Raw genomic sequence first — 57,671 nt, 5'->3', positions numbered from 1 at the left:
AATATTGGATACTTTCAGCGATTTAACATCTACAAATCCGTTAACGGGGAATGCTTTTTTATAGCGGACAGCCTTCAAATCGGCATTAAATTCAAAGTTTTCGGAAGCAAACTGCGGTACGGTATATTTAACCGTTTCATAGCTTATCGCTGCGGCCGGTTTCCATGTAATAACAATATGTTCTTTCTGCTGCGAAAAGGAAAGCAGGCTAATAAATAAAAAGATAAAGAGTATATATTTTTTCATCAACATTCAAAACGTATTAATTATACATATATTACAAAGAGAAAAAATATTTTTTTTAAAAACTAATTTCATACAATATATATTAGCATCCAACGTTCTTACTATTATATTTAACAAAAATTTATAATTAGTTTTAATAAATCACAAAAAAATTGTTGTCGTTTAATGGTTAATTATTATATTGCGGCACTAAAATTATACCTAACTGAAAGTATGAAAATCAACAGAATTATGGCTTTACAATTGATGGCTGCATTATCGCTATCAATTGGTTTTACTGGTTGTAGTAAAAAATCAGGGTCAAAAGGAACTTCTGCAGCTACAGGTTGGAAAATCAACGATAAAAAAGGTGGTTTCCAATACAATGCGAAGTACAAAAAACAAGAGACTCCTCCAGGAATGGTTGCCGTTGAGGGTGGAACATTCACAATGGGTAAAGTACAAGATGATGTAATGCATGATTGGAACAACACTCCAAATCAGCAACACGTACAGTCTTTCTATATGGATGAGACTGAGGTTACCAACTTCATGTACACTGAATACTTATTTTGGTTAAAAACTATTTTCCCTCCAACAGATGAGAATTATAAAAACATCTACGTTGGTGCATTACCGGATACTTTGGTATGGAGAAATCGTTTAGGATATAACGAGACTATGACCAACAACTACCTAAGACACCCTGCTTATGCAAACTACCCGGTAGTTGGTGTAAACTGGATTCAGGCTGTTGAGTTTAGCAAATGGAGAACGGATCGTGTTAACGAGGCTATCTTAGAGAGAGATGGATACTTGAAAAAAGATTCGAAAATCACAGAGGCAAAAGCAGAAAGTACTTTCAGTACAGAATCTTACTTAGCTTCTCCTTCTACTACTTATGGTGGTAACGAAGAATTGGTTTACAAAGGTCAACGAAATAAATTAGCGGGTAAAGAAGACGCTAAAAACGTATATGCTCAAAGAACTACCGGTAACATCTTACCGGAGTACAGACTTCCAACAGAAGCAGAATGGGAATATGCTGCTACATCTTTAGGAGGAATCAGAGAGTACAATACTTATAAAGGTAAGAAAAAATATCCTTGGAGTGGTCAGTACACACGTTCTGGAAAAAGACAGTACAGAGGTGACCAGTTAGCCAACTTTAAACAAGGAAAAGGAGATTACGGCGGAATCGCAGGATGGTCTGACGATGGTGCTGATATCACTAACGAAGTAAAAAAATACCCACCAAACGATTTTGGATTGTATGATATGGCTGGTAACGTTGCCGAATGGGTTGCTGACGTTTACAGACCGATTGTAGATGATGAAGCAAATGATTTCAACTACTACAGAGGTAACATCTACATGAAAAACAAAATTGGTGAAGATGGAAAAGTGGAAATGGTTACTACAGAAAACATCACTTATGATACTTTAAGTAATGGTAGAATCATGGCAAGAAACTTCCCTGGACAAATTGCTCAGGTAGCTATTGACGACAACGAAACCTATTTAAGACAAAACTTCTCTAAGAGCGACAACAGAAACTACAGAGATGGTGATAAACAATCGACTCGTTTTTACAACTTCGGAAATGAAGAAGACGGTGCTGACGAGAAGAAAAACAATAAGAATAAAATGTACGATTCGCCAGAGCACTCTGTAACGAAAGACAGTTTAGGAAATCTTATTAGAAAATATGACCACTCTAACAAAAGAACAACTTTAGTAAACGACGACAGTAGAGTTTACAAAGGTGGATCTTGGAGAGACAGAGCTTACTGGTTGGATCCGGCATCAAGAAGATACTATCCACAAGATATGGCTACTGACTACATCGGATTCAGATGTGCGATGTCGAAAGTAGGACCAAAATCCGGTAAGAAAAAAGCCAGAGGATAATAAAATTTTCATACATACTTTTTTAAAAGCCCTAAAACTATTTTAGGGCTTTTATTTTTTTTATTACTTTCACGCTATGAAAATAGAAGAACTTTACCAGTGTTTTTTACAAAGTACAACCATTTGTACCGACACTCGAAAAATAGCACCCAACTCTTTATTTTTCGCCCTGAAAGGTGAAAACTTTGATGCCAATTCCTTTGCTCAGGAAGCGTTAAACAAAGGCGCTTTATTTGTTGTTATCGACAATAAAAAGTACCTGACGGATGCCGATAAAATGATCCTGGTAACCGACAGTTTAAAAGCCTTACAGGCATTGGCCAACTATCACCGGAAGCAGCTTGGCTTACCCATAATTGCTTTAACCGGGAGCAACGGTAAAACAACCACCAAAGAACTGATCAATACTGTTCTTTCACAAAAATATACTACCAAAGCCACGATCGGCAACCTGAACAATCATATTGGCGTACCGCTGACGCTGCTATCTTTCGACGAGCATACCGATATCGGAATTGTTGAAATGGGTGCCAACCACCAAAAAGAAATTGAATTACTGTGCTCCATAGCCGAGCCGGATTTTGGTTATATCACTAATTTTGGCAAAGCCCACCTGGAAGGCTTCGGAGGAACGGAAGGCGTAATAAAAGGAAAAAGCGAGCTATACCAATACCTGGAACAGCACGACAAAACGGCTTTTGTAAATCTGGACGACACCATACAGGAGGAAAAAACACAGGCGATAACCCGCTATACTTTTTCCCGGGACAAGGCAGCCAATGTGAAAATCGATGCCGTTTCTGCCAATCCTATGGTTAAAATCGGCTTTGAAGGGACCGAAATCCAATCGCACCTCATCGGTATTTACAATGCCAACAATATCAATGCCGCAATCAGTATCGGGAAATATTTCAATGTTCCCACAGCCGATATTAAAAATGCTATTGAGAATTATATTCCAAACAACAACCGCTCCCAGCTGATCGAAAAGAATTCAAACCATATCATACTGGATGCTTACAATGCCAATCCAAGCAGTATGAATGCCGCTATTGAAAACTTTACACAACTGGACGGCGCTCCCAAAATAGCTATTTTAGGAGACATGTTCGAGCTTGGCAAAGAAAGTCTTGAAGAGCACAAAAATATCGTTCAGCTTTTAAGCAACAATCACGAGATCGAAACGTTTTTTATCGGCAATGATTTTTATGCCAATCAAACACAAAACCCGCATTTGCACTTCTTTGCCTGTTTTGAGGATTTCTCGGAAAAATTCAGGTCTGCAATACCACAAAACGCTGTAATACTGATAAAAGGTTCCCGAGGAATGGCTCTGGAAAGAACCCTGGAACTGCTATAATAAAACGCCACGAATGTGGCGTTTTTCATTTTTTTATATTTTTTTTGTAACAAATGGTATACATCGGTATCAAAAGAACAACCAATCATAAAAAAAACAAACCTTATGAAAAATGTAATCTTTACAATACTGATCGTATTTCTTGGTTTCACTTCTTTTGCACAGCAAAAATCATTTGATGTAAAAATAATCGGAAAAGGAAAACCGGTAGTATTAATCCCGGGGTATTCCTGCAGCGGCGATGTGTGGAAAGAGACTGCCGATCATTTAAAAAACAAATACCAACTGCACATTTTAACCCTTGCCGGTTATGCCGGGACAAAACCAATAGACAGCCCGATACTACAGACTGTTCACAATGAAATCATAGCCTATGTAAAAACAAATAAGTTGAACAAGCCTATTGTAATCGGTCATAGTCTTGGTGCTTTTATGGGACTCTGGCTTTCCAGCAGCGAACCGGATTTATTTGGCAAATTAATCTGCGTGGATGGTGTTCCGTTTATTTCCGCCTTAACCAATCCCGACATTACAGCCGATTCTTTAAAAGACGATCCGAGATACAACTTGGAAGCCGTTATCAACAACTTTAAAGCCATTCCAAACGAAGGGTATGTGGATTATATGACCAAAGCGATGCTATATCAGGTTCAGGACTCCACCAGAGCCAGACAGATTGCCGAATGGAGCTACGCCAGCGACAGAAGAACTCTTGGTGCCACGATTATCGAAATGTCATTAACAGACCTGCGAAAAGATATTGCCCGCATTAAAAGCCCTGTATTGGTACTGACAAGCTTGTTCAATACCAAAGAAAACAGTACGAAAATTTACAACCAGCAATATGCCGCCCTTCCGAACAAAACCATTAAAGTTGCCGACAGCAAACATTTTATCATGTATGACCAGCCGGAATGGTTTTATACGGAAATCGATACTTTTTTAAATTCAAAATAAGCACACGTGACATTAGAGCAGCAAAGAGATACCGTTTTCAGGGATTTATACGCCCAATACGCGGCTAAAATACACCGGATATGCCTCGGATACACCGGAAACGCGATGGAAGCCGACGATCTGCTTCAGGAGGTTTTTATCAAAGTATGGCAAAACTATGACAAGTTCAGGGGAGAATCCAAAATAGCCACCTGGATATACCGTATTGCCGTGAACACCTGCCTGTATCATATCCGTTCTCAAAAAAACAAAAAGACAACGGCTATTGAAAACAGCAACATCCATTTAAAAACAGAAGAGCCCGACAGCAAAGAACAACAGATCCAGCTGCTATACAAATGCATCAGCGAACTGGCAGAATCCGACAGGCTGATCATTACGATGCTGCTGGAAGACGTTCCCTATGCAGAAATAGCCGCAGCAACCGAAATTTCAGAAGGCAACCTGAGAGTAAAAATCCACCGTATTAAACAACAGTTAAGCACAATCTACAAGAAATATGAAAGAGTTTGATAATCTGAAAGAGCTGTGGCAGCAACAAAAAGAAAGCACACTTCCCGATGTTACCGTCATTATCGATAAAGCAAAGAAAGCGAAAAAGCAAATGGCAAATAAGATCATCATACAGGTTATGGTACTTTTATTAACCACTGTCGCTATCGGCGGAATTGTTTGCGGCATTGACTTTAAAATGGCAACAACATTTACCGGCGTAGCCTTAATGCTGTTCACTATTTTAGCCTATTCCGCGTTACGTTTGTACCAGCTCAACATGCTGAAAAAAATTGACCTGACCCTTTCGCCAAAAGTAGTTTTATCTGAAATGGAGCATTTTTACAGTTTCCAGCAGAAAGTAAGTACCAAATACACACTGCTTTATTTTGTCCTGTTAAGCATTGCCAGCGGACTTTACTTTATAGAAGTGATGCAGCCAATGTCGGTAATGTTCAAAACCGTCGGCTTAACCGTCTTTATTGCCTGGATGCTCATAGCCTATTTTATCATTGGTAAAAAACAGATGCGCAAAGAGTATGACAAAACAGAAAGCATTATCAATGCACTAAAAGAAATCGAGAAAAATTATGACTAATAAATAAAAAAACCACAGCTAAGCTGTGGTTTTTTTTATAAAATATCGGGAATTACAGCCAGACGGCCGCTCCCCTTTTAATACCATTTAAAATTACCGATATCATGGATTGCTTTGAAGCAGGAATTTTCCAAAAGCACACCTTATGTCTTTTCGATATAATCCACATTAAACAAATGACTCGGCTGCAGGTAAACAACGTTTTCCTGAAAATCCATAAAAGTATTAAACCTTTTCAAGACCTCATTCCCCAGAATATGAATGTTGGCATCAAACATCGTTTTACTGGTTGTCATTATTTGTGCAGGAACATTTTTAAGTTCGTGTTTCCCTATTTTCAGGCTTTCCAGATTTGAGGTTATTACAGGAATTTCGTTGTTCTTGGTACCGCGCATGATCACTTTCTTAATCACTTCCATTTGATCGGCAGGAAATTTTTGTTCTCTTAGCAGGTCATTATCCAGCATTACAGTTCTTTGGTAACCCGTATCAAACAGGAACCAGTCGTTTACTTTAGTTCCGCGATGGGCAATTTGTGCCGCTGTAAAAAAGCGGTAATTAAAATACTTCATATTCAGTTTTACAGCTGCTTTGTCACGCTTTAAAGCTTTAGGCAGCCTGGAATGTATCACCATTATATTTTTATCATAATTAAGCTCTACAATCATTCCGTCAAAAAGATCCCAGCCTATAAGCCCGTCGGTACCATTTCCTGTTACCTTGGTATCGTATACTTTCGTTTTATACACCCTGCTCCCGATCGCAACTTCGTAAGGGGTGTTGTAAAGTTTCAATTCACTTTTCACTTTATTATTCAGCGTTTCTTCTATCAGCACCAGCTCTGTGCCTCCGGAATCGAAATTCAGGTTTAAGGTATCTATTTTATTCAGGACAGCCTTAACGGAAATCGTATTCTGGCTATTGATGAAAAGCGGAATCGTATCATGGATTTCCGGCTTTAATTTCCTGAAATCTTTGATTGCCGGACTTTCAATTCTTGTATAGCAGGAATCCTTGCCATTCAGCAAAACAATAAAGTCTTTGTACTGCCCCGGTTTCAGGATAAAGCCGATGGAATCAATATCGGTTTTAAATTTTATGGCTGTCGGACGGATCAGTTTATTGGTCGTAAAAGCATCTATTTTTATTTCCGGACTTACGTTCCATTTTCTTTTGAGCTGTCCCTCTTCGTGTATAGTCGCCGCTTTGGAGGCAGCCTTTATAACCGGCAGGCTTTGCTGAGAAAATCCATACGTTGTCAAAAAAAGAAAAAGGATTTGAAGTAGCTGTTTCATTAAGATGTGGTTTTATATGATATCACTTACAAATATAAACGGTATCACTCTTAAATAAAACACAAAATAGCAGCACCGGGTTCTTGCTGTTTCTATTTAAATAACTATTACTTGTTGTATGAATAAAAAACCGGGTATCCCGCTTCTGGTATTACCTATAAAGCACAGACTAAAAACATGAAGGCTACCGTACCATATTATTCTGCATGCATTTCTATAGCTATTATTTTTCTTCCGTATTCGCCCAGATAGTGCGTCAGGATTTTTTCATAAGCTTTATAACCCTCATCTGCATTAGTAAATATGATAAGCCCTTGTTTGGTTTCAGGCAATAAAAACACGATTGTCTGACAGCCTTGATCGGCACCGCCGTGCGATAACGCAATCGCTCCGTTCCCTAAATCATAGATTTCAAAACCCAATCCAAAATATTTATCCTTTTTGATGGCAACCTGTTTGCTCATCATAGCAGTAAATACCTTTTCTGATAATCCATCACCATTCAGTACGCTTACCAGAAAATTACCATAATCCGCTATCGTTGTCAGCAAATCATCTGCCGCATTTGCCGTTTTATGCTTAACCGTTTTATAAGGCCTGCCCTGGTTGTTATATCCCCTTGCAAATCTTGTACTATCTGTTCTTTCCGTCCAAATATATTTTGTATCAGCCATCTTCAATGGCTTGAAGATCATTTCTGCCGCTAATTGGTCCAGTGATTTATGAAATTTATTTTCCAATGCTTTCCGCAGGTATTCATACCCCTCTCCCGAATACTGATATTTTGTTCCCGGAGTAAATTCAAAATGCAGCTTTCCATCCTCATTATTCCAACGCCAATTGGGAAATCCTGTTTGATGTGTAAGAATATGTCTTGTCGTCAATATTTTGTGTTTTTCATCTTGTGCAACATCGGGATCAGTCCAATATTTATAAACAGGCGCATCCAGATTCCATTTGCCTAAACTAACCAATTGTAATGCTACCATTGCAGTCACCGGCTTGGTCAATGACGCTACATTAAAAATAGTATTATAGGGTGCCGAAATTCCATTTTGCAACGATCCGAAAACCTTTACCTGCTGTAATTCTCCATCTTTAATAACCCCGATTCCTAAAGTTGGCAGATGGATTTCCTTCATCCATTTTTCTATTGCCGCATCATTATCAAAACCAGCAGCTTGGTAACGGGCACTATCGGTGTCCTGGTGGTCAAAACTCAAACCTTTAGCAAGTTTCCAGACACCTTTTTGCAACAGCCAGACATGCGTAAATTTTGCCGAACCTGCATACGCTTCTTTGTTACCTGAAATGGTTTCGTAAAACCGGTGATCGCCTGTTTGAACCGCTCCATACAAAACGTTTTTTTTATACAGCGGGAAAACCCGGGTACTTCCTGATACCAATTCTCTTCTTGATCGATAGGTTGTTGGTGATTTGCATAATCCATTTCTTAAATCATTAAGAAACTTTTGTTTGTTCGAAATACTATCCTTATCGTGAAAAAATTCAAACTGATCTGCCAGCAGGTTTTCAAATTGGGATATGTCGCAGGTGTTAAACCCTGCATTAAAAAGCAGGCTGTCTTTTAAAAGTATTGTAGTGTATAAACGGGAATTTCGCTCAACTTGAGCTTTACTGTCTGGCGCAAAAGTGATGAGCAAAATGAAGCCTAAAAAAAGTTGTTTTGCCATTGTTCGTGTTTTCGGCAAAGATTAAAAATACGTTTCCGTAAATCATAAAAATCTTCCCGACAATAACCCGACAAATACCTGACAAACTTATATCATACTGAAATTCAACCTATAATACAGCTTTTTATTTCTATCGATCTCCATTGCATTTCTAAGGATTATGTAAATATTCACTAAAGCCAGTACTATCATCGTAAACAATGTAACCTTATTTCCAGGCTTTGTAAAAATTACCATCATAAATATAATGGGCGCTGCAATTGTCCAGATAATCTGAATCGAAATAATTTGCCTGATTACCTGATTTTTCTGCTTCATTGTAAACATCAATACAACCGGAAAAAGAATATTAAGGGGTGGAAGAATGACAAAGAGTATCGACGAAAGATTGATTAGTTTTATTAATGAATAATTTACTAAAACCGGTTCTTCCATACGGATTGCCTTCTCTTCCGGATTTCCTGCAATTGCTTCCTCTACTTTTTTGTGCAGTAACTCTTCTTCTTTAATACCTAATGTCTTTGCTAATATTTTTAGGGTATATCCTTTCGGTTTTGTTCCCGCTTCAATTCTTTGTATTGTTCTTGTCGAAATACCGGATCGATCCGCTAATTCTTCCTGAGTAAGATTTTGTTGCTCCCTTATATTTTTTAATATGGACATTTTAGGGTATAAAAAATTGTAGACTTTAAATAGATGTAAAGGCCATTTGTATGTTAAAAACAACGTGACTTATAACAAAAGTAAATGTACTAATTTAAAAATTACCATTAAGGATCCCATTTTTATTTTACTAAACATGAAGAAGAAAAAAATGCTCCATTATAGCAATTAGCTGTAATAAATACAAAAACCGCTATTGTTACCAATAGCGGTTTTTGTATTAGTGTGGACTGTCAGGGGCTGTAATCGAACACTTAATCCTAATTTTGATTTTTTTCAAAAATATAAAATGAAAAATATTTTGATCTTAAAACTTCTACAACGAAAACAACAATAGCGCGAAATCGTTGTTACCAGTAGTATTAACTGATTGGATATTTTCGTTAGTAACTTTAATTATGCCCGACGTTCTAAAAAGTGTTATTCAATTATTGTTTTAAAATCGATAGCCTACATGAAAACCAAATCTCGCAACTATGGTGTGGTCAGTTTTATCAGCGTTAAATAATAGTTTTCCATAGCCAGCATTAACTTCAAATATAATTCCACTTTTAGTAACCCATTTACTTCCTAAACCAACTCCAAGTGAAAAATCAATAACATCGGGATTTTCTGTATATACTGAATGATCTTCTGATGTGTATATTTTTTTTCCATCTATTGAACTTAACATTCCAAATCCTTCGGCAAAAAAACCAGAAGCAAATTTCTTCCCAAAGTATCTTCTGTAATAGGGTGATACAAAATAATTCATATCCTCATTTTTATTATCATTAAATACATACAAACCCGTAACACCTATGGAAGACTTACTGTTTAAGTTCCTTTCGTAAGTCCCTTCAAATGCACTGCCAACTAGCGGGATAACTACATTTAATTTTAATTCATTTTTTTTCACATTTTCAGCGTTTTCATTTTGAGCATTTACAGAATAAAAGGCAAAGAAAATGATAATTAGTAAATAGTTTTTTTTCATAAAATAGAATTTGATTGTTAAGGTCAAACATATAATAATTTGCTTTAGTAACTGTTAATAATATCTATGCTTTAAGTTAAATGAAACATAATTTTCCTACACATTAAACGATCTTTGAATTAAGCCCAGACCTCTAAATTATGATAAACCGGGGGTAATTATTATGCAGATTACTTAATCTGTTTGTCTTTAATTCCTTTTTTCAAGTTCCCGCGGGGTAAACTTAATCAGACTATAATTTTAAAAAAACTATGATTGACGTTTTTCTGATAAGGTGAGATTTGTTTTTCAAACAGTAAACAAACCAGACGGTTTGTATTAGGAAGGTATATTAAAATAAAAAACTCCTTAAGAAATTAAGGAGTTTTTTGGTGGGCGATGAGGGGTTCGAACCCCCGACCCCCTCGGTGTAAACGAGGTGCTCTGAACCAGCTGAGCTAATCGCCCTTTTTGTTGTTGTAATCAGTAATTGTGTTCCTGATTACGGGTGCAAATATAGGACACTTTTTTATATCTGCAAACAAAATCGAAAAAAAATTTATAAAATTTCCGCTACAACAAAAGTGCTTCCGCCAACGTAGATAAAGTCGTCTTTTCCCGCTGTATGCAACGCTTCCGCATAAGCTTCTGAAACAGAATTATATACTTCTCCAAACAATTCAAATCCTGCTGCTTTTTGTTGTAAAACGGAAGCTTCCAGTCCTCTTTGAACATTTGGTTTACAGAAAAAATATTTTGCATTTTTTGGAAATAAAGGCAGGATCGTTTCCAGATCTTTGTCATTTACCACTCCTAAAACAAAGAATAATTTTTCAAATGGTTCCTTTTTTATCTGATTCAACACAATTTTCAGCCCGTGACTATTGTGTGCCGTATCACAAATTGCTTTAGGATTGCTATGAACCTGCTCCCATCTTCCGTGAAGTCCTGTATTTTTAACCACATGCCACAAGCCGTTTTTTATATTTTCTTCCGAAATCGTAAAAACATTTTTCAGGACATCAATAGTTTGCAATACTGTTTTTTTATTGTGCACCTGGTAATCGCCCAGCAAAGCTATCGGATAATCCTGCTGTTCCAGATCGGAAGCAAAATAAATCTCCGAAGCACACTCTTTGGCTTTTGCAATAAAAACCGGTTGGGTTGCGGCATTATATTCGCCCACAACCACCGGAATACCGGGTTTAATGATTCCTGCTTTTTCAAAAGCTATCGCCTCATAAGTATCGCCTAAAAACTGCGTATGATCAAAACCGATATTCGTGATCACCGAAACCAGCGGTGCAATCACATTGGTCGAATCCAACCGGCCGCCCATTCCTACTTCTATCACTGCAACATCGACCTGCTGGTCCTTAAAATACTCGAAAGCCAGTCCGACAGTCATTTCAAAAAAGCTCAGATGACCGGATTCAAAAAAAGCTTTATTACGCGCTATAAAATCACAAACATACGTTTCCGGTATTTCCACACCGTCAATCTTAATACGTTCCCTGAAATCTTTTAAATGCGGCGACGTGTACAATCCTGTCTTGTATCCTGCTTCCTGCAAAACGGAAGCAATCATTGAAGAGGTCGAACCTTTACCGTTCGTACCGGCAACATGTATCGTTCTGATCCCTTTTTCAGGATTATTCAAATGTTTGCAAAGCAGTAAGGTATTCGTTAAATCTTTTTTATAGGCAGAAGCGCCTTGTTGCTGGAACATTGGAAGTTGTGCAAACATCCAGTTCAAAGTTTCCTGATAATTCATTTGCTGTAAAAGAAAAAGAGTAAAGAAGTTCTTTACTCTGTCAACTTGAAGTTATATATAATTTTCCCGACCTGTTTGTCAGGTGCGCCCGGGTTTGGGTCAAATTTTGTTTGCAGTGCAGCTATTTTAGCCTGGTCCAGCAGACATTTCGCGGCATTGGTTGTCCCCCTTACTCCGGGTTCTGCACCAATAACCTTTCCGTTTTTGTCCACTTCGATCGCTACGGCAACCTGCCCTTCTTCATTGCAGTTATAATTAGGACGTGGTTTCGAAATCGCTTTACGTCCGGCCAGCTGGTAGTTTCCAACACCGGTTCCGTTACCGCTTCCATAACCGCCGCCTTTTCCGGATCCCGATCCGCTGCCTTCACCGGTTCCGTCACCGGAACCTTTTCCACCGCCGGAACCGCCGCCGCCATAATAACCGGAAGCATTTTTATCGCCGTCCAGTTTTCCTTTATTGCCACTGGCTTTATCATCGCCGTCACCACCGTTTTTAGATCCGCCTAACAAATTTGCCAAGGCATCACTGGTCGATTTGGACGGTTTTTTCTCCGGTACCACTGCCGGTTTATCAACCGGTTTTGTTTTTTCTGTCTTTTTAGTTGTTGCCACTACCGGAGCATCGTCATAATCCTGACCGATTATTTCCTCCTCCGGTGCCGGAGCTGCCGGAGTTGCTTTAGCATGATTGGCTACGTTTAAAACCTCGCTCTGGAAGTTTTTCCCGGAACCCACATCGCTATCACCGAAATTTACGGCAATACCACCTCCGCCTCCGCCTTCCAGCTGCATTTGCATGATATCAAGACTGGACGTAAATTTCAAAAGAAACAACAGCGCAACAATAAGCCCGCATAAGATGGTTGTTATTACGAATGATTTCTTTTCCTGTTCCGTTTCGAATCCTTTCATTGTCTATTAAATAAGATGCTTTTTATAGTATTAGCAAATATTATTCCTTTTTATATAACGGAGATAAAGGTAAATAATTATTAGTTAAAAAAAACACCCAACTTTCGTTGGGTGTTTTTTAATTATAAAAGTTGTTTTAGTGCTATTTCAAAGGCTGTCGCACTGATATTTTTCTTGTCAGCATTTAGCGCATGTGCCTTTTCAATGGCTTTGCGAATCGTATCGGACGTATCGTTAAAAATAGCTTCGTCCGTCATCTGAACTTTTTTCTCCATGAAGTAGGCAAATACACGCGCCATACCACAGTTGGAAATAAAGTCAGGGATTAAACTCACTTTGCTATCGGTTTCTTCCATAATAGGACCGAAGAAAATTTCTTTATCGGCAAAAGGAACATTCGCACCACAAGAGATAACTTCCAATCCGGAAGCGATCATGTTGTCAAGCTGTTCTTTTGTTACCAATCTTGAAGCTGCACATGGCGTAAAGATCTGCGCTCCTAAAGTCCAGATTTTAGCATTGATCTCTTCAAAAGGGATCATATTGTCTGCTACTAATTTATTACCGTCTTTATTCAGGAATAATGTTCTGATCTCTTCAAATGTAAAGCCGTCTTCTTTGATCACACCACCGTCTCTGTCGATGATACCGATTACTTTCGCACCCATTTCTGCTAAATAGAATGCGGCAGCAGAACCTACATTTCCGAATCCTTGAACAATTGCTTTTTTACCGGCAACATTACCACCGTAAATATCATAAAAATGACGTACCGCCTGCGCCACACCATAACCGGTGATCATATCGGCAACCGTATATTTTCTGTTGATGTCCGGAGAGAAAGTCGTGTTTTCAATCACTTTTACAACTCCCTGGCGTAATTGTCCAATTCTGTTGATTTTATCAGCTTCTGTCGGTTTAAAATGTCCGTTAAAAACACCTTCCTGCGGATGCCATACCCCACATTCTTCTGTCATCGGAATTACTTCGTGGATCTCATCAACATTCAAATCTCCACCGGTTCCGTAGTAACTTTTTAATAATGGCGAAACCGCTTTGTACCAACGTTGTAATACACCTTTTTTTCTCGGATCGTTAGGATCAAAGTTAATTCCAGATTTTGCACCGCCAATAGCCGGGCCCGAAACCGAAAACTTCACTTCCATTGTTTTGGCAAGTGAAAGAACCTCATTCATGTCTAATCCTTTACGCATACGGGTTCCTCCTCCGGCTGCTCCACCTCTTAATGAGTTGATTACCGTCCAACCTTCTGCTTCTGTTTCAGCATCTTTCCAATGGAATACTACTTCCGGCTCTTTATTTTCGAATTTCTTCAATAAATCTTTCATTGTATATAATTTTATTGTATTGTTGTTTTTTAAGTGGCACAAATATAGCTTGAAACTCTTAAAGTCTCAAAGTTTTTACTGTATATCATAAATTCTTCCGGAACTGTGATTATACCTGGCTCCGGTAACGCTGGCCAGCACATTGACTTCATTCCGAAGTTTTAAAACGCCCAATAATCCGAAGATCAGGGCTTCTTTAAATTCAATTGTTTTCGGATCCGGAATGGCAATGGTCATGTCCGGCAAATGACCTTTCAAAAGTGCAATCAGGAAATCATTGTAGGCACCGCCGCCGGTTACCAGCAGTTTTCCTTTTTTAACCGGCAACGCTTCGGCAATCTGGAAAGCAATATGCTCCGTAAACGTTCTTAACACTGCTTCTGCAGTAATGGGATACAGTTCAATGATCGGGAAAATCGTTTCTTTTACAAATTCAAACCCCAGTGATTTCGGATACTGTTTGCGATAAAACGGCAGCGCATTCAATTCGGCCAGCAAGGCTTCCGAAACAGTTCCCTGAGCAGCCAGCTTCCCTTTGTCGTCATAATCATAACCCAGTTTACCGGCATAAAAATTCAGCACCGTATTTACCGGAGAAATATCAAAAGCGATGCGTTCCCCGTTCTCTTCAAAGGACACATTGGAAAAACCACCCAGATTCAGACAGTAGTCATATTCCGAAAAAAGCAGGCGGTCGCCAATCGGAACCAGAGGCGCACCCTGTCCGCCCAGTTCCACATCCTGAACCCTGAAATCACAAACCACTTTCTGATGAATAAGTGCGGCTATTTCCGGAAGATTGCCAATCTGCAGCGTAAATCCTTTTTCCGGCTGATGCAGTATCGTATGCCCGTGGGAACAGACCGCATCAATTTCCTGAATGTCATGCCGGCTTATAAAATCACGAATCACCTTCGCTAACAATTCCGTATAGTTTTTATTGAGTTCTTTCAGCCGGGATTCAGAATACGAAACGGCTTCTTTTAATTTTACAACCCAATCAGCAGAATAACCCACCGTGGCACTTTCCTGAATTGTATAGGTCCATTTTTGATTTTGAAAAGTAAAAACCAGGACTGCCAGATCAATTCCGTCCAGGGAAGTCCCTGACATTACACCGATAACTTTATATACACTATTTTGCATGGGTTAAAATTAGGCAATCCAGTTGAAAGTATGATATTTATACCCTATATTTGGGAACTTTTTAAAAAAACACGCAAACAAAATACTTAAATTAAAATGGATTTTAAACTGACTGAAGAGCATTTAATGATACAGCAAGCGGCTCGTGATTTTGCTCAAACTGAATTACTACCGGGTGTAATTGAAAGAGATGAACACCAAAAATTCCCAGAAGAACAGGTAAAGAAAATGGCGGAACTTGGTTTCTTAGGAATGATGGTAGATCCAAAATATGGCGGAGCAGGATTAGACAGCGTTTCGTATGTTTTAGCGATGGAAGAAATTGCTAAAATTGATGCTTCTGCTGCAGTTGTTATGTCAGTTAACAACTCTTTAGTATGTGCAGGTCTTGAAAAATACTGTAACGAAGAACAAAAATTAAAATATTTGGTTCCTCTTGCTAAAGGAGAAGTTATTGGTGCTTTCTGTTTATCGGAGCCGGAAGCCGGTTCTGATGCTACTTCACAAAAAACAACAGCAATTGACAAAGGGGATTACTATTTATTAAACGGTACTAAAAACTGGATTACAAATGGTAATACTGCTTCTACTTATATTGTAATTGCACAAACAGATGTAGAAAAAGGACATAAAGGTATCAATGCTTTTATCGTTGAAAGAGGCTGGGCTGGTTTTGAGATCGGACCAAAAGAACAAAAAATGGGTATCCGCGGATCCGATACACACTCTTTAATGTTTACAGATGTTAAAGTACCTAAAGAAAACAGAATCGGTGCAGACGGTTTTGGTTTTAACTTTGCAATGGGTGTATTAAACGGAGGCCGTATTGGTATTGCTTCCCAGGCTTTAGGTATTGCTGCCGGAGCTTACGAACTGGCTTTAAAATATTCTCAGGAGCGTAAAGCTTTTGGTAAAGAAATTTTCAAACACCAGGCAATTGCTTTCAAATTAGCCGATATGGCAACACAAATCACTGCGGCAAGAATGCTTTGCTTTAAAGCAGCCAGTGAAAAAGATGCCGGACAGGATATTTCACAATCGGGTGCTATGGCAAAATTATATGCTTCACAGGTAGCAATGGATACTACTATCGAAGCGGTACAGATTCACGGCGGAAACGGATACGTGAGAGAATACCACGTAGAGCGTATGATGCGTGATGCAAAAATCACCCAGATTTATGAAGGAACTTCAGAAATCCAAAAAATTGTTATTTCAAGAAGCCTTATTTCCTAAGGTTTTCATCATAAAACGAAAAGTCCAACGCAATGTTGGACTTTTTTTTTGAATAAAAATTCAGATAAATTATCTTTATAGAATGAATAAAAAAGCAAAGTCCTTACAATTTAAAGTCGTAATAGGTTATTTCTTTTTAATCGTTATTGCCATTATTTCCGTTTGGTATATCTATTCTGAAATTTTAAAGATTGCCACCCCAAAAGAAACGGCTTCCGAAGAGAATAAGAAAATATTGATGATCAGTAATGTGGTTACCAATCTGTATGCCTCCGAAGCTGTGGGAAGAGCGGCCATGCTTACCGAAAGCAAAAGCAGCATCCGGGAATACCATCGCCTTTTAGACAGTATCAATGCTGAGATCGAGACCATAAAAACGGATGCCGAAGAAAATCAGCTTGCCAAATTTGATTCCATCCAGATGCTGCTGCAAAAGAAAAGACGCAGTATCAGTGAAATTCTGAACTTCCGTAAAAAATACAGCCACGAGAACAATCTGGACAAAGCCATTACTAAAATATACAATGTTAAAGATTCGCTGGTGCTCAATTTCCAGCCCATCAGCCGTGCCCGGAACAATTCGCAGATCCGGAAATTTCTGGACAATGTGCTCAATCCGCATCAACGGGATTCCTTAAGCATTTTACCGGTTTCGAATGACTCGCTGGTACTGGCTTTTGAAAAGATCATTTCGGATGTTGTTACCAAAGAAAACCGCATCAAAAGTCAGCTGTTCATGAGAGAACAGAAACTACTGGATGAGAACAGGGTTATATCCGACCAGCTCCGCAATGTGCTTACTTCCGTAGAAAAAGAAATTCTGCAAAAATCCTATCAGAAGATCAACGATTCCAAATATGCCATCAGCAAAACCACCAAAAATATCGCCTGGATTGGCGCCGCTGCCTTATTACTGGTATTGCTTTTCGGGCTGATTATTATTCGTGACCTGAACATCAATCAGAAATACCGGCAGCAGCTGGAACGCCTTAATTCGGAAAAAGAAGACTTACTCCGAAGCAAGACCATGCTGCTGGCAACCGTAACACACGACATTCAGACACCTTTGGGTAGCGTGATCGGTTTTTCCGATTTATTAAAAAACACACCGGTTACGCCGAAGCAGCTGCAATACCTGGACAACATCAGGCACTCCTCACATTATATTCTAAAGCTGGTGAATGACCTGATTGATTTTTCAAAACTGGAAAACAACAAAATAAAGATTGAAGCAATTAATTTCAATTTTAAGGATCTGATTGAAAATACCTGCCAGCCATTGGTTCCGAATGCTGCTAACAAAGGGATCCAACTGCGCTGGGATGTCCCTGAAGAACTGGATGCACTTTATATTTCCGATCCGTACCGGATCAAACAGGTTCTGACCAATCTGGTTACCAATGCCATTAAATTTACCCAGGAAGGTTCTGTAAGTGTTTCCGTTAGCAAAGACGCCGACTGGATTTCGATTGCCGTTACCGATACCGGAATCGGAATTCCGAAAAACAAGCAAAAAGCCGTGTTTAAAGAATTCACTCAGGCACATTCGGGTATTGAGAAGAAATTTGGCGGTACCGGATTAGGGTTAACCATCGCCAAACGCATCATGGAGCTTTTAGGCGGCAGTATTTCACTGGAAAGCAAAGAACATACCGGATCGACCTTTACGGTTAAAATCCCGAATGTAAAAGCCCCGGATCAAAACCGGCATTCCGTTTCCGACAATCAGGAAAAGAAATACGATTACCTGGAAAACAAACAGCTGTTAATCGTTGATGACGATCCTATGCAGTTAAAACTGATGGAAGAAATATTTGCCAATTATCCGGTTTCGGTTACCACAACAACCGATGCTTCCAAAGTGGTGGCTTTGTTAAAACAAAATCATTTCGATTTAGTACTCAGTGATATTCAAATGCCCAAAATGGACGGTTTTGAATTGGTCGAAAAAATAAAACAGGACGCTTCCATCCGGAAAATCCCCGTAATTGCCCTGACAGGCAAACGCGATCTAATCCAGGAAGATTTTATCCGGAAAGGATTCATCACTTTTCATCCGAAACCGATTCAGCTGGATAAGTTATTACAGCAATTACAGGCTATTTTTGAAGGAAATACCCCGGTAGAAATAAAATATGACACGGCGGTGGAAAGTACCGAAAAACTATATGACTTAAGCAGTCTGAACCAGTTTACCCAGAATGACAAAACTGCCCTGAACAACATCATAAAGGTTTTTATAAAAAGTAGTACCGAAAATATGGAAGCGCTAAACACGGCTGCTCAAAATAACGACTGGGATGCCGTTGCACAGCTCGCACACAGGCTGATTCCGATGTTAAAACAAATGGAAGCCTATGCTATTGTAGACCGGTTGATCCCTTTGGAAGACAAAACACTGGATCTTAAGGCAGCGGATCGTACCGTTTACCTGAAAACACTGACCGACCAGATGAACAACCTGATCGAAAAACTCAACATCGAGCTGGATTAAAGCTCGATGTTGTACAGTTTTATTTTATTGTAGAGTGTTTTTCTGTCTATACCCAGCAATTGGGCTGCTTTGGTTTTATTGAATTTCACTTTTTCCAGGGCATCAAGGATGGCTTTTTCTTCATCCTTTGACGAGTAAAGCAAAAATTCGCTTTCGTTTTTATCCTGAAAATTGTTTTCAAACATTTCCTGAGGCAAAACCTCTTTTAAAACCGTATCGCCTCTGGACAATAAAACGGAACGTTTGATAATGTTTTTCATTTCTCTTAAATTCCCCGGCCAGTCATACGTGAGAAACAAATCGGTGACATCCGGAGAAAATCCCAGCACATCTTTTTCAAGATCACTATTTGCCATTTCCAGAAAGTGATTGGCAAAAATCAGTATGTCGTTTTTTCTTTCGGAAAGCCTTGGCGCCTTAACGCTAAACTCGTTCAGACGATGGTATAGATCCTCTCTAAAATCGCCTCTTTTCACCGCTTCCTGTAAATCTTCATTGGTTGCCGCGATAACGCGTATATCGACACCCACTTCGGTATTACTGCCCACCGGTTTTATTTTGCGTTCCTGCAAAGCCCGGAGCAGCTGTATCTGGACTTCATAGGAAAGATTCCCCACTTCATCCAAAAATAACGTTCCGCCATTAGCCGCTTCAAAATGACCTGTTTTATCATTGATCGCACCGGTAAAAGATCCTTTTAAGTGGCCGAAGAATTCACTGGAAGCCAGATCTTTCGGAATAGCTCCGCAGTCGACCGCAATAAACGGTTTGTCTTTTCGCTTGCTTTGCAAATGTATTGTATGGGCAATATATTCTTTTCCGGTTCCGCTGTCGCCTATAATCAGGACAGACATATTGGTTGGTGCCACTAAACCGATATAATCATGCAGCTGATTGGAATGATCGCTTATTCCTTTTACAAAAGGGAAATCCTGGTTTTGCGGCTTCTTTTTTTCTTTTACAGGAGCATCCGTCACTACTGCAGCAGTCTGCGGCATTCCTTTCTTTGACAACGCCTGGTTGATAGTGTGCAGGATTTCATCCGGATTTATCGGTTTCCCAACGTAGTCAAAAGCACCCAGCTTAATTGCATTTACTGCTGTTCTGATTTCAGTATAACCCGTCATCAGGATAACCTGTGTGCTGAAAGATTTTGATTTAATTAATTTTAAAAGCTCAATCCCATCTTTATCCGGCAAGCGTATGTCTGTAAGTACAATGTCAAAGCTGTCGTTTTCCAAAGCCGTCTCTGCTTCTTTTGCAGAAAAAACATTGGTTACAGCGAATCCCTTTTTCTCCAAAAAGGTTTTCAGCATTACACAGAAAGAGATATCGTCATCAACAACTAATATTTTCGAACTCATCTAAAATTAAATTTGAAACCGTACAAATTTAACGTTTTTGGTTGTTAATAAATGTTAAGTCCAAAAAGTATATAAACAATAAAAGGAGGCAAAGCCTCCTCTCACTGAGTAGAAAAATTCTACTTATTCACCTTACTACATTCCAATAATTAAGCTTCTTTGATGAATTCGCCTGTTGATGAAAACAACGCTACTACAGACTTTCCGTCTTTTTGTAATGTTAATTTGTATTCACCGTCAGCGGCAACAGCAGCACCGGTTAAGGTGTATCCTGCATATTTTTCACCAATTTTTTTCAACGCATCAGCACTTACTTCTGATGGTTTAATTTCTTTATATTCTTTATCCTGATAGATAGCAATTGATGGAACCTCTGAAATTGAAACGTTGTTTGCCATAGCAATTGTTCCTAATCCTAAAACTAAAACTGTTGATAAAAGTAAATTTTTCATAATATTAAATTTTACAGGTTGTTAAATTGTGTTACACTAAACCTATATGAAAAAAACATACCAGAATGCCAACAGCAACAGCAAATACACGCAACCAATTGAAAAACAATTTTTTACAATAAAAAACAAAATTATTTATTTAGAAAAAACAATGTAGAAACTGTTACAGTGTGTAGAATTATTCTACATTTTAGTCTGGAAAAAGTGTGGAGAAAGGGTAATTGCCTGATTCGCAATTTTATTTAAAACAAAAAACCCTATCCGTTATGGATAGGGTTTTCAAAAGAAAGGCGGCGACATACTCTCCCACAGGATTGCAGTACCATCTGCGCAGGCGGGCTTAACTTCTCTGTTCGGAATGGGAAGAGGTGAGCCCCGCCGCAATAACCACCTTAATAGGTACCATTGCTTTGAGCAAGGTTTCATTGAGTTTGATTTTTTAAACCAAATTCGAATGAACAATATCTTAACATACTGAGATAAAAATTATTTAATCTTAAAAGAAAGTTGCTTCCCCCACCGAAGCGGGGGAACCGCGTACATAAGCTTACGGGTTATTAGTACTACTCGACTATGACATTACTGCCTTTACATCTATAGCCTATCAACGTGGTCATCTTCCACGACCCTTAAAAGAAATCTCATCTTGTGGTGGGTTTCGCGCTTATATGCTTTCAGCGCTTATCCCTTCCAAACGTAGCTACTCTGCGGTGCTCCTGGCGGAACAACAGATACACCAGAGGTTTGTCCAACTCGGTCCTCTCGTACTAGAGTCAGATCCACTCAAATTTCTAACGCCCACAGTAGATAGAGACCGAACTGTCTCACGACGTTCTGAACCCAGCTCGCGTGCCACTTTAATGGGCGAACAGCCCAACCCTTGGGACCTTCTCCAGCCCCAGGATGTGACGAGCCGACATCGAGGTGCCAAACCCCCCCGTCGATATGAGCTCTTGGGGGAGATCAGCCTGTTATCCCCGGCGTACCTTTTATCCTTTGAGCGATGGCCCTTCCATGCGGAACCACCGGATCACTATGCTCTACTTTCGTACCTGATCGACCTGTATGTCTCTCAGTCAAGCTCCCTTATGCCATTGCACTCTACGCACGGTTACCAAGCGTGCTGAGGGAACCTTTAGAAGCCTCCGTTACTCTTTTGGAGGCGACCACCCCAGTCAAACTACCCACCAAGCAATGTCCCCCGCAACGCGGGGTTAGGCCTCAGATAAGCAAAGGGTGGTATTTCAACAATGACTCCACAACTCCTAGCGAAGCCGCTTCATAGTCTCCCACCTATCCTACACATCACTTATCCAAGGGCAATACTAAGCTATAGTAAAGGTGCACAGGGTCTTTTCGTCCCACTGCGGGTAATCGGCATCTTCACCGATACTACAATTTCACCGAGCTCATGGCTGAGACAGTGTCCAGATCGTTACACCATTCGTGCAGGTCGGAACTTACCCGACAAGGAATTTCGCTACCTTAGGACCGTTATAGTTACGGCCGCCGTTTACTGGGGCTTCAATTCAATGCTTCTCCGAAGATAACATCTCCTCTTAACCTTCCAGCACCGGGCAGGTGTCAGGCCCTATACTTCATCTTACGATTTTGCAGAGCCCTGTGTTTTTGATAAACAGTCGCCTGGACCTTTTCACTGCGGCCAGCATTGCTGCTGGCGACCTTTCTCCCGAAGTTACAGGTCTATTTTGCCTAATTCCTTAGCCATGAATCTCTCGAGCACCTTAGGATTCTCTCCTCGACTACCTGTGTCGGTTTACGGTACGGGTACTTATAATCTAAGTTTAGAAGGTTTTCTTGGAAGCCCTTAGGTACACTATCTCTTTGTCCGAAGACTCCGAGTACTATCGCATTTCACCAGTCCCTGCGGATTTGCCTACAGGGCCTATAGCTAAGTGCTTTAACGAACTATTCCGTCAGTTCGCGGTACTTTCATCACTCCGTCACTCCATCACAATTATAAGTAGTACGGGAATATTAACCCGTTGGCCATCGACTGTCCCTTTCGGGTTCGCCTTAGGACCCGACTAACCCTCAGCTGATTAGCATAGCTGAGGAAACCTTAGTCTTTCGGTGTGCGGGTTTCTCGCCCGCATTATCGTTACTTATGCCTACATTTTCTTTTCTAACCAGTCCAGCAATACTCACATATCACCTTCAACCCTGTTAGAATGCTCCCCTACCACTTGCGAATAAATCGCAAATCCATAGCTTCGGTAGTATACTTATGCCCGATTATTATCCATGCTCGTCCGCTCGACTAGTGAGCTGTTACGCACTCTTTAAATGAATGGCTGCTTCCAAGCCAACATCCTAGCTGTCTGGGCAGACAAACCTCGTTTTTTCAACTTAGCATACATTTGGGGACCTTAGCTGATGGTCTGGGTTCTTTCCCTCTCGGACATGGACCTTAGCACCCATGCCCTCACTGCTGGTAAACATTATATAGCATTCGGAGTTTGTCAGGAATTGGTAGGCGGTGAAGCCCCCGCATCCAATCAGTAGCTCTACCTCTATATAACTTAAGCCAGCGCTGCACCTAAATGCATTTCGGGGAGTACGAGCTATTTCCGAGTTTGATTGGCCTTTCACCCCTACCCACAGGTCATCCGAAGACTTTTCAACGTCAACCGGTTCGGACCTCCACTGTGTGTTACCACAGCTTCATCCTGCCCATGGGTAGATCACACGGTTTCGCGTCTACCACTACTGACTATGGCGCCCTATTCAGACTCGCTTTCGCTACGGATCCACACCTGAAGTGCTTATCCTTGCCAGCAACGGTAACTCGTAGGCTCATTATGCAAAAGGCACGCCGTCACCCCACGAAAGGGCTCCGACCGCTTGTAAGCGTATGGTTTCAGGATCTTTTTCACTCCGTTATTCACGGTTCTTTTCACCTTTCCCTCACGGTACTGGTTCACTATCGGTCTCTCAGGAGTATTTAGCCTTAGCGGATGGTCCCGCCAAATTCAGACAGGGTTTCACGTGCCCCGCCCTACTCAGGATACCACTATCCTTATCTTCTCTTACTTATACGGGACTATCACCCTCTTTGGTTAACCTTTCCAGGTTATTCTAATTCAATCCGCAAGAAATGTCGTGGTCCTACAACCCCAATATTGCCGTAACAACATTGGTTTGGGCTAATCCGCGTTCGCTCGCCACTACTTACGGAATCACTTTTGTTTTCTTCTCCTCCGCCTACTTAGATGTTTCAGTTCAGCGGGTTCACTCACCTATCGGTGTACTATGTCTTCAACATAGTGGGTTGCCCCATTCGGATATCTGCGGATCACCTCGTATGTGCCAATCCCCGCAGCTTTTCGCAGCTTATCACGTCCTTCATCGCCTCTGAGAGCCTAGGCATCCCCCATACGCCCTTATTTTGCTTATTGTACTTTTATCTTAAATTCTACTATTGCTAGCAGAACCCAAAATTACTGTGCTTTCTATTTTTTAAATATTTTCTTATCTCAATATGTCAATGAACGGTTTTTCCTCTCGGAATCGTGGAGAATATCGGAGTCGAACCGATGACCTCCTGCGTGCAAGGCAGGCGCTCTAGCCAGCTGAGCTAATCCCCCAATTTGTCCCGAATTTCGAATTCAGAATTAAATTGTGAATCCCAACTTCCAGAATTTCCTTCTCTTAAGTCTAAAATAGTAGTCCCGGGCAGACTCGAACTGCCGACCCCTACATTATCAGTGTAGTACTCTAACCAGCTGAGCTACGAGACTCTGTTTCTTTCTTAAGTGTATTATTTGAACTAACAGCGAGAGTAATATTTCCCTTTCGATAAACTAAATATTTATCATTCTCTAGAAAGGAGGTGTTCCAGCCGCACCTTCCGGTACGGCTACCTTGTTACGACTTAGCCCCAGTTACCAGTTTTACCCTAGGCAGCTCCTTGCGGTCACCGACTTCAGGTACCCCCAGCTTCCATGGCTTGACGGGCGGTGTGTACAAGGCCCGGGAACGTATTCACCGGATCATGGCTGATATCCGATTACTAGCGATTCCAGCTTCACGGAGTCGAGTTGCAGACTCCGATCCGAACTGTGACCGGTTTTATAGATTCGCTCCTTATCGCTAAGTGGCTGCTCTCTGTACCGGCCATTGTAGCACGTGTGTAGCCCAGGACGTAAGGGCCGTGATGATTTGACGTCATCCCCACCTTCCTCACGGTTTGCACCGGCAGTCTCGTTAGAGTTCCCGACATGACTCGCTGGCAACTAACAACAGGGGTTGCGCTCGTTATAGGACTTAACCTGACACCTCACGGCACGAGCTGACGACAACCATGCAGCACCTTGTAAAGTGTCCGAAGAAAAAACTGTTTCCAGTCCTGTCACTCTACATTTAAGCCCTGGTAAGGTTCCTCGCGTATCATCGAATTAAACCACATGCTCCACCGCTTGTGCGGGCCCCCGTCAATTCCTTTGAGTTTCATTCTTGCGAACGTACTCCCCAGGTGGGATACTTATCACTTTCGCTTAGCCACTGAGCTTGCGCCCAACAGCTAGTATCCATCGTTTACGGCGTGGACTACCAGGGTATCTAATCCTGTTCGCTCCCCACGCTTTCGTCCATCAGCGTCAATATATTAGTAGTAACCTGCCTTCGCAATTGGTATTCCATGTAATATCTAAGCATTTCACCGCTACACTACATATTCTAGTTACTTCCTAATAATTCAAGTCTAACAGTATCAATGGCCGTTCCATCGTTAAGCGATGGGCTTTCACCACTGACTTATTAAACCGCCTACGGACCCTTTAAACCCAATGATTCCGGATAACGCTTGGATCCTCCGTATTACCGCGGCTGCTGGCACGGAGTTAGCCGATCCTTATTCCTACAGTACCGTCAATCTACCACACGTGGTAGGGTTTCTTCCTGTATAAAAGCAGTTTACAATCCATAGGACCGTCATCCTGCACGCGGCATGGCTGGATCAGGCTTGCGCCCATTGTCCAATATTCCTCACTGCTGCCTCCCGTAGGAGTCTGGTCCGTGTCTCAGTACCAGTGTGGGGGATCTCCCTCTCAGGACCCCTACCCATCATTGCCTTGGTATGCCGTTACCACACCAACTAGCTAATGGGACGCATGCTCATCTTGTACCGTTGGAACTTTAGTTATCAAACCATGCGATTCGATAACACTATGAGGTATTAATCCAAATTTCTCTGGGCTATCCCTCTGTACAAGGTAGATTGCATACGCGTTACGCACCCGTGCGCCGGTCTCAAGGAAGCAAGCTTCCTCTACCCCTCGACTTGCATGTGTTAGGCCTGCCGCTAGCGTTCATCCTGAGCCAGGATCAAACTCTTCATCGTATATTTTTAATATTGTCGATAAATTATCTAGCTTATTCTTCTACTCGAAAAATCTTACTCTCTCTTTATATGCTGTCAATCCAATATGTCTATGAACGTGTCTTCTTTTTTATTCCCCTCAAAGCCTAAGCTCTGAGCCGCTAGCCTTTCAGTTAGCGGATGCAAAAGTAGAAATCCTTTTTTAATCTCGCAAGATTTTTTTTAGTTTTTTTTTCAAGCTTCTCAAAAGCTTCTTAACTCAAAAATCCTACGCAATCTCTCAATGAACTTCCCGTTTTTGCGGGCTGCAAAGGTAAAACCTTTATTCCATTTAGCCAAATCTTTTTTGAAAAATTTTTTAATCCCTTTTTCACTCCGATTCAACCTCAATATCTAATGAACTTCGCCTTGATTGCGGGTGCAAAAGTAGCACCTTTTTACTCTTCTCCAAACTATTTCTAAACTATTTTTTGCCTTTCTACAAAACAATTACTTAACAAACTGATTACTAATCCTTAATATAACAAATTATTTTTAGGGGATTTTGGTGCAAATCCCGCTTATCCGCCACCATCCCTATTAAAACAAGGCTTCCGCAATGGTTTTTGTTGTATTTTCTTTTTACAGTACTCCTTATATATAGTATAAAAGACGAGTAAAAAATCAAAAAAAAGCCCCGGGTGATACCCGGGGCTACGCTTTTATTGCTTTAAAAATTTCTTGGTGACCACTTTTTGACCGTCATTATTCGAATCGGATTGCTTTTACCGGCGAAATCTTAGTAATAATATAGGACGGAATGAACAAAACAACCAGACACACCAGTATCGTACCTGCATTTAATGCTCCTATATATAGTATATCAATAACCACCGGCGCCTCGGTAACATAATAGTTTTCCGGATTTAGTTTGACAACTCCAAAATATTTCTGGATCAACAACACACCTATCCCGATAACATTTCCAAAAAACAGTCCTCTTATAATAAGGTATAAGGCATTGTAAAGAAATATTTTCCGGATCATCCAATTGTTGGCACCTATCGATTTCAAAATACCAATCATTTGCGTACGCTCCAAAATGAGTACCAATAGCGCCACAACCATATTAATGGTTGCCACTACTATCATAATAATAAGGATAACTACGATATTAAAGTCGAATAGTTTCAGCCATTCAAAAATATTAAAGTATTTATCCTGGATAGTCATACTATTATAGGTAGGCGGAATTTCGGAATAGATCTCCTCTCCTTTTTCTTTGATCTTTGAAAAGTCATCAATAAACACTTCAAATTCTCCTACTTCATCCTTACTCCATTTATTGATTCTCTGGACATGGCGGATATCACCCAATACATAAGAGGCATCGAATTCCTGAAATCCGGAATTATAAATACCGACAATTTCAAACCGGCGCAAATTCGGCATCTGGTTATTCCCTCCGTCCTCTTTCATAAAGAACGTATTGAATTTATCGCCTAATTTTAACTGGAGTCTGTTTGCCAGATATTGCGAAATGATCACTTCGGCATTCAAACCAGCTTTTAAATTCGGGATCCTGCCCGCTATAATATATTCTTTCAGGTTATCCCAGCTAAAATCTTTCCCCACTCCTTTAAATACAATTCCTTCAAATGCATTTTCCGTCCGGATAATCCCGGCTTTGGAAGCTGTAGCCTGAACATGGCTGATGCCTTCTACATTTTTAAACTTCGGATAAAACGGCTGATTTATAGAAATGGGCTCCACACTCACTTCGGATTGGTTGTTATCATAATTAGAAATAATAACGTGTCCGTTGAATGCGGCAATTTTCTGGCGTATTTTTTGTTGCAATCCTACTCCGGTCGCCACGGAAACAATCATCATCACAATACCGATCGCGATGGCTGCAATTGCAATTTTTATTATTGGTGCAGAAATACTACTTTTATAGTTTTTAGTAGTAATTAATCTTTTTGCTATAAAATATTCTAATCTCAAGTCTTATGATATCAAATTCGGTTTTCAAAAATACAGTTTTATTCTTGGTTTTAGCGACAGTTTCCTGTGGAAATTCTATCATTAAGAGTAAAGAAGAAAAAACAGCAACTTCAAGCAGTATTGCAGCAGCGGATTCAAAAAAGAACGAAATACTTACCGGTGCCGATAATTTTGAAAAATACCAGCCGTTGTTAAAAGGCAAAAAAATCGGGGTGGTTACCAATCAGACCGGTATTGTAAATTATAATGCTTCCCGCAAGAAAACAGCCCAACCGGTACATCTGGTTGATTTTCTTTTGGCCAATAAAATTGATGTTCAAAAAATATTTGCTCCCGAACATGGTTTCAGAGGCACTGCCGATGCCGGTGAATTAATCAAAGACGGTAAAGACACCAAAACCGGATTACCGATTATCTCCCTATATGGCAGCAACAAAAAACCAAAACCGGAACAGCTGAAAGATATTGACGTCCTGGTTTTTGATTTACAGGATGTCGGTGCGCGTTTTTACACCTATATATCTTCCTTACATTATATCATGGAAGCCTGTGCAGAGGAAAACATTCCTTTAATTATCCTGGACAGACCGAATCCGAATGGCAAAATTGTTGACGGACCCGTTTTGGAGAAAGAGTTTACCAGTTTTGTAGGAATGCACCCTATCCCAGTTTTGCACGGTATGACCATCGGGGAATACGGTAAAATGATCAATGGGGAAAAGTGGTTAAAGAATGGGATTCAGTGTCCGCTGGAGATAATCCCATGCTCCAATTACAAAAGAACGCTGGCTTACAGCCTTCCGGTGAAACCGTCACCAAATCTTCCGAATGACCAATCGATAAATTTATATGCCAGCCTGTGTTTTTTTGAAGGAACAAATGTTAGTGTAGGCCGCGGAACAGATAAACAATTCCAGCTTTACGGTTCTCCGTTTTTACCGAAATCCGATTTCAGCTTTACGCCATCGCCCAATACCGGTGCTAAAGAACCGCCTTACAACGGAAAGTTATGCTATGGTGAAGACCTGTCGCAGGCTACTCCCGTTTCCCGTTTAGAATTGAAGTGGCTGATAAAGGCGTATCAGGAAACTACCGATAAAAAAGCTTTTTTCAACAGTTTCTTTAGTAAATTAGCCGGCACTAAAAAGTTACAACAACAAATCGAATCCGGACTGAGCGAAACGGAGATCCGGAAAACATGGGAAAAAGGGCTGACTGCTTTTCAAAAAACAAGAGCACCTTACCTTATATATGAAAACTAAACACTGATTTATCTTTGCGATTTCCTTTAAAAAATACTATTTCCCGAAGAACGTTTTTAATAACCAGTCTTGGCGTCATTGTTATGACCATGATTGCTATTTATTTTTTGAGCAACCTGATCACCAAAATCACCGAAAGATCCAATCAGGAAATTGCACAAAGAAGTTTTTTAAAGAAATATGATGTTTTCCAGCAGGAGTTTTCGCGATTACTGGAGCAGAAAAAGAATGTCAACCAGGTTTTAAAAATCAGTACCGACAAGAATCTGGCCAACAACCTTTCGGTTTTAAATGCGATCCAGCTTAGCAATCCCGTTGTTATCTCCAATTGGTTCCAGATTAACAACGGCAAAATTTACAGCAACAGTTCTTCTCAAAAAACGTCTTTTGAAAAGAATCTCAATCTGCTGGTCGATCCTATTAATAAGGAAGAAAACACCAGTCTTATTCTCCGCAAGGGCGATACTTTAATCTGGCGCAATTATTTTAAAATCAGAAAAGACGAAACAACGGCCATCCGTTACGGTTATGATGTTGATTTAAAAAAGCTGCATCAGTATTTTTCCACGATAGATGAGAATGCGCCGAACTATGCTTTTGTGTTTGACAAAAACGGTACCTGCATTTTCCATCCGGATATTGAAAAGAACGGTAAAAACATTTTTACTTTTTCCAACCTGAAGCCTTCCGATACTATTTTCAAAAGGAAAACGGACTACAATGAGGAGATTGCCATGTCGGAATACCTGCAGCTGGACGTTATCCGCTTTGTAAAACCGCTTCATTTTGAGGGTATCGACTGGTACATCTGTATTAACTTCCCCAAAATGATTGCCGATGAGAATGTAAACAATGTCAAAAAATATGCTTCGGCCATTTACCTGACCACGACATTTATCCTGGTTTTTGTTTTCTATCTGTTCAATCGTGCCAACCGGAAGGAATATCTGGAAAAAGAAGCCCTGATCAAGGACAAAAACAATTTATTACTGGAAAACGAAAAGGTTACCAAAGAGAAAGCGCTGATTCAGCTGCAACAGCTGAAGGAACAGATCAATCCGCATTTTTTATTCAACACGCTGAATTCACTCTATATGCTGATTGATGTCAATGCACAAACCGCTAAAAAGTTCACGCTGAATCTTTCCAAAATTTACCGTTATCTTATCGATCCGCCGCAGGAAAACATCGTTCCGTTGAGCGATGAGCTATCGTTTATAGAGAAATATATCTTTTTACAGATGACGCGGTTCAATGAAGAATTGCAGTTTTCCATTGAAATTGAAGAAGATTCGGGTCTGATTAAAGATATTCCATACCTGGCACTTCAGATTTGTATTGAAAATGTGATAAAGCACAATTCTGCGACCATCGAATCGCCTTTAAAAACCCGCATTATTATTAAAAAAGACAGCGTAATTATTAGCAATAATTTACAAAAAAAGGCCAGTCCTGAACAAAGTAATAATTTTGGGCTGAAATATTTACAAAGTATATATAATTATTATTCGAAAAAAGACTTCAAAACATTTGAAGAAAACGGAAATTTCATTTGTATCCTACCCCTTATTGATTAAAAAAAGAGCACTCACTCTCAAAAAATAGCCACTCACTCCGTTTTGTTTTTTTATCGCCGCCAAAGCTTCTAAATTTCGCGATAATTATTTAACCTAAACTTAACATAGATGAGCAAAAAGGCATTCATATCAAACACAAAATATGTATTGATATTATTGTTTTTACTAAGTAATGTTGCCGCATTTTCCCAAAAGAAAAAGCAAAAAGACACAAAATCAGAAACGACAAAAGACACTACGATTACAAAAACAAAAGGTTACGCAGAATTATTAAAAAAAGGAACTTTGAAAAAAGGGCTTTTTAATACGATTCAGGTCAAGACCGATATTTATTTTGAAATTCCCGATAGTTTAATGGGGAGAGAATTCCTTGTGGTAAACAAATTATCGCAAGTACCGATGCAGGTTAATGAAGCCGGATTAAACAAAGGAATGAATTATGAAAACAAAGTAATCACCTTTTACAAAGATACGGTTGCCAAAAAAGTATGGGTGAAATCATTCCTGCCAAAAGTTTCTTCACCGGAAACGGATGCGATAACCGAATCGGTAAAAAACAATTTTTCGGAATCCATTATTGAGGTTTTTGACATTGAAACCAAAAACAGTGATTCGACAGCAGTAGTCATTAAAGTAAACAAGATCTTTGACGGAAAGCAGAAGAGTTTTAACGATGTACTGAGTTCGATTGGATTTGGCGGATCTGTTAAGTCTGATTTATCGTATATAGAAAGTGTAAAGACCTTTCCGGGCAATGTGGTGGTAAAATCGCAATTAACGACCTCTATCAGCGAAGGCGGACCTGCTTTATCCGTAACTTTAGGTGTTACCAGCAATATCGTATTGTTGGACAAGGTTCCGATGCAATCCCGCTTTTTAGACAAACGCATCGGTTATTTTACAGAAAAGCACTGGTATTTTAACGATACCCAGCATGCCATGGTTGAAAAGGAATTGATCACCCGCTGGCGATTGGAACCTAAAAAAGAAGATGAAGCAAAATACCTGAAAGGGGAATTGGTAGAACCTAAAAAACCTATAGTGTATTATATTGACCCATCCACTCCGAAACAGTGGAGACAATATATTATTGACGGGGTACATGACTGGCAGGCCGCTTTTGAAAAAGCAGGATTCAAGAACGCAGTAATCGCTAAGGAACCTACCGAAGCCGATACCGATTTTGATGTAGATGATGTGCGCTATTCGGTAATTACCTATGCTGCTTCACCAAAAGCAAATGCAATGGGCCCGTCTGTAGTAGACCCGAGAAGCGGTGAGATATTAGAAGCCGATATTATCTGGTGGCACAATGTAATGACCTCTTTGCACAGCTGGATGCGTATCCAGACCGGACCAATAGATCCGAAAGCCAGAGGTAATAAATTTAGTGATGAACACATGGGAGAAGCGATCCGTTTTGTTTCTTCGCATGAAGTGGGGCATACTTTTGGATTAAAACACAATATGGGCTCTTCTTTTGCGTTTGAAGTAGATTCACTTCGTTCCAAAGCGTTTACTGAAAAGATGGGCGGAACAGCACCTTCAATCATGGATTATGCCCGTTATAACTATGTGGCACAACCGGAAGACGGTGTTACAGCGATTACTCCTAAAATTGGAGAATATGACAAATATGCGATAGAATGGGGATACCGATGGTATCCAGATGAAACGGAAGAAAAAACAAAATTGAACGCTTTAATCACAAAACATCAGCATGATCCTATTTACTTTTACGGTGAACAGCAGGACGGTGCGGCTATAATTGACCCTCGTTCTCAGTCGGAAGACTTAGGAAATGACGCTGTTAAAGCCAGTGAATACGGTTTAAAGAATTTAAAACGCGTTGTCAATAATATACTGACCTGGACATACGACAAAGACGAGTCTTACTATGAAACCGGGAAATTATATATCGGAACTATCGGGCAATGGCAATTATACAACCGTCATGTACTGAACAATATTGGCGGTGTGTATCTGAACACTACAGTACACGGTGACAACAAGGCCAGTTATATTCCGGTTCCGGCAGCAATGCAGCGAAAAGCAACCGATTATTTGCTTAGAAATGTGATTACAATTCCGGAATGGTTGTTTTTCAATTCAATACTTGACAAAACCAATCCATTAAAAGATTCGCCGGTTGGCCCTTATGAATATACGCCTTATACCCTGTCGAGAGAATTGCAGTATGGTATTTTATATGATCTTTTCAGCGATGAGCGTTTGCTTCGTATGATTGAAAACGAATTGTATCAACGAAACAACAGTAAAGATAAATTGTTCACGGTAAGTAATTTGTTTGGTAAAGTACATCAGCAGATCTTCGGGGCTACTCTTCAGAATAAATCACTATCCATTCTGGAGCGTATGACACAAAAGAACTATGTAGATGTATTGATCGTTTCCACAAACAAACTGTTTGAAAAAACGGATGCCAAGAAATCGCTACAGTTTTCGAAAACACTGAGTATGCCAACCTTATGTAACCATCTTCATGAAGATCGAATGGTGCGAAATATCAACCAGTCTTCTTTAAAAAGAGTTACCGAGGTAACATCCGAAAAGAAAGGAGAATTAAACAAGATTCTGCAACTGTTAAGATTGAAGAAGAATACCGGAAACCAGGAAACCCGAAATCATTATGCCGATTTAATTAATCGTATTGACAAAGCACTAAACAATCCACTATAAACTGACTGACAAAAATGAAAAAACTAATTTTTTTAATGGCTATCCTCCTCTCCTATGTTAGCCATGCCCAAGAAACCAGGACGGTTACCGGAAAGGTAACCGATTCCCAAGATAAGTTACCTATGCCGGGTGTTTCGGTATATGTTGAGAACCAATCCATTTCCAACAAAACGGAACAAAATGGTATTATTCAGAGTACCGGTGTCGGAACAGTTACCGATATGGATGGGCATTTCAAATTGGAAATTTCCAAAGATGTAAAAAGCCTTCGGGTTAGTTTTATTGGCTACCAATCATATCTGATTGACCTGTCGTCACAAAGTAACTATAATGTTTCTTTGAAAGCCGACATGAATCAATTGCAGGAAGTTGTGGTTACGGGTTATCAGAAAATTGAGAAACGTAAACTTACAGCTGCCCTGACTAAAGTAGACATGGAGAACATTCAGCAAGCCGGTGTTGCCAGCGTTGACCAGTTATTGGCGGGTCAGGTTGCCGGTGTAGCCGTTACTCCCGGAAATGGTGCCCCGGGTGGTGCTGCAAAAATCAGGATCAGGGGTACTGCCTCTCTTTCCGGACCGCAGGATCCGCTATGGGTATTGGACGGACTTCCGTTAGAAGGAAATGACGTTCCGAAATTTAATGACAAAGACAATATTGACCAGTTGAATAACTTTTCTATTGCCGGTTTAAATCCGGATGATATTAAAGATATTACTATTTTAAAAGATGCCGCTGCAACAGCAATTTATGGTGCAAGAGCGGCTAACGGTGTTATCGTGATTACCACTAAAAAAGGTAAAAAAGGAAGAATGGCGGTGAATTTCACTGCCAATACCTTCGTAACGCAAAAACCGGATTTTTCGAAGTTAAATTTAATGAATGCCGACCAGAAAGTGGATTTCGAACTGGCTTTGGCAGGACGTTCTGATTTAACCTACAGAGACGGAAACGGTGAAATTTCCCGTATCCTTAACGGTGCCGGCGAATTAAGCGCTTACAGAACCGGTGGATTCTCTGCATTGACTCCGGGAACGCAGCAGGCCATTAACGCTTTGCGTAAAAATCAAACCAACTGGGGCGATTTATTATACCGTACAGCCGTGAACAAACAATACGGATTGAGTATTTCCGGTGGTGGTGAAAAATCAGATTACTATTTCTCATTAGGATACTATGACGAAAAAGGAGCGACCATAGGAACCGGTTTTGAAAGATATAACCTTACGTTAAAAAACAATTACGAATTATCAGACAAGTTTAAAGTAGGTGTTGGTTTATTCGGAAGTCAGAGTAAAAATACTTCCTATATTTCCGATACGGATGCTTTTACCAATCCTGCTAATTATTCCCGTAGTGCTAATCCGTATTTATCACCAATTGATGCCAACGGTAATTATGTATATGACAAAGATATCCAGGGATATTCGGATCGTTATGTTCCGTTCAACTTCCTGGAAGAAAGAGAAAACACTTCGTATGAATTAAAAACAAGAGCATTAAAAGCGATTTTTGATCTGGAGTATAAAATCACCAATGATTTAAAACTGACTTCTCAAATCGGTTTACAGCTGGATAATTCCGGTACCGAAAAATATGCCGGAAAAGAAACATATTTCTCCCGTAAGGAAAGAGAAAAAACCAGACGATACAGCAATGGAAATTATTACTATTTCTTACCGGATGGCGGGATCATTCAAAACTGGAATACCGATTTTTTCCAGTATAACGTAAAAACACAGTTAACCTACAACAAGACTTTCAATGAGAAACACGAATTAGACCTTCTTGTGGGTAATGAGTTAAGAAGAACCTATAATACGAGTATCTATACCAGAGGATTTGGTTATGACCGTAAAACCGGAAACACTATTCAGCCAATTTTCCCGAATCAGGAAACGGCAAACAGTTCCGATTATAAAATGTACAACAGAACGAAAAACGAGAATGCTTTTGCTTCTTTCTATGCAACAGCTTCGTATACCTACGACAGAAAGTATACTGTTTTCGGAAGTGTGCGATATGACGGTTCCGATCTATTCGGAGTGGATCCTAAATACAAATACCTTCCGTTATGGTCTATTTCCGGTTCCTGGTTAGCTTCAGAAGAGAACTTCTTAAAAGACAATGTTCCGACAATTAGCAATTTAAGACTTCGTGCTTCTTACGGTTTACAAGGAAATATAGACAAAGGTACTTCTCCGTTCGTAGTAGGAAACTATAACAACACCAGTATTCTTCCGGGACAATCGGAGCCGACTATTGTGGTGACCAGTCCTCCAAACAGCAAATTGCGTTGGGAGAAAACAGAAAACGTTAACTTTGGTCTGGACTTAGGTGTTTTGAAAAACCGTATTAATGTAGCAGCAGATTTATATGGCAGAAAGAGTACCGATTTATTAGGTATCCGTGCTTTACCGCTTGAAAACGGTTTCGAATATACAAACATGAACTGGGCTCAGGTAACGAACAAAGGTTTTGAGATTTCATTATCGACTAAGAACATTGATAATCCTAATTTCAAATGGTCTACCAACTTTAACTTTGCGCATAACAAGAGTAATATTGACCGTGTAGAAGTGAGAGCGAACAGCTACCTGCCATCAGGAGAAGGCTATCCGGTTAATGCCGTTTTCGCTTTGAAAACTGCCGGAATCGATGCTAATGGCTATCCACAGTTTTTAAACAACAATGGTGAAGTAGTTAGCGCTGTGAATTTCTTTAAATTGTTTGACCCGTATGCCGATTTCCTGCCGGGAGAATTATCCCAGTCTGCTTTAAGCGCATCGGAATTCAGAAATTTATTCACCTATATGGGTGACCAGGATCCTAAATTTACAGGAGGTTTTATCAATACTTTTAAGGTTAAAGATTTCGATTTAACGGTTTCAACAGCTTTTAATTTAAAACAAACGGTTGTTAAAAGACCACCATACAACGGAACACAAGTGGACAGAGGTCAGAACTTCACCACAGATATTTTAAATGCATGGTCGCCTTCCAACCCGAATTCTAACTTACCGGGAATCGTAGGTCAGCAATCCGGTACCGGAGATTCCTGGATGGCATACCAGTGGTTTGCAAACGCATCGCCAATTAACACTTATGCGCTTTTGGATACCTGGGTAGAAGAAATGAGTTATTTAAGAATCAGCAGTATTCGTTTGGGGTATTCCTTACCGAAAGCGGTAACTGAAAAAATGAGCATTCAGAATGTTCGATTCAGCGTTGAGGGAAGAAATCTTTTCGTTATTAGTTCTGATTACAAAGGTTATTTTGATCCGGAAACATTTGGTAACATTTATGCACAGCCAATCCAACGATCAATAACATTGGGTGTAAACTTAACTTTTTAAAAATTGAGAATCATGAAAAAAATATCAAAATATATCGTTCTGTTTGCTGCTGCTATCGGAATGACCGGCTGTAATGAGTTCCTGGACATTAAACCGGAAGGAAAAGTGATTCCGGAAACGCTGGAAGATTTCCGTGCCGTACTGACAACCGGATATAATGCTTTTCCAAGACACAAATCGCTTGCGTCATTACGCGCAGACGAGCTGACCTTGAACGAATTTGACGATCAGCTGGTTTATTACAGAGACATCTATATCTGGAAAGATGCCAATCCGGATCCGGCAACGACCACATTTCAATGGGGACAGTTGTACAACACTATTTTCTATACGAATGTAGTGATTAACGAAGCCAGTGCAAAAGTTCCGGCTTCAGCAGAAAAGAACCAGTTAATCGGTGAAGCACATGCTTTAAGAGCCCTTACCTATTTTGACCTGATCAACCTGTTTGGGAAACCATACAACGCAGCGACATCTGGCAGTGATAAAGGTGTGCCTTTGGCTTTGGAAGTGGATCTGGAACAGAATTTCATTCCGGAAAGTGTTGCCAATGTTTACAATCAGATCCTTTTCGATATCGACCAGGCTAAGAATTTATTGAATCAGTCCACACAGGCAACAGGATTAAACTACCGTTTTTCCAAAGCTTCCATTTTTGCTTTAGAAGCAAGAGTGCGTTTGTACCGTAACGAATGGCAAAAAGCACTGGATGCTGCCAATACGGCTCTGACTTATAAAAATGAGCTTGCCGACCTGAACAGTGCCGCTGTGTTACCAAACAAATTCAACGGAGTGGAATCGGTAATGGCTTTAGACGATGCTTTTATCAGTACTTTAAAAACGGCTTCTTATGCTTCTGCAGATCTGATTGGTGCTTTCAGCCAGCAGAATGACCTTCGTTTTCCGTTGTATTTCCAGGCATCGGGCAGCCGCTTCAAATTTAAAAAAGGTGGTGAGCAGGATCAGAAATGTACTTTCAGAACTTCCGAGTTGTATTTAATCAAAGCGGAAGCGCAGTTAAGACTGGACAACGTTACCGAAGCAAAAGCAACGGTATTGCCATTGTTACAGAAAAGATATACGCCGGCCGGATATACCCAGTTGAGTGCCCAGGTGAACAACATGTCTGCTCAGGATTTCACCAACTTCCTTTTTGAAGAAAGAAGACGTGAATTAGCCGTAGAAGGACATCGCTGGTTTGATCTGAGAAGAATGAATCAGAAACAGATTATTCACCAGATAGACGGACAGGATTATACGCTTATTCAGAATGACCCGCGTTATACGCTGCCTTATCCACGAAATGCGCAGTTGAATAACCCTAATTTATAATTTCAGGAAGTCCGGTTTTAAAACCGGGCTTTTTTTTTACTTTTACATAAAAAAGTAAAATGCAAGTAGCTATTGTAGAAGATGAGCATCTGGCTTCCGGTTATCTCAAATCGATTTTGGAGAAACAGGACGTCATTGCAGTGTCTAAAATAACTATTTTAAAATCTGTAAAAGAAGCGGTTGCTTTCTTTAAAGAGCATACTGTCGACCTGGTTTTTATGGACATTCACCTGGGTGACGGCAAAAGTCTGGACATTTTTGAAGAAATTTCTATCCCGAGTCCGATTATCTTTGTTACGGCTTATGATGCTTATGCCATACAGGTCTTCAAACATTTTACTATCGATTACCTACTCAAGCCTTTTGAAGAACAGGAACTGCTTGCCGCAATATCGAAATACAAAAAGATGAAAAGCGCTTTCGACCTGAATCAGACGGTGCAATCGCTGGCAACCATCGAAAACAAAAACACCGATTCCTACCAGAAACGTTTTCTGGTGAATCACGGTTATAAGTTTATTTCAATAAACGATTCCGATATTGATTGTTTTATGGGTTCCGGAAAGCATCTTTTTATTTACACTTCAAACGGCAACAGTTATTTGTACAGTGACACCATCAAGGATGTCATCAACAAACTCAATCCGGAGTTCTTTTTTAAAGTTAACCGGAAATACATTTTCCATATCTCGGCGATCAAAGAAGTCATTCGCCATTCCAGCCAGAAAGTAGAAATTAAAGTTACCGCCGCCATCAATGACAGCAGTCCGATATTGGTCAGCAAACATGAGATTGCCAATTTTAAAAAGTGGCTGGACCGGTAAATAAATCGGTCTGCACTTATAACTGCACGACAATAGCGGGATTCACGGCCAGCAATTCCGTTACAAATGCTGCCTTTTCTTTTGGGGAGATAATCACGCTTTTTGAGCCTTCATATTTTATTTCAATCCTGTCCGTAATCGAATTTGCAGGCGCACTTAATACCGAATCGGTTTTCATGACCGATTGAATGGACATGATCTTTATTTTCTTATTGACCAAAAATCCTGCTTTTACCTGTAAAATATCCTCTTTAATGTAGTATTTCGTTTCCAGGAACAGGTAAACAATAAACGCCAGCACCACACACATAAGCAATGCTCCTTTCCAATCCTTCTGACTGATAAACAGTATTGCCGGACCTATAAAAGAGGCGGCAAGAATCATAATGATTGCGGAATCGGTTTTGGATCGGAATGTTTTCAACTTAAAGCGGCATTTTTTTCTTCATTTCTTCCACTATATTATACGCGGCCGGACAGATGGCAACATTCTTTAACGTAAGATTCGCTATCTGCTGGAATTTCTTCCTGTCGGTATGCGGAAACTCCCGACAGGCTTTTGGGCGCACATCGTAGATCATACAATAATTTTCATGATCCAGAAAAGTACAGGGAACGCTTTGCAGCACATAATCGTTGTCCTCATCAATGCGGAGGTATTTTTCTATAAACTGCTGCGGTTTCATCCGGAAATGTTTGGCAATCCGTTCCACATCGGCAATTGTAAACAAAGGTCCTGTTGTTTTACAGCAATTGGCACATTTCAGGCAATCCGTTCTTTTAAACTCGGCATCATGCAGTTCCTGCATCACATAATCCAGATTCTTGGGCGTTTTCTTTTTCAGCTTATCGAAATACTTTTTGTTTTCGTTATGCTTATCTTTGGCAAGCTTTGGAAGATTTTTTATAAGATTGTCCATTTTGGATATGCAGCTAGGTTATTCAATAAATCTGCAGCAAATAAACAAATAACCGATATAAGATACAAACTAAATAATGAAAGACCTAATAGGAAAAGCAATACTGGATTATCAGACGCATAACGCACCGGAAGACATCATTACCGAAACTTCAATTACCGAAGCCGACAGTATGAGTGTTGCCTATCTTTTCCGCAGTTTTAAAGAAATGCCGAAGATCGAGCAAAAAGCCCTGCAGCTTGCCAAAGGAAGGGTTCTCGATGTGGGCTGCGGTGCCGGAAGCCACAGCCTGTATTTACAGGAAAAAGGTTTTGATGTTACGGCTATTGATATTTCGGAAAACGCTATTGAAGCCTGTAAGTTAAGAGGTCTTCAAAATGCTTTTGTCCAGGACATGATGACGCTCACAGCTGCGCCGTTCGATACGATCCTGCTGCTGATGAACGGAACCGGTATTTGCGGAAAGCTGAACCGGATCGCTCCGTTTCTTCAGAAACTAAAAACTTTATTATCCATACATGGACAGATTTTAATAGACAGTTCCGATATTATTTATATGTTCGATGAAGATGAAGACGGCGGAAAATGGATTCCATCCGATGTGGATTATTATGGCGAAGTACTTTTTAATGTTAGCTATAAGGGTGAAAAGGAAGATCCTTTTGACTGGGTTTATGTGGACTACAATACGCTGCAAAATGCGGCACATGCAAACGGCCTGCATTGCGAACTGATAAAAGAAGGTCCGCATTTTGAATACCTGGCACGACTGACGCATCTTAAATTATAACAAAAAGCCTGAGAAAATCTCAGGCTTTTTTTATTGTTGTTGCTACAGTGCTTATTGCATGTATTTCATCATCATTCCTTGTAATGAGCTTCCCCACTCCTGGCTTGCTGTCATGTTTTTCTCTGCGATAACACCCGCTTTTTCAGTCATTTTTTTACCAATCGGAGTTTCGTAAAATTTCAAGATCTGTTTGATATCATCGTGAGTATATTCCTGCATATAAACATTTGCGATTTTATCGTATAGCGACGGTAATGTTGCTTCAAATTCTACCAGGAAAGCGGCTTGTTTTTCTTTAGGGATCATTTTGATGATCTGATCCTTAACAAGCTTCATTTGTCCCGCAGAACCGGTAACATCGATCACTTTTAATACATCTTTTTTGAAAGCCTCATTCGTTTGGGCCATTCCTATTTGCGCTGCTAAAACAAAGGCAAATGTTAATACTATTTTTTTCATCGTTATTTTGTTAATTAACCAGGATAAAAGTAAACTATTTTATGGAATATTCAAATATTTATGCGTCTGTAATGATACGCGCCATTTGGGGTTGTTCATCACGTAATCCACGATTAGCGGTGTCATTTCCTCTTTCTTACTCCATTCCGGCTGTAAGAACAATATAGCCTTGCCGTTTACTTTAGCAGCCTGCTCTTCGGCAAAAAGAAAATCGTGTTTGTTGTGAATAATCACTTTTAGTTCATGTGCATTTTCATAGACTTCATCCTTAGGAAGTTTTGTCTTTTTTGGCGACAAACAAATCCAGTCCCAGGTTCCCGTTAAAGGATAGGCTCCGGAGGTTTCGATATGTACCCGAAGGTTCTTTTCTTTTAATTTACGGGTTAACGTAGTCATGTCCCACGTTAACGGTTCTCCACCTGTTATAACAACGGTTTCGGCATATTTTTTTGCATTCTCAACAATCAGATCCGTTGCTGTTGGCGGATGCAGTTCGGCATTCCAGCTTTCCTTTACGTCACACCAATGGCATCCTACGTCACAACCGCCTATCCGTATAAAATAAGCTGCTGTACCGGTATGATAGCCTTCACCCTGAATGGTGTAAAATTCCTCCATTAAAGGCAACATTTCGCCTCTTTCTACCGCTAATTGAATTTCTTTTTTAAGCATGTGTTTCTAAAATAGTCTGCAAAGATAGTTATTTTGAAAACTTTATAATTTGAAATCTTAAAAAGCTTAACCATAATTAACTAAAGTTTATTATCCGGGCCGGCATTCTCAAATAAAAAAACCCGGTAACAGTGTTACCGGGTTTGCTTTGTATTTCGAAATCCCTGCGGATTACAATTTTTTCAACGTGTCTGTAGCATATTTATTACCAGGCTCCAATACTAAAAGTGCCTGTAAGTTTTCTACTGCTTTTGCTTTATCACCGTTATTAGCATAATAAGCCCCAACATAAGTATATGCTTCTATCAGGTTGTTTTTAGCTTTTTCCGTTTCTCCTTTTTCTTTTACAATTTTGATGTATTCTTCATAAGAACCCACCATTACTTTTTTAGATTCCGGAGTATCGATAATACGGTTAACTTTCGCTTTGTATAAGTGTGCATCCTGAGTTGTCGGCGATGCTGCAATTACATTTGTAAAGGCAAGATCAGCTTTAGTCAGCTCGTCTTTAGGAGATGTTTTCTCATCATAATTGAAGTATAATGAATATCCTAAATAGAAGTTATCATACAAATAGTTTTTCGATTTTGGATTTTTAACCGCTACTTCAAAGATTTTACCAGACTCTCTGTAGAATTTCTCTTTGAATAGTTTTAAACCAAACTCGTTTAATTCGCTGGCAATAACCGGATCTTTTTCTACCGCTTTGTTGATTTCAACTACTCCTTCGTCAAAGAACGTTTTATCATACGATTTTCCATCTGCTTTTTTAGACAATCCGATTTTAGCTAATCCTAAATACAGGTAATCTCTGGCGATGATTTTCTTAGCTTCTGCTTTTGCAATAAATTCATTTAATGCTTTTACACTTTCCTGGTGGTTTCCGTTCTCATGAGCAGAATATCCCAGGTAACGTAAGATTCTCGGATTCACTTTATCCAGCTGTTGCATTTTTTTAGCTTCTGCTTCCAATGCTTTATAGTCTTTTGCCAGGATTAAGAAATCGGCATGACGCATACGGGACTCTAAAGAGTAATCGGTAAGGCTCATGTATTTCTCATAGTACTCCAATGCTTTTTTCACATAAGCATTATAGTTTGTTGTTTCACTGGCACCCCAGTAATAGTACGTTTCTGCTAACTCTCTGTAAACCGGTCCGAAGTTTGGGTTGATGGCTACAATTTCGTTAAACGCTTTTACTGCTTCCGGGAAAGCTTTTGTATTTTTTGTAATCGCTGCTAATTTTACTTTTGCAAGCAACAACGTGTTATCATAATCGTAGGCATTACGGTAAGCACTGTACGACTCGTTTATGTTACGATCGCCATAGTAAGCATCACCTAAGCTCAAATAGGCCTGAGCCGATTTAGGATCAACAACCAGTACTTTTTTCAGGCTTTCGATCGCTTTTTTAAAGTCCGGACGATCCGACTTAATGTAAGCTCTACCGATTAACAAAAATTCTTCTGTATCTTTCTTTTTAATATCTTTTGTTGCTTTGGCAAAATTAGCTTCCGCTCCGAAACCATCACCACTGTCAAGGTTCATTTCCCCAAGTCCGATATAGTTAAGTGCTCCTTTATCTTTAGCTGCTAATCCTTTTTCAAAATAGATTTTAGCCGAATCCACAGATTTCTCATTCAAATACAAATCTCCTAAATAGAAAAAATTTCTACCGTTATTGGCATCAGAAGCCACTAAAGATTTTAATATTTTTTTTGCCTTGTCATATTGCTCTGCATCAACTGCTTTTTTTGCTTGTTCCAAATCCTGTGCAAAAGTGGCAGTACCAATCACAGACAGTAACAAAGTAAAAACTTTTACATTCTTCATTTTTATTGTTATTTATTATTATTTGGTTTCTTCTATTTATCCTTAACCAGTATTTCTCTACTTGGCATTATTGCGGGAACTAATCCGGATTTTAAAATAATCCGCTGTCCTTTATTCCCTGCAACAAAAGATGCAAACCCCATGCCTAAACCGGTGGTTCCCTGAAAATTTAACAAATACAGCTTTCGCGTAATCGGATAATCACCTTTAGCAATAGCGCTTTGCGTTGGTTTATAGAACTTATTATCTTTCAGTTTATTGTTGTTAACCCCTAAAACTTTAACATTTTCAACATAAGGCTTAAGGTCTTTTGGTGCCTGAAGCAGCCAGTTTACGCCAACAACTCCTACTGTTCCAGGGTTAGCAGCAATGTGCCTGATTAATTCTTCATTTGAGTTTAAGGAAAAGACACCTTCTTTTGGTAATACCTGTACATTGGCCAATTCTCTGATTGTTCTCACGGAACTTGAATTGGCATTATCAAAGACCAGGTTTTTGATTCTTGTAGATTTTTTTCCCAGCATCACTGCTACAATTTCCTCAGTGGTGATGGTGGAATCTTTTTCTTTAGCATTTACAATAAAAGCTAAGGCATCGGTTCCGATTTCCGTAATACGCGGTATAATGCTTTTACTTTTGAAATTCTTCAGTTCGACAGAGTCTAACGTTCGTGGCAGTACAACCACCTGCGAACTATTCTGAAAAATAGATTTTAGTATTTCGGTTTCCGTTTTTTTATGCAATTCAATCTTTGCACGATTGTAATCATTTTCAAAGATAATCACTTCGTCTTCCATTATCGGGAAGATCGTTTCTTCAACCGAAACGGTCGCTTTTCCCGAAACAGGTGTTTCTTCAATTTCTTCCGGATTGTCACTTGGTTTCTTACACCCCATTTGGAATGTCAGGAAAGCCACTCCAAGTAAAACAGATAATTTTAAAGCAATCTTTTTCATCAAAAACATTTAAGCTGCAATAGCCATAGCTACAAAGTTAGTCCTTTTTTTATTTTACAAAACCTTAAAAACGTGAAATTAAACCTAATATTTGGTTAATCTTCCTGCTGCATTAAACGGAAAAACCGGAAAGCGGCATAAATCATCAATAAAATTGCCAGTATTACTCTTCTTGTATAGGAAAGCTCAATGGGCATTGATTTCCATATAATCAAAGTCAGTCCCATAAAGACATACAAACACAAGAAGATAAGTCCTAAAACAAACAGAAATCGCTGTTTAGGCGATTTCTGCTTAAAAATTTGAAATATATTCATAGAATTATTCTCCTACTTGAATAGTGATTGGCAAGTTATACGCTACACGTACCGCTCTACCATTTTGAACTCCGGCTTTCCATTTTGGTGCATTCTGCAACATACGGATCGCTTCTTTACCCATTCCGTAACCTGGATCTCTTAAAACTTTAATGTCTGTTAATGATCCGTCTCTTTCTACAACGAAACCAACAATAACTCTTAATGTTTTAACACCTTCATCAACATCAGGAGCTCTGAAGTTTTTCTGAACGTATTTGTTGAAACCAGCCATACCTCCTGGAAATTCCGGCGGAACTTCTACAGTAAAGAATACTTTATTTCCATCGTCAACGATATCCGAGTTTTTAGGCCCGTCACCCGCTGGTTTGTCGATCAGGATATCTCCTGCTTCTTTATCTCCTTTAACATTTTTTTGTCCAGGATCAGCAGTTTCCAAATCTTTAACCGTTGGCGGATCTTCGTCACGCACTAATTTTTTATCAACCACTTTCGGCGGAGGGAATTTCACCTGATCGTTTACAGACTTTGGTGGCTCCGGTGGTGGTGGTGGTGGTAAAATTTCATCTTTTGGCGGTGGTGGCAATAATGCTGTTTCAATTACCTTGTCCATGTTTTCCTTTTTCTCAACACCGATATTCTCAGAGATAAATCGCATGATCAAAGGAGCACTTACTGCAGAACCGAATAAAACTATTCCAAGAAAAAGTGCTCTTGTTGTAGTTTTAGGGTTCTCTGAACGTAATTGATAAGCACCATAGGCTTTGTTACGGCCTTCAAAAACCATATCAATCCACCCTTTTTTAAATATGTTTAATCTTGACATAATTTAGTTTTTTTAATTAGTCCGGAAAGAATTAATTAATTCCTTCTTTATCTAACATTTTAAGTTCGTCTGGTGTAATATCAACAATCGCATAAGTCGGAACAGATGTAATCGCCATCTCATCTAAAATATCCACTAAGTTTTTATAGTTTGATTTCTTAGAAGGTTTAATTACAACGATTAATCCTTTTTTAGGATCAGCTCCATAAATTCCTTTTACTTTCTGAATCTGATCCAATATTACCTTACGAATCCCATCTTTACCAAAAGCTACAGCTGTAGGACCTTCTAAAGGTGATGTAGGCTGTCCTTTGAACCATAGGATTTTATTATCTTTTCCTATCAAAATTGTCAACGAACGGTCATCAGGAATAGTTAGCTCAACCTGCGGCTTATCCTTTGGCGTTTTATCCGGCATTGCCAGATTCATTGACTGAGGTTTTGACAACGAAGTCGTTAACATAAAGAAAGTAATCAATAAGAATGCCAAATCCACCATCGCTGTCAAATCGACACCGGCGTTTTGTTTTTTACTTCTTACTTTCTTGCCTTTACCGCCGCCGTCGCCTGTATTTAATTCTGCCATTTCTACAGTTTATTTTTTAATTAAAAATCTTCGCTTCTTAAACCGGTAACCAAGAAGAATTTATTTACTTTTTGGTCTTGAAGAATATCAATTACTTTTTTAACAGTAGGATATTCTTCTTTAGCATCTCCCTTGATAGAGATCTTAAGCTCAGTATTGTTTATTTCTTTTGTCGCATTACGAGCAGCCAGAATCCATTCTCTTAATTGGTTATCAATAGAATCGTATGGGATTCCAGGCTGAAGACCTTCTTTGTTACGCTCTTCTCCGTTTAAAGCGATCAATTGCTTTAAATTTCCGATAGGCACTCCAAAACCATCTATAAGTGAAAATTTCTTAGCTTCTTCATCTGTGAACTTCACATTATATTTTTCTCCCATCTTTGACAAAGTAAGCATTCTTACATCCTTACCTACTACTCCAAAGAATACTTTTTCCTTTCCTACGGTAATTGTTGCCAAATCAGCATCCGGCAATTTTGTTTGTACTGTAGAAGCAGGCGTATCCACCGGAAGCGGCTCTGGGAGCTTTGCCGTAGACGTCATTACAAAGAAAGATAACAACAAGAATGCTACGTCACACATCGCAGTCATATCTATTCTTGTGCTTTTCTTTGACATTTTTGCTTTAGCCATTTTCTTTTAGATTTTTTAATTCCAAACCTGATAGTCGAAACATCATTCCGCTATCCCGTTTGCAATTTGTTATTAAATTACCTTATAATTATGCGTTGTTACGCGCTTTGAAACGTCTGTAAGTTTGCGTGATAGCAAAACCAGCCTCATCAATAGAATAAGTTAATTTATCAATCTTAGAAGTAAAGATGTTATAAGCAATAATAGCTAGTGTAGAAGTACCAATACCAGTTGCTGTATTAATAAGTGCCTCAGAGATACCTGTTGCCAATGCTGCCTGATCCGGAGCTCCAGCTGCTGCTAATCCAGAGAACGCTTTAATCATACCTGATACCGTTCCTAATAGTCCCATTAACGTACCAATTGATACTAATGTCGCAATAATTGTTAAGTTTTTCTCTAACATTGGCATCTCTAAAGAAGTTGCCTCTTCGATTTCTTTTTGAATAGTTTCTGTAGCTTTCTCACTATCAAAACCTTCTTTTTTAACCTCTTGGTATTTTGTTAAACCAGCTCTAACAACGTTAGCTACTGAACCTTTTTGAGTATCACACTCAGCGATAGCCTCATCAATTTTACCTTGGTTAATTAATACCTGAATATTTTTAACGAAAGTTTCAACATTCCCTTTTCCAGCTGCTTTTGAAATAACGAAGAATCTCTCAATTGAAAACACAACAGTCATCAAAAATAATCCCATCAACACCGGAACGATAAATCCTCCTTTGTAAACCATTCCTAAATAGTTTCCAGGTAGCGGATGACCATTAGGGTCGTTATTGATGAAATTCGATGGTGCACCCATTACATATTTCCAAATAAGAACTCCGACTAAAATACAGATTACAATTGCTAAACCTGCAAATACACTTGATCCATTAGAGCTAGCTCCTTTCCCAACATTTTCGTTAGATACTTTTGTCATTTTTTTTAATTTTTAGTTTTTTGATTTTATTATAACTACCTTCTTACAAAATGAATATTCTCGTCTTATAAGATTCGCAAATTTATGTTTTTAGAGTAAATAAAAAAATAAAAAGCATTTTTTTTAAGTGTTAACAATAAATTATTTAACAATCCCTATACTTTTCTTTATAATTCCACCCGCCACCATTAACATAAGTTTAAATTAATAACGCTTTAATGTTACTATTATTCTTTTTCATTCTTGCTTTTTTCTATAATTTTTTAAAAAAGATACAATTTTGAATATTCCGGATCCGCATATTTTATAGAATCGGATTCGTATATTTGTATAAACACGATCCGTAATACTATTGCTACAACAAAAGATGACAGCTACAAAATTTTCAGATGCTATAAACGCAGGTTACGACTGTAAAGGTGAACATATCGTACTTGGCGGAGCTATTTTAAACGGTGAATCCGTTCCGAATACTCAAATCAAAATCCCTCTTAAAACCCTTAACCGTCACGGCCTTATTGCCGGAGCAACGGGAACCGGAAAGACCAAAACCATACAGGTACTTTCGGAACAGTTATCGCAAAACGGTATTCCGGTACTGATGATGGACATTAAAGGTGATTTTAGCGGCATTGCCATGCCCGGTGAAGAAAAATCGTTTATAACCGAACGCCATGAAAAAATCGGAATTCCTTACGAAACAAAGGCTTTCCCTGTGGAACTAATGAGCCTGTCGTCGCAAAACGGCGTACGCTTAAGAGCCACCGTTTCTGAGTTTGGCCCGGTTTTATTTTCACGTATCCTGGACCTGAACGACACCCAAAGCGGCGTTGTTTCCATCATTTTCAAATATTGTGACGACAACCAGATACCACTGCTGGATTTAAAAGACTTTAAAAAACTGCTGCAATATGCCACCGAAGAAGGCAAAGCCGAATTTGAAAAAGAATACGGCCGGATCTCCACTTCTTCCACCGGTTCCATCCTGAGAAAAGTAATTGAACTGGAGCAGCAGGGAGCCGATTTATTTTTCGGGGAATTGTCGTTTGAAATTGACGATCTGATGCGGATTGACAGCAATGGAAACGGCTATATAAACATTATCCGGCTGACGGACATACAGGACAAACCGAAATTATTCTCCACTTTTATGCTTTCGCTTTTAGCCGAAATTTACAGCCAGATGCCGGAACAGGGCGATAGCGGAAGACCGGAGCTGGTTATTTTTATTGACGAGGCGCATTTAATATTCGATCAGGCCAGCAAAGCATTACTGGATCAGATCGAAACAATTGTAAAACTAATCCGTTCCAAAGGCATCGGTATTTATTTTATCACCCAGAATCCTACCGATGTTCCAAATGGCGTATTGGCACAATTAGGATTAAAAATCCAGCATGCACTGCGCGCTTTTACCGCTAACGACCGGAAAGCCATTAAAATGACTGCTGAAAACTACCCGATTTCCGAGTTTTACAAAACCGACGAAGTCATAACCCAATTGGGTATTGGCGAGGCTTTTGTAACCGCTTTAAACGAAAAAGGGATCCCGACACCGTTAGCAGCCTGTATGCTTCGTTCCCCGATGAGCAGAATGGATATCCTGACACCGGCTGAAATTGACACCATCAACAGCAATTCCAAACTGGTCAAAAAATACCAGGAAACCATCGACCGGGAAAGTGCTTATGAAATACTGAATAAAAAAATAGAATCCGCACAGGAAGTGGCTGCAAAAGAAGCAGAAAAACAAGCCGAAGAAAAAGCACAGAAAAGCACGGCAACCCGCCAGAGCAGCGCCATGAATCCGATTGTAAAAGTCCTGACCAGCGCGACATTTATAAGAGGCGCTTTCGGAATACTATCCAAAATGTTTAAAAAATAATTATGAAAGGGTACATCACTATCGGATTACTGATCCTCTCCAACGTTTTTATGACACTGGCCTGGTACGGACATTTAAAATTCAAGGAACTGAAATGGTTTGAAAACGCCGGTTTGATAACGGTAGTTTTAATCAGCTGGGGACTCGCCCTATTTGAGTACTGCTTTCAGGTACCGGCAAACAGGGTGGGCTTTGAAGGCAACGGTGGTCCGTTTAGCCTTATGCAGTTAAAAGTGATCCAGGAGGTTATCACTTTGGTTGTTTTCGTTATTTTTTCTTTGCTTTTTTTCAAAAACGAAACTTTCCGGTGGAATCACGCCGTTGGCTTTTGCTTTTTAGTCCTGGCCGTTTACTTTATATTTAAAAAATAGTACAAAATGAAAAAATATTATATCCAAAACAGTCCGTTTGTTGTTCCAACAGACGACGGTAAACTAATCGAAGAGCATCATGGCAATGCCTCGACAGGCAATGCCGAAATTTCAATTGCCCACATGGTTGCACCGCCACACTGGAGTGAGCCGTTTCAAACGCCCGAATTTGACGAATACACCTATATTATAAAAGGAAAGAAACAATTTATCATTGATGGCGAAACGATCATCCTGGAAGCCGGACAATCCATTAAGATCGAAAAGAACACCCGGGTTCAGTATTCCAACCCATTTGATGAAGCCTGCGACTATCTTTCCGTTTGTAAACCGGCCTTTACAGTAGATGCCGTACACCGGGAAGCATAAGCCCGAAAACAAAAAAGTCGTGTCTTATAAATTATACGACACGACTTTTTTGTTTTTATTTATAACGCCTGCTTTAGCAGTGCCAATATTTTATGCTCAACTTCTTCCGTTTCCCAGTTATGCTCAATGCCCGGCAATCTCATGATCTCTTCCATAATGGCATTTTGATGGTTCCCTATCGCTAAAGCTTCCGCATACGGACGGTGGCTAAAGGTTACCCTGTCGTATAACGGCAGCCATTTTTCAGGATGCCTGATCGCAAACCATTTTTCAATTTTCTTTTGCAGTAAAAATTTATCATCGGCTGTTTTGGTACTCATCTCCATAAAGTTGCGATAAGACAATTCCGCAATAGCGTCAGCATTTGGTTTTCTGATTATCTGGTATTGTTTAAAAATAGTTTCCCAATCGTCGCCATATTCCTTCATCAACTCCGCTAAACTGGTAATATCTTCAAATCCGGCGTTCATCCCCTGTCCGTAAAAAGGAACTATTGCATGAGCGGCATCCCCTATCAGCGCTACCTTATCGGTATACGTCCACGGATAGCATTTCATCGTTACCAGTGAACTGGTTGGATTTTTAAAGAAGTCGTTTACTAATTCCGGAATCACATTAATGGTATCCGGGAAGTGTTTCTGGAAGAAATCCTGAACCGCCTGTCTGTCGCTTAATGATTCGAATGAGTTTTCTCCTTCAAACGGCATGAACAACGTACAGGTAAAACTGCCATCCATATTGGGCAATGCAATCAGCATAAAAGCCCCTCTTGGCCATATATGAAAGGAATTTTTATCCAGTTTATGGGTTCCGTCCGGATTTGCCGGAATGTTCAGTTCTTTATAACCGGTATCCAGAAAGTCCTGGGAATAATCAAACCGGTTTTGTCGCTGCATCCGGTGTCGCACACGGGAAAAAGCTCCGTCGGCACCAAATACTTTGTCATATTTTACTTCTTCCCATGCACCTTTTTCGGTTTCCCCGATATGTAAGGTCGCATCAGAAAGGGTGACATCCCATATTTTTTTCTCAAAGAAAAATTCCACTCCCACTTCTTCCGCCAGGGTTAACATCAGGCGGTTTAATCCTCCTCTTGATATGGAGTAGATACTTTCACCATCAATACCATAGTTTTGAAAAGCCAATGGCTTATCGGCAAGATGGATGGCTCTTTTATCCATCGGTATCGCCACTTTTCTTATTCTGTCGCCAATTCCCGCTCCATCCAAAGCTTTCCAGCCGCGATCTGACATTGCTAAATTTATCGACCTTCCTGAAAACTGTATGTTCCTCACATCCGGACTCCTGTCGTATACATGGACGGTATGTCCTTCTTTTTTTAGATAAATCGCTAATAATGTCCCTACTAATCCTGAACCGACTATGGCTATTCGTTGGTGCGTTTGCATGAAATTTACTTCTAAATAATTGGCGTAAAAATACTTAATAATTAAGAACTGAAGCCGTTTTATACTGATTTTATCATATTTTTCACTTTTAAAAAAGCCCTGCAAAAAGCGCCATTCAATTAATTACACAAAAAAGCACGTTAACCTTAATTTTTTATTAAAATTCAAGCTAAAAAGAATAAATATTAATAATTTTAAAGAAATAACTTAAAAACTATTAATTATGAGAGATTTAATTTGGTTGATTGTGGTTATCTTATTACTCGGATGGTTAGTTGGGTATTTCGGATTCAGGGAAGCTGTCGGCAATTTAATCCATGTATTGCTGATCCTGGCAATTGTTGGTGTACTGTACCGATTAGCAACCGGAAGAAAGCCCTGAAAATAGAAAAATCCCCAATCGGGGATTTTTTTATCGGTTGAATGTAATCTTCTCGCCTACTTTCATTTTTTGTGATTTTGCAAAAACACCACACATGTGGAATAGCATTCTTGCGCCAACATTACCGTCCCAGTCATCTTCTCCCGGTGCTACTTCAACCAGGTCGAATCCGATGATTTCTTTATTGGTATCGGCCAATCGGCTTAACAAATAAGCCGCCTGTTCAAAAGAGAAACCACCCGGAACCGGTGTTCCTGTATTCGGGCAGTACCAGGGATACATTCCGTCAATATCGAAAGAGATACATACTTTTTCCGGCAGGGAAGCAATGATATCATCACATTGCTGTAACCAGGTTTTGCCTTCAAACGTTTCTGCTTTCAGATCCATATCGGTATGAACCAAAACCCTGTTTCCGGCATTTTTAGCCACTTCTACTTCCTGTTCACAAAAATCCCTGATTCCCACCTGAACGATTTTAGATATCTGCGGGATCTGCAAAGCATTGTACATAATGGAAGCATGCGAATAGGTAAACCCTTCATAAGCGATACGCAAATCCATGTGTGCGTCTAAGTGTAAAATACCAAAATTCTCATGCTGGGAAGCCAAGGCTTCATAATATCCTAATGGTGTACTGTGGTCACCACCCAATAAAGCCACTTTTTTACCTTGTTTCATCCAATGTAAAACGCGGTCCTTCACTTCATTTTTCAAGTCTTTACAAACTTTATTAATCTTATCAAGGTCGGCTTGCAAAGCAGGAAATGTAGCAATATCTTCTCCGTTTTCCAACGCTTCAATTACCGGTTGTGCCAGACTTTTGTACTTTTTTGAATTTTCTTCCCAATGTTTGGGTGCTTCATCCATATAGATTCCCAACTTCCATAATTCCGGAAATTCCTGATGCTGTAAATCTACCTGAAAAGAGGCATCCAGAATGGCATCCGGTCCTTCCGATGCTCCTGCTCCGTAACTTACCGTAACTTCCCAGGGAACCGGAACAATAACAATATCGCTTTCTGCTGCTGTAAAAGGCAATCCAAAGACACTTGCATCTGCTAATCCCGGTTGTGAAGGATCAAAATTTTCTATTTTTTGCTGTTTGTTCATTTTTAATTTTCTAATGATGATGGTACAACTTAACGTCACAAAGATAAGCGCATTAGGATAATTGCGAAAAAATATTCAAAAAAAATGACCGGAGCTGTATCCGGTCATTATATCAGTAAAAAAGAAGTATCCTATTATTTTTTTACGAATTTATAAGAGGCTTTACTGTTGTTAAAGAATATCGAATATACTCCACTTGACAGTTTTGACACATCAAGGGTGATTTCTCCGTTCTCGATAGTGTTTTCAAGCACTTTTTGCCCTAACATATTATAGATTGCAAAATCTTCGGCTGCATTAAAGTTTCCTTTTATGGTCAGCACATTGTTTGCCGGGTTCGGGAAGATTGCCACATTTTGTTTTGCAAAATCATCCGTTCCCAGTGGTGCTTCCACTACCAATGAGAAATTACAGCTCACAGAAGTACCGCTTGTTCCAGTCATCGTAATCTGGTGTGTTCCAACATTTACAATTGTTCCGGCTCCCGGCGACTGGGTAACAACTGCATTACAGTTTGCCGTTACAGCACTTGTTTGTCCGCTATAATCCGGAACTACATAAGTCCCGCCGCTACCGGCATTAACCGTTTGCGTACCCGGACAGTGAATGGTTAAAGGTAAAGCCGGCAATACATATCCTGTAGCTGTAAAATGGGTTGTAAAAGCCTGCACATCCTGACAGCTGTATCCCATATCGATAGCTGCCTGTCTTACCGCAATGGCTGCATTTTGCTGGTTTGTAGAACTATTCGTCATTGCCAGACCTTCTAAAAATGCTTTGTCTACTTTTGTTCTTCCGATCTGATCGTACACTTTCATTAAAGCTGTAGCCCAGATTTGCCCGTCCTGGTGGATTTGTCCTACCAAGCCGCCCGGATAGGTAGCATTATAATTGGTTACCCTTCCTGCCCAGAACGGATTGTGTCCGTCCCAGCTGAATACATAATGGTAAGCCGCCTGAGAAGATGTCCACTGACTTAAACTTCGGCTATAGGATTGTGCCCAGTAATCTCCGGAACCTTCACTAAGTCCGTTAACCTGCGATAAAGAACCACCTGTTAGCCAGTCGTGCAAACCGTGGCCTAATTCGTGCAGGATTACATCGGCATCCTCAGCATCGTCAACACCACCTTCACCAAAATTCAAGGCACCGCCTCCGTAGCTGGAGTTATCTGCTCCGTTAAAACTGTGTGGGTCAAAGAATACCACGCCGTTATTTTGCAGCGGTACCAAAGGAATCCCTAATGTTCCGTTAATATATCTGAAACTGTTATCGATATGATAGAAGGCATTAACTGCTTCAAATCCGGCATCGAACCGGTTAAAAATAAAGGAACTGGTGTTTTGTGTAAAAAGTCCTGTATTTGGGTTTTGCAGGTTCTTTATTTCCACATATTGGCTTTTCAGCTTATAAACACCGGACAAAAGTTCGATATCAACCAATTCTACCTGACTTCTTGCCGCATCCAGCTGTGCATTGGTCGCATCATTATTGTCTACATACTGACCACCGTAGGCCACACCTGCAACAGACAACGGATCCGGGTTAAAGATCATGGCTGTTCCGGTTGCCGACTGTGCCGTACCGGCTATGCTTTTTCCGAATTGTTTTTCTTTTTTGTCTTTTTTATCTTTATCCTTATTGTGCGAATGGGCATAATAGGCAACATCTTTAAGGCTCAGCATGTCTCCGCTTTGCGCATCGATGATCGCTTCCCAGTGTCCTTTCAGGTCTTCGGCAGCCGTTACCACTCTATACACCAGGGTTGTTTTGCCCAGTTTATTATATACAAACAGTTTGCATTCCTGTGACGTTATCGCACCTTCAAATGCCAGCGCCTTGTCTGAAATGCTTATTGCTTTTTTGTCGTTAAACTGAGGGGAAACACTAATATTCGTTACTGTTTTATCGTAACTGTTAGAAGAATAGGTTATTTTTCCATCCGGCGAAAAATGAACCACTATTTCCGATTCAAAAACCGGAACCCCGTTTAAGATCTGCTGGAAACGCAAGGTTTCTCCTGAAGGTCCTTTCCGGTTGAATCGCAGATTAAAATCATGAAACGATTTTATCTCCAAATCTTTTGCCTGCGACTTTATAAAGTCTCTGGCTGCTCTTTCGTTTTCAGAACTCTGGGCATTGGCCTGCAGCGAGAATAAAAACAAAACAAAGGCGAACTTAAGTAGTCTTCTCTTCATTTTTAAATTAGGTTTTAGTTAAATTTAGTTAAGTTTAACAGCTAAAATAGCTAAAAATGAAGAGAAAACACAAAAAATATTTATTTTGTTTACTATTTCAATATCCCCTGGCGTAAAATCTGCCCAAATTCATACATATCTTCAAAAGAACAGTAAAACGGAGCCGGAGCCAATCGAATCACATTCGGCTCTCTCCAGTCGGTAATAACGCCGTTTTTCATCAGATACTCAAAAAGGGATCTGCCTTCCCCATGCAGAAACACGGATAACTGACAAGCTCTTTCTTCCGGATTTGACGGTGTGATCACTTCAAATTCGCTGGCTACTTCTTTATCGACTTCCTGTAAGATAAATTCCAGATAGGCTGTTAACAGGTTTCTTTTTTCGATTAGTTTGTCCATCCCGACTTCGGCAAACATTTCCACAGAAGCCAGATAAGGCGCTAAGGATAAAACCGGTAAATTACTGATCTGCCATCCGTCTGCACTGCGCACGGGATCAAACTGCGGTTCCATTTTAAAACGTCTTTCTTTATTATGTCCCCACCATCCGGCAAAACGCGGCAGGTCGGTATCGTTGTGATGCATTTCATGTACAAAACAGCCTGACGCATTTCCTGGTCCGGAGTTCATGTATTTGTAACTGCACCAGGCAGCAAAATCCACATTCCAGTCGTGCAGCTGCAATTTAATATTTCCGGCAGCGTGGGCTAAATCCCATCCAACATAAGCACCGTGCTTATGTCCGGCTTCCGTTATGGTTTTCATATCAAATACCTGACCGGTATAGTAATTTACACCACCCATTAATACTAAAGCCAGCTCGTCGCCTACTTCCTCAATTTTTGCCAGTACATCTTCCAGACGGATATTGTGTTCTCCTTCCCTGCGTTTGATTTCTACGATCGTATCTTTCGGGTCCAATCCGTGGAAATGCACCTGACTCTGGAACATATACTGGTCGCTTGGAAAGGCTTTTTCTTCACATATAATCTTATACTTCTTAGCTGTCGGTCTGTAAAACGTAACCATTAACAGGTGCAGGTTTACAGTCAGTGTATTCATTACCGTTACTTCAGCTGGTTTTGCTCCTACAACGGTACTTAGTGGTGCCGCAAATCTTTCGTGATAATCCCACCAGGGTTTGTCTGCATAAAAATGTCCTTCCACAGCCAGGTTTCCCCAATCGTTCATTACCTCATCCACATAGGCTTTTGTTCTTTTGGGCTGTAATCCCAAAGAGTTTCCTGTGAAATATATGACTTGTTTACCATTTACCTGCGGGAATATAAATTCGCTTCTGTACTTCGCTAAAACATCTTTTTCATCCAGTTGCTTTGCAAACTCACGAGTATTTTGAAATATCATTATGTGTTATTTTGGTTTTGGTAAAAATAAGAAAAAATAAGATTTTACGTTTGTGAAAGTAATAGCGATATTTCATACATTTATAACAATTAAATATTTATTAGTTATGAAAAACAATCTTAATGCAGCCATTATAGCGGTTGCAGTGGTTATCTCGGCGTTCCTGTTTTCCAGTGCTTTTAAGAACAGAAACCAAAGCAATGACACTATTAGTGTAACCGGATTAGGTAAAAAAGATTTTGTTTCCGATCTGATCGTATGGAGCAGTTCCTTTTCTAAAAAGAATATGAATTTAAAAGAAGCTTATGCCTCGCTGGATAAAGATCGGGAGATCATCAAATCCTATCTGATTTCCAAAGGGGTTCCGGAGAGCAATATTGTTTTTTCTGCCGTAAATATTA

The 57,671-nt window shown here is 39.8% G+C and carries 46 protein-coding genes, 3 tRNA genes and 3 rRNA genes (2 of these 52 only partly in view); 19 read left to right on the top strand and 33 right to left on the bottom strand.

From position 1 onward, the window contains the following. A protein-coding gene (gene porU / locus HW120_RS06525; RefSeq protein ID WP_177732281.1) for a type IX secretion system sortase PorU crosses the window boundary here: on the bottom strand, window positions 1–246 show its 5' end (the start). The gene continues 3,621 nt to the left of window position 1, outside the view; only the first 246 of its 3,867 coding nucleotides appear in the window; the start codon lies at window positions 244–246; its stop codon lies off the left edge, out of view. A gap of 213 nt (window positions 247–459) precedes the next feature. Between porU and gldJ the strand changes: the two genes are divergently transcribed. From gldJ to HW120_RS06500, 5 genes are all read left to right on the top strand, one after another. Then, the gene (gene gldJ / locus HW120_RS06520) at window positions 460–2,136 is read left to right on the top strand and encodes a gliding motility lipoprotein GldJ (protein WP_177732277.1); all 1,677 of its coding nucleotides are present in this window, start codon (window positions 460–462) and stop codon (window positions 2,134–2,136) included. Between the two features lie 76 nt (window positions 2,137–2,212). After that, on the top strand, window positions 2,213–3,496 hold the full coding sequence (locus HW120_RS06515; protein WP_177732275.1) for a UDP-N-acetylmuramoyl-tripeptide--D-alanyl-D-alanine ligase: 1,284 nt from the start codon (window positions 2,213–2,215) through the stop codon (window positions 3,494–3,496). Window positions 3,497–3,601: 105 nt separating this feature from the next. After that, window positions 3,602–4,453, top strand: a complete 852-nt coding sequence (locus HW120_RS06510; RefSeq protein ID WP_177732272.1) for an alpha/beta fold hydrolase — start codon at window positions 3,602–3,604, stop codon at window positions 4,451–4,453. A 6-nt stretch (window positions 4,454–4,459) separates the two neighbouring features. Next, window positions 4,460–4,966 (top strand): RNA polymerase sigma factor, encoded by a 507-nt coding sequence (locus tag HW120_RS06505; protein WP_177732269.1) that lies wholly within the window; start codon window positions 4,460–4,462, stop codon window positions 4,964–4,966. After that, a complete protein-coding gene (locus tag HW120_RS06500; protein ID WP_177732266.1) occupies window positions 4,953–5,543 on the top strand; it encodes a hypothetical protein in 591 nt (196 codons plus the stop codon). The genes HW120_RS06505 and HW120_RS06500 overlap by 14 nt, the downstream gene beginning before the upstream one ends. Before the next feature lie 143 nt (window positions 5,544–5,686). Here HW120_RS06500 and HW120_RS06495 read toward each other — a convergent pair whose 3' ends face one another. From HW120_RS06495 to HW120_RS06455, 9 genes are all read right to left on the bottom strand, one after another. Further along, window positions 5,687–6,838, bottom strand: a complete 1,152-nt coding sequence (locus HW120_RS06495; RefSeq protein ID WP_177732263.1) for an aspartyl protease family protein — start codon at window positions 6,836–6,838, stop codon at window positions 5,687–5,689. Between the two features lie 197 nt (window positions 6,839–7,035). Further along, the gene (locus HW120_RS06490; protein WP_177732260.1) at window positions 7,036–8,532 is read right to left on the bottom strand and encodes a serine hydrolase; all 1,497 of its coding nucleotides are present in this window, start codon (window positions 8,530–8,532) and stop codon (window positions 7,036–7,038) included. Window positions 8,533–8,619: 87 nt separating this feature from the next. After that, a complete protein-coding gene (locus HW120_RS06485; protein WP_177732258.1) occupies window positions 8,620–9,195 on the bottom strand; it encodes a helix-turn-helix domain-containing protein in 576 nt (191 codons plus the stop codon). Window positions 9,196–9,631: 436 nt separating this feature from the next. Next, complete coding sequence (locus HW120_RS06480; protein ID WP_177732255.1) at window positions 9,632–10,171, bottom strand: DUF3575 domain-containing protein; 540 nt, start codon at window positions 10,169–10,171, stop codon at window positions 9,632–9,634. A 369-nt stretch (window positions 10,172–10,540) separates the two neighbouring features. Beyond that, a tRNA-Val gene (locus HW120_RS06475) sits at window positions 10,541–10,618 on the bottom strand. A 91-nt stretch (window positions 10,619–10,709) separates the two neighbouring features. Beyond that, on the bottom strand, window positions 10,710–11,924 hold the full coding sequence (locus tag HW120_RS06470) for a bifunctional folylpolyglutamate synthase/dihydrofolate synthase (protein ID WP_177732252.1): 1,215 nt from the start codon (window positions 11,922–11,924) through the stop codon (window positions 10,710–10,712). Between the two features lie 32 nt (window positions 11,925–11,956). After that, on the bottom strand, window positions 11,957–12,838 hold the full coding sequence (locus tag HW120_RS06465) for an energy transducer TonB family protein (protein WP_177732249.1): 882 nt from the start codon (window positions 12,836–12,838) through the stop codon (window positions 11,957–11,959). Window positions 12,839–12,960: 122 nt separating this feature from the next. Then, window positions 12,961–14,187: a Glu/Leu/Phe/Val dehydrogenase dimerization domain-containing protein gene (locus HW120_RS06460; RefSeq protein ID WP_177732246.1), complete on the bottom strand. Its 1,227-nt coding sequence runs from the start codon at window positions 14,185–14,187 to the stop codon at window positions 12,961–12,963. Between the two features lie 75 nt (window positions 14,188–14,262). Next, a complete protein-coding gene (locus HW120_RS06455; protein ID WP_177732243.1) occupies window positions 14,263–15,333 on the bottom strand; it encodes an anhydro-N-acetylmuramic acid kinase in 1,071 nt (356 codons plus the stop codon). A gap of 96 nt (window positions 15,334–15,429) precedes the next feature. Between HW120_RS06455 and HW120_RS06450 the strand changes: the two genes are divergently transcribed. Continuing rightward, window positions 15,430–16,569 carry an acyl-CoA dehydrogenase gene (locus HW120_RS06450; protein WP_177732240.1) on the top strand — a complete coding sequence of 380 codons (1,140 nt, stop codon included), beginning with the start codon at window positions 15,430–15,432 and terminating at the stop codon, window positions 16,567–16,569. Between the two features lie 82 nt (window positions 16,570–16,651). Further along, window positions 16,652–19,063, top strand: a complete 2,412-nt coding sequence (locus HW120_RS06445) for a hybrid sensor histidine kinase/response regulator (protein ID WP_177732237.1) — start codon at window positions 16,652–16,654, stop codon at window positions 19,061–19,063. Here HW120_RS06445 and HW120_RS06440 read toward each other — a convergent pair. The 8 genes from HW120_RS06440 to HW120_RS06405 all read right to left on the bottom strand — a co-directional run bounded on the left by HW120_RS06440 (window position 19,060) and on the right by HW120_RS06405 (window position 28,206). Further along, window positions 19,060–20,427, bottom strand: a complete 1,368-nt coding sequence (locus HW120_RS06440; RefSeq protein WP_177732234.1) for a sigma-54-dependent transcriptional regulator — start codon at window positions 20,425–20,427, stop codon at window positions 19,060–19,062. The genes HW120_RS06445 and HW120_RS06440 overlap by 4 nt on opposite strands. A gap of 149 nt (window positions 20,428–20,576) precedes the next feature. Then, window positions 20,577–20,879: a hypothetical protein gene (locus HW120_RS06435; RefSeq protein ID WP_177732231.1), complete on the bottom strand. Its 303-nt coding sequence runs from the start codon at window positions 20,877–20,879 to the stop codon at window positions 20,577–20,579. 285 nt (window positions 20,880–21,164) lie between these two features. Next, window positions 21,165–21,274, bottom strand: a 5S ribosomal RNA gene (rrf, locus tag HW120_RS06430). 142 nt (window positions 21,275–21,416) lie between these two features. Beyond that, a 23S ribosomal RNA gene (locus HW120_RS06425) occupies window positions 21,417–24,298 on the bottom strand. Between the two features lie 115 nt (window positions 24,299–24,413). Further along, window positions 24,414–24,487: transfer RNA gene (locus HW120_RS06420), tRNA-Ala, on the bottom strand. 79 nt (window positions 24,488–24,566) lie between these two features. Further along, window positions 24,567–24,640 (bottom strand) — tRNA-Ile (locus HW120_RS06415). A gap of 85 nt (window positions 24,641–24,725) precedes the next feature. Then, window positions 24,726–26,241: ribosomal RNA gene (locus tag HW120_RS06410) — 16S ribosomal RNA — on the bottom strand. Together the 16S, 23S and 5S rRNA genes with 2 tRNA genes alongside form the textbook arrangement of a ribosomal RNA operon. Window positions 26,242–26,964: 723 nt before the next feature. Beyond that, window positions 26,965–28,206: an ABC transporter permease gene (locus HW120_RS06405; protein ID WP_177732227.1), complete on the bottom strand. Its 1,242-nt coding sequence runs from the start codon at window positions 28,204–28,206 to the stop codon at window positions 26,965–26,967. A gap of 5 nt (window positions 28,207–28,211) precedes the next feature. Between HW120_RS06405 and HW120_RS06400 the strand changes: the two genes are divergently transcribed. The 6 genes from HW120_RS06400 to HW120_RS06375 all read left to right on the top strand — a co-directional run bounded on the left by HW120_RS06400 (window position 28,212) and on the right by HW120_RS06375 (window position 39,257). Next, on the top strand, window positions 28,212–29,468 hold the full coding sequence (locus HW120_RS06400; protein ID WP_177732224.1) for an exo-beta-N-acetylmuramidase NamZ family protein: 1,257 nt from the start codon (window positions 28,212–28,214) through the stop codon (window positions 29,466–29,468). Between the two features lie 14 nt (window positions 29,469–29,482). Then, on the top strand, window positions 29,483–31,045 hold the full coding sequence (locus HW120_RS06395) for a histidine kinase (protein ID WP_177732221.1): 1,563 nt from the start codon (window positions 29,483–29,485) through the stop codon (window positions 31,043–31,045). 108 nt (window positions 31,046–31,153) lie between these two features. Next, window positions 31,154–33,745, top strand: coding sequence for a zinc-dependent metalloprotease (locus tag HW120_RS06390; RefSeq protein WP_177732218.1), 2,592 nt, complete (start codon window positions 31,154–31,156; stop codon window positions 33,743–33,745). Between the two features lie 14 nt (window positions 33,746–33,759). Further along, on the top strand, window positions 33,760–37,101 hold the full coding sequence (locus tag HW120_RS06385) for a SusC/RagA family TonB-linked outer membrane protein (protein WP_177732215.1): 3,342 nt from the start codon (window positions 33,760–33,762) through the stop codon (window positions 37,099–37,101). A gap of 12 nt (window positions 37,102–37,113) precedes the next feature. Next, a complete protein-coding gene (locus tag HW120_RS06380; RefSeq protein WP_177732212.1) occupies window positions 37,114–38,433 on the top strand; it encodes a RagB/SusD family nutrient uptake outer membrane protein in 1,320 nt (439 codons plus the stop codon). Window positions 38,434–38,492: 59 nt separating this feature from the next. Continuing rightward, entirely contained in the window at window positions 38,493–39,257 is a 765-nt protein-coding gene (locus HW120_RS06375) for a LytR/AlgR family response regulator transcription factor (RefSeq protein WP_177732209.1), read from the top strand. A 16-nt stretch (window positions 39,258–39,273) separates the two neighbouring features. Here HW120_RS06375 and HW120_RS06370 read toward each other — a convergent pair whose 3' ends face one another. Both HW120_RS06370 and HW120_RS06365 read right to left on the bottom strand, forming a co-directional pair. Further along, on the bottom strand, window positions 39,274–39,681 hold the full coding sequence (locus HW120_RS06370; protein ID WP_177732206.1) for a PH domain-containing protein: 408 nt from the start codon (window positions 39,679–39,681) through the stop codon (window positions 39,274–39,276). A 1-nt stretch (window position 39,682) separates the two neighbouring features. Continuing rightward, entirely contained in the window at window positions 39,683–40,177 is a 495-nt protein-coding gene (locus tag HW120_RS06365; protein ID WP_177732203.1) for a YkgJ family cysteine cluster protein, read from the bottom strand. A gap of 76 nt (window positions 40,178–40,253) precedes the next feature. On the opposite strand from HW120_RS06365, the gene HW120_RS06360 reads away from it, so the two are divergent. Continuing rightward, complete coding sequence (locus HW120_RS06360) at window positions 40,254–40,967, top strand: class I SAM-dependent methyltransferase (RefSeq protein WP_177732200.1); 714 nt, start codon at window positions 40,254–40,256, stop codon at window positions 40,965–40,967. Window positions 40,968–41,018: 51 nt separating this feature from the next. Here the strand turns inward: HW120_RS06360 and HW120_RS06355 are convergent, their stop codons facing one another. The 9 genes from HW120_RS06355 to HW120_RS06315 all read right to left on the bottom strand — a co-directional run bounded on the left by HW120_RS06355 (window position 41,019) and on the right by HW120_RS06315 (window position 48,176). Continuing rightward, window positions 41,019–41,426, bottom strand: a complete 408-nt coding sequence (locus HW120_RS06355) for a DUF2059 domain-containing protein (protein ID WP_177732197.1) — start codon at window positions 41,424–41,426, stop codon at window positions 41,019–41,021. Window positions 41,427–41,465: 39 nt separating this feature from the next. Continuing rightward, window positions 41,466–42,098: a 7-carboxy-7-deazaguanine synthase QueE gene (locus HW120_RS06350; protein WP_177732195.1), complete on the bottom strand. Its 633-nt coding sequence runs from the start codon at window positions 42,096–42,098 to the stop codon at window positions 41,466–41,468. A 171-nt stretch (window positions 42,099–42,269) separates the two neighbouring features. Beyond that, a complete protein-coding gene (locus HW120_RS06345; protein ID WP_177732192.1) occupies window positions 42,270–43,931 on the bottom strand; it encodes a tetratricopeptide repeat protein in 1,662 nt (553 codons plus the stop codon). A 32-nt stretch (window positions 43,932–43,963) separates the two neighbouring features. After that, on the bottom strand, window positions 43,964–44,887 hold the full coding sequence (locus HW120_RS06340; RefSeq protein ID WP_177732189.1) for a PstS family phosphate ABC transporter substrate-binding protein: 924 nt from the start codon (window positions 44,885–44,887) through the stop codon (window positions 43,964–43,966). A gap of 95 nt (window positions 44,888–44,982) precedes the next feature. After that, on the bottom strand, window positions 44,983–45,204 hold the full coding sequence (locus HW120_RS06335; protein ID WP_246297045.1) for a hypothetical protein: 222 nt from the start codon (window positions 45,202–45,204) through the stop codon (window positions 44,983–44,985). Window positions 45,205–45,208: 4 nt separating this feature from the next. After that, the gene (locus HW120_RS06330) at window positions 45,209–46,030 is read right to left on the bottom strand and encodes an energy transducer TonB (RefSeq protein ID WP_177732186.1); all 822 of its coding nucleotides are present in this window, start codon (window positions 46,028–46,030) and stop codon (window positions 45,209–45,211) included. A 31-nt stretch (window positions 46,031–46,061) separates the two neighbouring features. Continuing rightward, window positions 46,062–46,616 carry an ExbD/TolR family protein gene (locus HW120_RS06325; RefSeq protein ID WP_177732183.1) on the bottom strand — a complete coding sequence of 185 codons (555 nt, stop codon included), beginning with the start codon at window positions 46,614–46,616 and terminating at the stop codon, window positions 46,062–46,064. Between the two features lie 20 nt (window positions 46,617–46,636). Then, complete coding sequence (locus HW120_RS06320) at window positions 46,637–47,251, bottom strand: ExbD/TolR family protein (RefSeq protein WP_177732180.1); 615 nt, start codon at window positions 47,249–47,251, stop codon at window positions 46,637–46,639. Between the two features lie 88 nt (window positions 47,252–47,339). Then, window positions 47,340–48,176 (bottom strand): MotA/TolQ/ExbB proton channel family protein, encoded by an 837-nt coding sequence (locus HW120_RS06315; protein ID WP_177732177.1) that lies wholly within the window; start codon window positions 48,174–48,176, stop codon window positions 47,340–47,342. A gap of 367 nt (window positions 48,177–48,543) precedes the next feature. Here HW120_RS06315 and HW120_RS06310 point away from each other — a divergent pair, with 367 nt between their 5' ends. The 3 genes from HW120_RS06310 to HW120_RS06300 are packed head-to-tail and all read left to right on the top strand — an operon-like array spanning window position 48,544 to window position 50,801. Then, window positions 48,544–50,061 (top strand): helicase HerA-like domain-containing protein, encoded by a 1,518-nt coding sequence (locus HW120_RS06310; protein ID WP_177732174.1) that lies wholly within the window; start codon window positions 48,544–48,546, stop codon window positions 50,059–50,061. Window positions 50,062–50,063: 2 nt separating this feature from the next. Further along, window positions 50,064–50,432 carry a DMT family protein gene (locus tag HW120_RS06305; protein WP_177732171.1) on the top strand — a complete coding sequence of 123 codons (369 nt, stop codon included), beginning with the start codon at window positions 50,064–50,066 and terminating at the stop codon, window positions 50,430–50,432. Window positions 50,433–50,438: 6 nt separating this feature from the next. Further along, entirely contained in the window at window positions 50,439–50,801 is a 363-nt protein-coding gene (locus tag HW120_RS06300) for a cupin domain-containing protein (protein WP_177732168.1), read from the top strand. Window positions 50,802–50,860: 59 nt separating this feature from the next. Here HW120_RS06300 and HW120_RS06295 read toward each other — a convergent pair whose 3' ends face one another. After that, window positions 50,861–52,210 carry an FAD-dependent oxidoreductase gene (locus tag HW120_RS06295; RefSeq protein ID WP_177732165.1) on the bottom strand — a complete coding sequence of 450 codons (1,350 nt, stop codon included), beginning with the start codon at window positions 52,208–52,210 and terminating at the stop codon, window positions 50,861–50,863. Window positions 52,211–52,433: 223 nt separating this feature from the next. Between HW120_RS06295 and HW120_RS06290 the strand changes: the two genes are divergently transcribed. Beyond that, the gene (locus HW120_RS06290) at window positions 52,434–52,592 is read left to right on the top strand and encodes a lmo0937 family membrane protein (RefSeq protein ID WP_177732162.1); all 159 of its coding nucleotides are present in this window, start codon (window positions 52,434–52,436) and stop codon (window positions 52,590–52,592) included. Between the two features lie 30 nt (window positions 52,593–52,622). On the opposite strand, the gene HW120_RS06285 is transcribed toward HW120_RS06290, so the two are convergent. The 3 genes from HW120_RS06285 to kynU all read right to left on the bottom strand — a co-directional run bounded on the left by HW120_RS06285 (window position 52,623) and on the right by kynU (window position 57,270). Then, entirely contained in the window at window positions 52,623–53,705 is a 1,083-nt protein-coding gene (locus tag HW120_RS06285) for an agmatinase family protein (RefSeq protein WP_177732159.1), read from the bottom strand. Between the two features lie 134 nt (window positions 53,706–53,839). Beyond that, a complete protein-coding gene (locus tag HW120_RS06280) occupies window positions 53,840–55,903 on the bottom strand; it encodes a T9SS type A sorting domain-containing protein (protein WP_177732156.1) in 2,064 nt (687 codons plus the stop codon). A gap of 92 nt (window positions 55,904–55,995) precedes the next feature. Continuing rightward, the gene (gene kynU / locus HW120_RS06275) at window positions 55,996–57,270 is read right to left on the bottom strand and encodes a kynureninase (RefSeq protein ID WP_177732153.1); all 1,275 of its coding nucleotides are present in this window, start codon (window positions 57,268–57,270) and stop codon (window positions 55,996–55,998) included. A gap of 106 nt (window positions 57,271–57,376) precedes the next feature. On the opposite strand from kynU, the gene HW120_RS06270 reads away from it, so the two are divergent. After that, window positions 57,377–57,671, top strand: partial view of an SIMPL domain-containing protein gene (locus tag HW120_RS06270; RefSeq protein WP_177732150.1) — the 5' portion only. Its footprint extends 437 nt past the window's final position; 295 of the gene's 732 nt are visible here — the first part of the coding sequence; it begins with the start codon at window positions 57,377–57,379; its stop codon lies beyond the right edge, outside the window.

Source organism: Flavobacterium inviolabile, from assembly GCF_013389455.1.
In the GTDB taxonomy this organism is placed as follows: Bacteria; Bacteroidota; Bacteroidia; order Flavobacteriales; family Flavobacteriaceae; genus Flavobacterium; species Flavobacterium inviolabile.
The sequence above is the reverse complement of the archived record's forward strand: the minus strand, read 5'-3'. Positions and strand labels throughout refer to the sequence as shown.

Excerpts from the sequence above, each read along its gene's own strand:
- HW120_RS06440 (WP_177732234.1), bottom strand. The coding sequence starts at position 20,427 with ATGAGTTCGAAAATATTAGTTGTTGATGACGATATCTCTTTCTGTGTA.
- HW120_RS06330 (WP_177732186.1), bottom strand. The coding sequence starts at position 46,030 with ATGTCAAGATTAAACATATTTAAAAAAGGGTGGATTGATATGGTTTTT.
- HW120_RS06465 (WP_177732249.1), bottom strand. The coding sequence starts at position 12,838 with ATGAAAGGATTCGAAACGGAACAGGAAAAGAAATCATTCGTAATAACA.
- HW120_RS06375 (WP_177732209.1), top strand. The coding sequence starts at position 38,493 with ATGCAAGTAGCTATTGTAGAAGATGAGCATCTGGCTTCCGGTTATCTC.
- HW120_RS06295 (WP_177732165.1), bottom strand. The coding sequence starts at position 52,210 with ATGCAAACGCACCAACGAATAGCCATAGTCGGTTCAGGATTAGTAGGG.
- HW120_RS06450 (WP_177732240.1), top strand. The coding sequence starts at position 15,430 with ATGGATTTTAAACTGACTGAAGAGCATTTAATGATACAGCAAGCGGCT.
- HW120_RS06300 (WP_177732168.1), top strand. The coding sequence starts at position 50,439 with ATGAAAAAATATTATATCCAAAACAGTCCGTTTGTTGTTCCAACAGAC.
- HW120_RS06310 (WP_177732174.1), top strand. The coding sequence starts at position 48,544 with ATGACAGCTACAAAATTTTCAGATGCTATAAACGCAGGTTACGACTGT.
- HW120_RS06460 (WP_177732246.1), bottom strand. The coding sequence starts at position 14,187 with ATGAAAGATTTATTGAAGAAATTCGAAAATAAAGAGCCGGAAGTAGTA.
- HW120_RS06340 (WP_177732189.1), bottom strand. The coding sequence starts at position 44,887 with ATGAAAAAGATTGCTTTAAAATTATCTGTTTTACTTGGAGTGGCTTTC.
- HW120_RS06385 (WP_177732215.1), top strand. The coding sequence starts at position 33,760 with ATGAAAAAACTAATTTTTTTAATGGCTATCCTCCTCTCCTATGTTAGC.
- HW120_RS06485 (WP_177732258.1), bottom strand. The coding sequence starts at position 9,195 with ATGTCCATATTAAAAAATATAAGGGAGCAACAAAATCTTACTCAGGAA.
- HW120_RS06305 (WP_177732171.1), top strand. The coding sequence starts at position 50,064 with ATGAAAGGGTACATCACTATCGGATTACTGATCCTCTCCAACGTTTTT.
- HW120_RS06360 (WP_177732200.1), top strand. The coding sequence starts at position 40,254 with ATGAAAGACCTAATAGGAAAAGCAATACTGGATTATCAGACGCATAAC.
- HW120_RS06390 (WP_177732218.1), top strand. The coding sequence starts at position 31,154 with ATGAGCAAAAAGGCATTCATATCAAACACAAAATATGTATTGATATTA.
- kynU (WP_177732153.1), bottom strand. The coding sequence starts at position 57,270 with ATGATATTTCAAAATACTCGTGAGTTTGCAAAGCAACTGGATGAAAAA.
- HW120_RS06325 (WP_177732183.1), bottom strand. The coding sequence starts at position 46,616 with ATGGCAGAATTAAATACAGGCGACGGCGGCGGTAAAGGCAAGAAAGTA.
- HW120_RS06315 (WP_177732177.1), bottom strand. The coding sequence starts at position 48,176 with ATGACAAAAGTATCTAACGAAAATGTTGGGAAAGGAGCTAGCTCTAAT.
- HW120_RS06455 (WP_177732243.1), bottom strand. The coding sequence starts at position 15,333 with ATGCAAAATAGTGTATATAAAGTTATCGGTGTAATGTCAGGGACTTCC.
- HW120_RS06500 (WP_177732266.1), top strand. The coding sequence starts at position 4,953 with ATGAAAGAGTTTGATAATCTGAAAGAGCTGTGGCAGCAACAAAAAGAA.
- HW120_RS06400 (WP_177732224.1), top strand. The coding sequence starts at position 28,212 with ATGATATCAAATTCGGTTTTCAAAAATACAGTTTTATTCTTGGTTTTA.
- HW120_RS06495 (WP_177732263.1), bottom strand. The coding sequence starts at position 6,838 with ATGAAACAGCTACTTCAAATCCTTTTTCTTTTTTTGACAACGTATGGA.
- HW120_RS06290 (WP_177732162.1), top strand. The coding sequence starts at position 52,434 with ATGAGAGATTTAATTTGGTTGATTGTGGTTATCTTATTACTCGGATGG.
- HW120_RS06280 (WP_177732156.1), bottom strand. The coding sequence starts at position 55,903 with ATGAAGAGAAGACTACTTAAGTTCGCCTTTGTTTTGTTTTTATTCTCG.
- HW120_RS06365 (WP_177732203.1), bottom strand. The coding sequence starts at position 40,177 with ATGGACAATCTTATAAAAAATCTTCCAAAGCTTGCCAAAGATAAGCAT.
- HW120_RS06445 (WP_177732237.1), top strand. The coding sequence starts at position 16,652 with ATGAATAAAAAAGCAAAGTCCTTACAATTTAAAGTCGTAATAGGTTAT.
- HW120_RS06355 (WP_177732197.1), bottom strand. The coding sequence starts at position 41,426 with ATGAAAAAAATAGTATTAACATTTGCCTTTGTTTTAGCAGCGCAAATA.
- HW120_RS06345 (WP_177732192.1), bottom strand. The coding sequence starts at position 43,931 with ATGAAGAATGTAAAAGTTTTTACTTTGTTACTGTCTGTGATTGGTACT.
- HW120_RS06515 (WP_177732275.1), top strand. The coding sequence starts at position 2,213 with ATGAAAATAGAAGAACTTTACCAGTGTTTTTTACAAAGTACAACCATT.
- HW120_RS06285 (WP_177732159.1), bottom strand. The coding sequence starts at position 53,705 with ATGAACAAACAGCAAAAAATAGAAAATTTTGATCCTTCACAACCGGGA.
- HW120_RS06470 (WP_177732252.1), bottom strand. The coding sequence starts at position 11,924 with ATGAATTATCAGGAAACTTTGAACTGGATGTTTGCACAACTTCCAATG.
- HW120_RS06320 (WP_177732180.1), bottom strand. The coding sequence starts at position 47,251 with ATGGCTAAAGCAAAAATGTCAAAGAAAAGCACAAGAATAGATATGACT.
- HW120_RS06480 (WP_177732255.1), bottom strand. The coding sequence starts at position 10,171 with ATGAAAAAAAACTATTTACTAATTATCATTTTCTTTGCCTTTTATTCT.
- HW120_RS06435 (WP_177732231.1), bottom strand. The coding sequence starts at position 20,879 with ATGAAAAATTTACTTTTATCAACAGTTTTAGTTTTAGGATTAGGAACA.
- HW120_RS06490 (WP_177732260.1), bottom strand. The coding sequence starts at position 8,532 with ATGGCAAAACAACTTTTTTTAGGCTTCATTTTGCTCATCACTTTTGCG.
- HW120_RS06335 (WP_246297045.1), bottom strand. The coding sequence starts at position 45,204 with ATGAATATATTTCAAATTTTTAAGCAGAAATCGCCTAAACAGCGATTT.
- HW120_RS06380 (WP_177732212.1), top strand. The coding sequence starts at position 37,114 with ATGAAAAAAATATCAAAATATATCGTTCTGTTTGCTGCTGCTATCGGA.
- HW120_RS06350 (WP_177732195.1), bottom strand. The coding sequence starts at position 42,098 with ATGCTTAAAAAAGAAATTCAATTAGCGGTAGAAAGAGGCGAAATGTTG.
- gldJ (WP_177732277.1), top strand. The coding sequence starts at position 460 with ATGAAAATCAACAGAATTATGGCTTTACAATTGATGGCTGCATTATCG.
- HW120_RS06510 (WP_177732272.1), top strand. The coding sequence starts at position 3,602 with ATGAAAAATGTAATCTTTACAATACTGATCGTATTTCTTGGTTTCACT.